The sequence below is a fragment of the Roseateles sp. P1_C1_2 genome, from assembly GCF_056406535.1.
Map to the genome: position 1 here is coordinate 1 of NZ_JBFUAB010000010.1, position 55,640 is coordinate 55,640.

Consider the following 55,640-nt stretch of genomic DNA (forward strand, 5'->3'; position numbering starts at 1 on the left):
GGGAGTGACCGATGAATTCAAGGGCGGCATCAGCTCGCCGGCTAACGAATGGGTCCCCTGCGTGCGTCCTTCATCAGGGTCCGCGGCTACCAAGCGCCGCAGCAATGACCGTTTGTAGTTTGGCCAGTCCGCACCTTGTTGTCTCGCCAGCGCCCGCCGACGCCACGGCTGCAGGTCTTGAAGGGAATACAGATGAAGAAATGGCCCGCAGTGCGGGCCATCTAGGCTTGGTTCGGCTTGACTACTGGGGAAGCCCTTGTAGTTAAAGCTCAGCGGACGGCGAGGCCGTCCGCTGCAGCGAGAGGTTAGAGGTCGTGCTCCTCACGCATCCATTCACGAAGCCGGTCGAAGCGCCTGTAAGAGAGCGTCAGCAGTTTCGTTGAACGCCACAACTTTTCGCTCTTCCGCAGGAGACGCTAGAAGCATTGCCCGCATTCGCTCAAGCTCTTGTTCAAGTGCCGTAGCTGCCGCGGGATTTCCACGGTGTGATGACAGAAGCAGTTTTAGCGCAACGATCATTGCAAGTTGAGCGCCAGCTGAATCTTCCGGATCGTGATGTGCCACGGCAAGCGACCTTTAACGTGTTGTAGTGCGACAAGCCGTGCGGCATAACACCGCGACCCGTGCCGTAACAGGGCGCCTGGATCCTTGCACAACTCGTTGTCGCGTCATCGTTTTCATGGGTTTTGCCGTACGTCCCTACCGTACTAAATTTACCGTCAAAAACCGCACCAGTTACATGTGCCGCAGGCGGACGGAGCGGCATCCACCCAGACGCTCCAAAGCGGCCGCTGAGGAGGTTCCGCTGCTGGCCGATCCGCGAAATTGGCAGTGAGCCCCGCCTAACCCAGGTGCATCTGACCGGCGCCCACCAAGCCGATCAGCCCGATCACGATCAGGTAGATTGCGACGATGTAGTTGAGCAACCTGGGAACCACGAGGATCAGGATGCCGGCGAGCAGGGAGATGATCGGGGCAAGGCCGAGATGGAGATTCATGGAAATTTCCTTGGTTATCGCACGGCCTCGACGACAAGAGCATCGCCAAGCATGCACGTCAGCCTACCCGAAAGCTGCCGATCGTCGGCGACGTCTCCTGGCCGCTTGGGGCGGCTTCAAGGACCTGCGTGGACACGACGCAAGCGCCACAGCGCCACGCCGAAGACGAGCAGGCCCATCGCCAGGGCTGGCACCAAGGTCACGACGAGGTTGCCATCCGGCGTGGCCCATGACACCGCGCCCGCGGTGACGATGGCAGCGACAGCCCCGAGCACGATGGCCGGCGATCTGGCTTTCCGACGCTCGCCCTGATTTGCGCTGTTCATGGATGGATCCTCTGACATGTTGTGCGGGGCTCCGGATTTGCTCAAGCAAGCGCCTTGGCCAGGATCGGCAGGCTGATGTCCATCCGATAGTCCACCGCCGTATGGTCGTCGCCGAATTCCTCGTAGACATGGGCGATGTCCATGGCGACCAGCCGCTGGTGCATGCGCCTGGCGCCATAGACCAGGTTGTATTGATCGACGTCGCCACAATCGATGTACAGGGCCTTGAGTGTCGCCAGCCCGTGGCCATGCTGTTCAACCAGGGTCAGCGGGTCCCAGGCCATCCAGTTCGCCCAGCGCTCGGGGATCAGTTCGCAGGTGTCCAGCGTCACCGGCAGGCGAACGCCATAGGGCATCGAAGGATCCGGGTCGAAGCTCGCCGCCTGGGCCAGCATCATGAGGATGTGCACATCGCTGTCCTTGGCCTTCCTGGCTTTCCAGAAGGCGTCGATCCACGCGCCGATCTCGGGCTTCTTGGCGAGCGCGCGCAGCACCGGCACGAATTCATGCCGGTAGAGAAGCTCGAACCCCATGTCGCCGGAATGCACGGCGGCCGCGCTCCAGAAGTCGGGGTGCAGCAGCGCATGGACCATGGCACCGTAGCCGCCGCTGGACTTGCCGAAGATGCCGCGCCGGCCCGGGCCGCCGCAGCCAAAGCGGGCTTCGACGAAAGGCACCGCCTCTGCCCGCAGGAAATCGTCCCAGCGTCCTACCGCGGTCGAGTTCACATATTGATTACCGCCGAGGCGGGTGAAGCAGTCCGGGAAGGCCACGACGACGGGCGGCATCGCGCCGGTCGCAATCAAGCGGTCGAGCCGCTCGGGCACGTTCTCGCCAAAGTTCTTCCAGTTGGTGTGGGCCGGCCCGCCTGCGGTGAACCCCACGACATCGACCAGCAGCGGCAGGCCGCGCCCATCATGCCCGGCCGGCACGTAGACGTCGATCGCGCGCAGGGTGGGGTCCCCGAGCAGATTGCCGGCGAGCACCTGGCTGTCAACTGCCAGGCGATGGACCGCACCAACGGCCATGTTCGAGCTTGTGCGCATCTCGGTTTTCTCTGCCTATCGACCCATGGATTGCCGCTGCCAGTGTGCAGCCGCTCGCCGACTGAGGATAGTCGCGAGCGGTTCTCGGTTCCAGCTCAACCCCGTGTCTCTGCCGAGGGCCGCACTACCGATGCTCGTCGCAAGGGCCAGCGATTCCGCTTGCCTTCACACGAAACGGCGGATCGCCGGCGCCATCACGGACGTGCGGCGCGAACACCCCAACCACCCGCAGGCCTGAACAGCGCACGGCCCAGGTGGCGGGCGACTTCGCCCATCGCCAGTTGGCCCTTGCTGGAGGCCACGCCCTCGCCGTAGACGATGACCGTCGCGTCATGAAAGCCGCGTTGCGCCCACGCCAGCGCGGCGGCGAAGACCTCGTCGGCGATGCCGTTGCGCCTTTCGCTGAGCGAGCCCATGCCGTCCAGGTTCAGCAGCACAAAACCCTGGCTGACGCCGCAGCGCAGCCACAGGCTTTCGACCTCGCGCAGGCGGCTGCTGATCGTGTCGACGGACAGGCTGCGCGTGTCGCAGGCCAGCGGCAGCTGCCAGAGATCCTGGCCACTGATCACATGCGCCGGCGCTCCGAACCAGGCTGTGGCCGACATCTCGATGTTGTCGGGCGCGTCGACGGGCCACTGGACGCGCGCGTCCGAAGCGCAGGCCGGCGTCCCGATGACCAGCAGCCCCGCGCGCAGCTCGCAGGCCAGGGCTTGGCGCACGGACTGACTATCCCGGCACAGCACGACGGGCAGATAGCTGTAGAGCCCGTCCAGCGCCTCCGGCCCCTGGCGGGCGAAGGCGTCGGAACGCGACTTCATGCCGGCCCACTCGACGAAGCCGGCGCGCAGCAGTTCCAGCGGCAGGGAGCCGCGGCTCACCCTGAGGTCCTCGCCGGTGGCATCGATCAGATAGGGCAGGCGATGCCTGAGGAGGTCCTGGGTGGCGTGGCGAGCGCTGGAGGCCAGGAACAGGTCGGGTGCATTCATGGCTTCATGATGGGCATGGCAGCCGGGCCCTTGAAGAGCCACCGGCCCTTGCGTCACAAGGAGCCGCTTCAGCAGCGCGGCTTCCAGCGCAGGGCCTGGACCGGCCTGCCGCTCGATGGATCGGTCAGCACCAGCGCGACCTCGCGCGTCCCGTCCAGCTCGCCTTCGTAGGCCAGATGAACGGGCATGCCCGGTGCCAGCTTGAAGGGGCGCAGCTTGCGGTAGTCGCGCACGACGAAGTCATGCTTCAGCGTGAGGCCGGCGTTCTCGCCGCCGCCCACATAGCTGCTCAGGCCGTTCTCGCTGGCGGCCCAGTAGCCGACCAGTTCCAGGGGCTTTGACGACTGCGACGAAACGCGTGCAGAGAGCCGGCGTCCTTCCACCTGCATCTCCACCGCCACGCCGGCGTCCGTGGCGACGGGAACGGGCGGCAGCGTGCGGTCGCGCCCGTTCACCAGCACCTGCGGCGTGTAGATGCCCGCGGCCCCGCTGACGGCCAGCACCTCCTTCTGCCGCCGCGTGTAGGCCGCACTGGCATAGCGGTCCTTCCAGTGCTTGTCGTCGAAGTAGTCGACGTGGAAGGCCAGCGGCAGCACGGACTTGTCGCCCGCCAGCGTGGACAGCCAGGCTTCGATGGGCGGGCAGGAGCTGCACTTCTCCGAGGTGTAGGTCTCGACGACGGTGGGCGGCGTGCCGCTGGCCTTCAATGCGCAGCTCTCACCCGGCGCCGCGACGGCGGGCAAGGCCGCCAGGATGGCGGCCAGGGCGACCACCAGCAGGGCCGCCACCCAGGCCTCAGAAGCGGTACGTCGCGTTGACATAGGCGAGCCTGCCGCGCGGGTCGTACAGCGACACGTCATAGCCGTACTGGAACTGGTTGCTGACGAAGATATAGGTCGGCGGGTCCTTGTCGAACAGGTTCTTGACGCCCACGGCCAGCTGCAGGCCGCGCCAGCCCTTCCAGCTGACTTGCGCGTCGTAGAGGGCCTGGCTCGGCACGTGGTGGGCGTTGCCGTTGAGGTCGTCGCCGTCGCGATAGCCCGTGTAGTAGTTCTGCACCAGCGTGGCCGACCACGGTCCCTTCGTCCAGGTCGCGCTCAGCATGTGCTTCCAGCGCAGTACGACGCCGCCGCCGTTGGCGCCCAGCACGGGCGAGCCGTCGCTCTCGACGGTCGTGCCCACCTTGTGCGACAGGAAGCCGCCGGCGCTGGCTTCGTCGAACTTGCTCATATAGGTGCCGACGAGGTTCACGTCCAGCCGCCCGAAGGCATAGGTGTCGCGCCAGACGAGGTCGACGTCGAAACCGGACAGCTTCGCGTCGCCGGCATTGGTCAGGGCGGTGGTGATCTGCTGGATCTCGTTGGCCGGGCTCACCTTGACGAGACCGGCATAGGCCGGGTCGCCGCGCCGGAAGCCCGAGACCACCTCCTGGGCGGAGGGCGCGTTGATGATGTCCTTGAGGCGGATCTTGAAGAAGTCGACGGTGGCGGAGAACTGGCGAATGGGGGACAGCACGAAGCCCACCTGGCTCTGGCGCGAGCGCTCAGGCTTCAGGTTGGGGTTGCCGCCCGACAGGCCGTTCACCTGAAGATCGGTCTGGCCCGTCGCGGGGTCGTCGAACTGCTCCGAGGAGCCCAGGGTTTGCGGCGTCCAGAGGTCGACGAGGGTGGGCGCCCGAAAGCCCGTGCCCGCTGAAGCGCGAAACACCAGGCCGTCGGCCGCGCGCCAGCGCAGGCTGCCCTTGTGGTTGCTGGACGAGCCGACGTCGTTGTAGCGGTCGCTGCGCACCTCGAGCGACGCCTCCAGCGACTTGAACACCGGCACGCTCAACTCCCCGAACAGTGCCTTCACATTGCGCGAGCGGTCGATGGGCGCCACCGAGCCGCCCAGGCCGGCGATGTCGCCGCTGAAGAGGGCCGCGGACGGGTCGGTCTTGTAGGCCTCCTTGCGGTACTGGAAGCCGAGGGCGTATTGCGCGGCGCCGGCGGGCAGGCTGAAGGCCGGGCCGGCCACCTTGCCGTCCACCACGTCCGTCTTGGCCAGGCCGTTCAGGGTCTGGCCGGTGTAGGCCGTGGCCTTGAGCTTGTCGACCAATTGCTGCGATTGCTGGCCGCCCGATGCCCAGGGGTTCCACAGGCTGTTGTTGGCCGGATCGTTGATGACGGCCGCATAGCCGACCTGCGAGAAATAGCCGTTGACGGCCTGACCCTTGAGCTTGCTCTCATTGTGGGACGCGGCCAGCTCGTAGTCGTGCTCGCCGACATGGCCGTTGGCGCCCAGCGTGATGCGGGCCTGCGTGCTGGTGTCGCTGTTGATGCGGCTGCCCAGCGCCGACTCGCGCACCGTGACGGCCAGCGGCTTGCCGATCAGGTCGGTGAAGCCGCGCGACTGCAGATAGGCCGTCGGGTAGTTGGGGTTGCCGGGCAGCAGCAGCAGGGCCGGGTCGACGTGGCGCTGGCCAAACAGGTTGTCGGTCTCCAGGAAGGAGGCGCGGATGGGGCTGGCCTGGAAGCTCTGCGTGATCTTGCTCTGGCCCCACAGCAGGTCGGCGAACACCTCGAGGTTGTCGGTGGCCTTCCAGATCAGGTTGGCGGTGAGGTTCTTCAGTTCCCGGTTGGGAACAAGGCCCACATAGGGCGCGCTGTCGAAGGAGCAGACCGGGGCGCCCTGGAAGCCGCCGCTGGCACGCTTGAACATGCCGATCGTCGTGCAGTCCACCGGGCTGCCGTAGCTGCTGTTGGGAGAGCGGAAGAAGCGATAGCCCGGCGTGGCCTCCACCTCCTGCAGCGTCTTGCCGGGGATCCAGGCCCCTTCGATATTGCCCTGGCCGGTGGCGCCATTCGTGTAGAAGGGCGGCACATTGCCGCTGCGGGCGAAGTCCCGCTCTCGGCCGTACAGCGCGTCTTCCTTCTCGTAGGCGGCGGACGCGACGACGCTGAAGCGGTCGGCATCCAGGTCGCCGAAGCCGGCCACGATGGACGCCTTGTGGTTCTTGCCACCGCCGTCGCGCGTCGGGGCGCCGGCCGACACGCCCACCTGCACGCCGTCGAAGGACTTGGTCAGGATGAAGTTGACGACACCGGCCACCGCGTCGCTGCCATAGACGCCCGAGGCGCCGTCCTTCAGGATCTCCACGCGCTCGATGGCGGCCAGCGGGATGGTGTTGACGTTCACCGAGGCCTGGGCGCCGCCCGGAAACGGCGCGAGGCGGCGGCCGTTGACGAGCACCAGCGTGCGGTCGGCGGTCAGGCCGCGCAGGGAGACGGAGGACAGCCCGCCGGTGGACGAGCCCGCGCCCATCGCGTTGGTCGTGGAGCCCATGCTGGAGGCCGCCGAGATCGATGCCAGCAATTGCTCCGTGCTGGTGGCGCCGGTGCGCGCGATGTCGGCCTTGGTGATGATCTGCACGGGCAGCGCGGTCTCGGAGTCCACGCGCTTGATGGAGGAGCCCGTCACGAGCACCCGCTCAAGCTGCTGCCCCGAGGCGTCCGCAGTCTGTGCCTGGGCGCTGGCGCACAGCGTGATCGTGGTGATGGTGACCAGGCCTCGCACCAGCGAGGCGATCGGTTGGAGTTGGTGTTTCATGGGGTGGCGTCGTCTCGAACGGTTGGGACGAGCCAGTCTGGGACGCCCCCTTGGCAGCGGATAGGGCCACTTTCCAAGCACTCACTTGGAGCCAATTGGCGGCCACAGGGAAAGTCCCCCGTGACCATCGTCATGGGTCGACCGGGACGGAAGCGGGGTCTAGACGAGCGCCCGTGCCTCGCCGCGCATCACGTCGGCCAGGCATTCACCCAGCATCGCGGTGGCCGCGTTGATCTGGGCAACGGACAGCGCGGCAAAGCCCATCAGCAGCCCTGGAAGCCGAGGCTTGCGCGTGTAGTGATGCTCCACCTCATGCAGGCCCAGGCCTCGCGCGGTGGCGAGCGCGATCAGCGCGGCCAGCTGGGCGTAACTGAGCTCGGGAAACCAGCAGATCAGGTGCATGCCTCCGCCGCTGTCATCGATCTGGACGAAGGCCCCGCAATGGGCCTGCAGGCCAGCCAGCAGCGCGCGCCGGCGCTTCTTGAGTTCGAGGGTGGCGCGCTTGAGGTGGCGCACATAGGCGCCGCTCGACATCAACCGTGCCACCGCCGCCTGCTCCACCGCGCTGCAGCGCATGTCCGCCAGCATCTTGGCCCTGATCAGATCGCGGCGTACCGGCTCCGGCGCGATCATGTAGCCCAGCCGTATCGACGGCAGCAGCGTCTTCGTGAACGTGCCGATGTAGAGAACCCGGCCGTGGCTGTCCAGGGAATGCAGCGCGGGCGGCGGCCGGCCGTCGAACTTGAACTCGCCGTCGTAGTCGTCCTCCAGGATCCAGAAGCCCTGCGCGGCGGCGCGCTCCAGCATGGCGGCCCGGCGCTGCAGCGACATCACGCGCCCGGTCGGGAACTGGTGCGAGGGCGTCACATAGGCCAGCTTGATGCCTTCGATGGGCAGGGCGTCGACCTCGATGCCCTCGTCGTCCACCGGCACATGCTGCACCACCGCGCCATGGGCCGTGAAGGCCTGCGTCGCGAGCTGGTAGTGCGGCTCCTCCAGCACCACCTTCTCCCCTTCGTCGACCAGAACGCGCGCGGCCAGCGAGATGGCCTGCTGCGTGCCGTTGACGATCACGACGTCGGCGGCCGTGCAGCGGATGCCGCGGTATTTGCCCAGGTGATCGGCAATCTGGCTGCGCAACTCCAGCAGGCCCTGGGCCGGCGCGCCATGGGCGCCGGTGCGCTGCGCGGCGTGGATCAGCGCCCGCCGCCAGATGGTGAACAGGGCCACGTCCACCATGGGCTCGCCATATTGCAGATTCCAGCGCAGCCCCTCTTCGCGCTTTTCCAGCGTCACCGGCGGCAGCGACCTCACCCGGCCGGCATAGCGGCTCTGCGCCTGCACGGGCAAGGGCGGCTGCGCCGGCTGCGGCCGTGGCGGGCGGGCCGCAACGCGTGTGCCCGAACCCGACTTCGCCACGGCGAACTGTTCGGCGCACAGCGATTCATAGGCGGCGATGACGGTGTTGCGCGAGACGCCGAGCTTGGCCGCCAGCTCGCGGGTCGACGGCAGGCGCGACCCGGCCGCCAGGCGCCCGTCCTGTATGCCCTGCTTCAAGGCCCTCAGCACCTGCGCCTGCAGGTCACCCATTCCGTCCAACGCGAGAAACATCCTTCACTCCGCCTTGCCGACAGTGACGAGCGCCGGGCATCCCGTCGTGATCGAGAAGCTCGGCATTGAACTTCGAATCCGGCTTGGGTAGCAACTCGCGACCCCGGGTCATCGTAGGGGTGCACAGGCGCGGCCTTGCGCGACGGCCCACAACGCCCGTCGCCCGCAGCCTCCTGTGTTCGTCCTACGATGCGCGGCGTCAGCGTGGCGAAACTGGTAGACGCACGGTCGCAACCGTCCCTGCGAGGGGTGCAGGCTTCGACACCTGCCGCTGACACCTTCCCTCCTCTCATTCCATGCCGCTTCTTCTCATCATCGACATGCAGGTCGGCATGACCTGGCCCCAATCCGGCAGCCGCAACAACCTGCAGGCCGAGGCCCACATCGCGCGGCTGCTGGGCGTCTGGCGTGAGGCCGGCGCGCCCGTCGTCCACGTGCGCCACATGTCGCGCACGCCCGGCTCGCCGTTCTGGCCGGGCCAGCCGGGCGCCGAGTTCCAGCCCGCGCTGGCGCCCCGCGACGGCGAGCACATCGTCGAGAAGAACGTGCCCGACGCCTTCACCCACGCCGGCCTGGAACGCTGGCTGCACGCCCGTGGCCACCGCTCGCTGGTCATCGCCGGGGTCAGCACCAACAACTCGGTCGAGGCGACCGCCCGCAGCGCCGGCAACCTGGGTTTTGAGACCCATGTGGTGGCGGACGCCTGTTTCGCCTTCGGCAAGACCGATCTGCGCGGCGTCGATCACCCCGCCGAGGAGGTGCACCAGATGGCCCTGGCCAATCTGCAGGGCGAATACGCCAGCGTCATCGACACCGACGCCGCCACCGCCCTGCTGGCCCGCTGACGCCTTGCAACGCAAGGCTATGGTGTCCGCATCCGCCTGCTGAGCGTCGAGGACAACCTTGACATTTAGCCCTTGCGGCGGCGCGCGAGCGCGGTGAGGCCGATGAGGCCGGCACCGCCCAGCAGGAGCGCGGCCGAGGCCGGCTCCGGCACGGCCTGCACGGCGACCGACAGCTGGTAGGGCGCGGCTGCCGCGTTGGCGCTGAGGCCCAGCGTCGCGCTGTAGTTGGCGCCACCGGCCACGCCGGGACCGCTCAGGTCCTGGGACCAGGACCACTCCACCGCGTTCGCACCGACAGCTTCCAGCTGGACCCAGTAGGTCGTGTTGGCGGCGAGCTGGACACCGGCCGCTGGCTTGAAGGTGTAGGCGGCGAAGTCGGCCGTCGACACCGCGGCGCTGGACAGCGTGCCCAGCGTGGCGATCAGCGCGCCGGGGCCGGTGGCGCTGTCGGCGTGCAGGCTGACGAGCACGTCGCCGACAATCTGAGCGTTGTCGCTCTTCAGCAGCGCCGTGACCTGGGTCAGCACGAGGCCGGCGTTGGCGCCGGTGCTGAAGGAGTCGGCCAGCGGGCCGAAGCTCAGCAGCGGATCGGCGCCGTCACGGGAGCCGGCGAGGTTGTCGAACAGCGTGGCGGCGTGGGCGGAGGGCATCGCCGCCACGATAGCCGCAGTCAGCAGGGTGCGAAGCAGGTGCATGGTGATCCTCAGAGCAAGGGGTCGCTGATGCCGGCGACGCCGGTCTCGACGTGGCCGGCGAAGTGGGCGAGAAAGCGCGCGTCGCCGTCGGCGCTCACCGCCAGGTCGTACCAGCGCGAGCTGGTCTGCAGCGACCAGTCGGAACGGAAGCTGGCCCCGGGCTGCAGGGTCTGGTGCGAGCTGGCGTTGGTGTAGCGGTCCGTCACGGTGACCGTCACGGCCGCTTTGCCGGCGTTGGTCACGGTCAGTGAGAGGCCACCCGTCGCGCGGCTGGTGCTGCCGCGCACGGTCAGCTTCGCGGCACCCGCATCCAGGCTGCCGGCGTAGCGACGGAAGAAGCCGTTGGGGCCGTTCACGCTCACGTCGTAGGCGCCACCGGCCGGCGTCGTCCAGGTGTCGGCCAAGGTCTTGCCGGTCTCCACCGTGTAGCCCCAGGGGCCGGTACCGCCGCCGGCGACGCAGCCATTGGCCGTGCGCACATGCAGCCAGGCGCCGGCGCTGCCCGTGTTGGCGAAGTCGAGGCTGAAGCCGCTGCTGGACAGCGGCGTCCAGTCCGCCTGCAGCTCGTAAGGCAGCGCACGGGCCAGCCGCGTGCCGCTCTCCTGCACCGGCATGGCCTGGTTGGCCGGCACCGGTGGCGTGTAGGTGCTGTACTTCTTGCCGCTGACAACGTCGGCCTGCGGCGGCGCGTACGACGCGGTGCTGGGCAGGCGCGCGGCCGTCGCATTGGGCAGCGTGAAGTCCAGCGTCGAGCTCAGGTCGCCGCAGACGGCGCGGCGCCACGGCGAGATGTTGGGCTCCATGACACCAAAGCGCTTCTCGATGAAACGGATGATGGAGGTGTGGTCGAAGGTCTCGGAGCAGACCCAGCCGCCTTTGCTCCAAGGCGAGATCACGAGCATGGGCACGCGCGCGCCCAGGCCGTAGGGGCCTGCCGCGTAGCTGCCGGCCCCAGGATAGATCTCGTTGACGGTACTGACCGTGGACTTGCCCTGCGCGGCGGTGGCCGGCGGCGTGGGCGCGACGATGTGGTCGAAGAAGCCGTCGTTCTCGTCGAAACAGATGATGAAGACCGTACTGGCCCAGACCGCGGGGTTGGCGGTCAGCGCGTTCAGCACGTTCTGGATGTACCAGGTGCCATAGCTGGTGGGCCAGTTGCTGTGCTCGCTGTAGGCCTCGGGCGCGGCAATCCACGACACCTGCGGCAGCGTGCCGTTCAGCACGTCGGCGCGCAGCTGGTCGAACAGCGTGCCGTTGTTGAAGGCACCGCCATTGAGCAGGTTGGTGCCGGTGCGGCCGCACTCGTAAAGCGGGCTGCCGGGTTGCGCATTGCGGTACTGGTTGAAGTACAGCAGCGCGTTGTCACCGTAGTTGCCGATGTAGGGGTTGGCGCCGTCCCAGCCCCAGGAGCCGGTGGCGTCCAGGCCGTGGCCGACGTCCTGGTAGACCTTCCACGTGACGCCGGCCTGCTGCAGACGCTCGGGGTAGGTCGTCCAGTTGTAGCCCTGCTCGGCGTTGTTGACGACCGGGCCCAGGGGCGGCGTGCCGTTGCCGGCGTTGCTCCCGCTGGCATTGAGGGCCAGGGTGCCCGGCGTGCTGCCGGTGTTGGTCACATTGATGCCACCCGGCAGCGTGCCGTTCTGGCCGCACCAGCCCGACCACAGGTAGTAGCGGTTAGGGTCCGTCGACGCCATGATCGAGCAGTGATAGGCGTCGCAGATCGTGAAGGCGTCGGCCAGCGCGTAGTAGAACGGGATGTCGGCGCGCTGCAGATAGGCCATCGAGACCTTGCCCTTGGCGGGCACCCAGCGGTCGTTGTGGCCGTCGTTCCAGGCCTTGTGCGCATCGGCCCAGGCATGCGGCAGGCCGGTCAGGAACTGCTGGCCCAGGTTGGCCGCCGTGGGGTGGAAGGGCAGGATGGTCGGCGGGTTCTGCGTGGCGCCGGCCGCGTTGAGGTTGGGCTGCTCGAAGATGGGCTTGCCTGAGCCGTACTGCTTCACCGCGCGCGGGTCGCCAAAGCCGCGCACGCCGCGCAGCGTGCCGAAGTAGTGGTCGAAGGAGCGGTTCTCCTGCATCAGCACGACGATGTGCTTGACATCGGCGATGGTCCCGGTCGCACCCTGGGCGGGGACGGCCAGCGCCTGGCGGATGCTGTCGGGCAGCGCGGCCGCGGCGCCCGCCCCTGCCATACCGCGCAGCAGCGCGCGGCGGTCGATCTTCGTCATGTCTTGCATCCTCTCGGCTCGAAGGCGCGATGCGCGCCGTTCGGAAAATTCTGCTCACGGTTTGTGGCAAGCCGGTGGCAGTACCGTGGCTAGGGGGCCTTGCAGTGGATGACGTTAACCTCGCGCCATGCCCGTGCTCCTCATCATCGACATGCAGGTCGGCATGACCTGGCCCCAGTCCGGCGCCCGAAACAACCCGCAGGCCGAAACCCAGATCGTCCGCCTGCGTGACAGTTGGCGCCGCGCCGTCGTCCACGTGCCCCAAATCTCGCGCACGCCCGGCTCGCCGTTCTGGCCGGTTTGGCCCGGCGCCGAGTGCCAGCCCGCGCTGGCCCGCTGAGCCATGCGCCTCCTTCTCGTTGAAGACGACACGATGATCGGCGAGAGCCTGCGCGAGGCGCTGCGCCGCCAGGGCTTTGCGGCCGACTGGGTGCGCGACGGCCAGGCCGCCGATGGCGTGCTGGCCAGCGGCGAGCGCTTCGACGCCGTGCTGCTGGACCTCGGCCTGCCCAAGCGCGGCGGCATCGACGTGCTGAAGAGCCTGCGCGCCCGCGGCGACGCGACACCCGTCATCGTGCTGACCGCGCGCGACGCGCTGAGCGACAAGGTGGCCGGCCTGGACGCCGGCGCCGACGACTACCTCGTCAAGCCCTTCGAGCTGGACGAGCTGCTGGCCCGGCTGCGCGCCCTCGCACGCCGCCACGGCGGCCGCACCGACACGGCCCTGGCCGTGGCCGACCTGCGCCTGGACCCGGCCACGCGCGAGGTCACGCGGGCTGGCAAACCCATCCTGCTGTCGGCGCGCGAGTTCGCCCTGCTGCAGGCACTGCTGGAGCGCCCCGGCGCCATCGTGTCGCGCGCCCAGCTCGAGGACCGCCTCTACGGCTGGGGCGAGGAGCTGGAGAGCAACGCCATCAGCGTCTACATGCACCAACTGCGCAAGAAGCTCGGTGCCGATCTGCTGCATACCGTGCGCGGCCTGGGCTACTACGCCGGCCCTGAAAAAGGCGGCGCGCCATGAAGTGGCTGGGCACCTTGCGCGGCCGCCTCTTCGCGCTGCTCGCCCTCCTCGGCGCCGTGACGGCCCTGGCGGTCGCCGGCGCCACCTATGTCAGCGTGCGTGCCGAAGCCGACGAGCTGTTCGACTACCAGCTGCGCCAGACGGCGCTGTCGCTGCGCGACCAGGGCCGCATCGCCGGCGACGAGGCCGCGGCGCTGGCCGACCCCAGCCTGGACTACCTGGTGCAGATCTGGTCCGTGCAGGGCCTGGAGATCTATTCCAGCCGGCCCCAGGGCATGACCGAGGCACTGCCGGCGCGCGCGGTGCTGGGCTACTCCAACCTGCACCTGGCCGGGCAGGACTGGCGCGTGTTCAGCGCGGCGACGCCGCTGCGCGTCGTCCAGGTGGCCCAGCCGCTGGCCGTGCGTCAGCGCCTGGCCGCGGTGGCCGCGCTGCGCAGCGTCGTGCCCGTCGCCGTGGCCCTGCCGCTGGTCGCGGCGGCCATCTGGTGGCTGCTGGGCGTGTCACTGGCGCCACTGGCCCGCGTGACCCGCGCAGCCCAGGCCGGCGGTGCCAACGCGCTCGACCCCCTGCCCACCGCCGACCTGCCCGGCGAGGTGGCGCCGTTGGTGGAGGCCTTCAACGACCTGCTCGGGCGGCTGTCCTCGGCTTTCGACGCCCAGCGCAGCTTTGTCGCCGACGCGGCCCATGAGCTGCGCTCGCCGCTGACGGCCTTGAAGCTGCAGCTGGGCCTGCTGCGCGACGCGGCGCCCGGAGAAGAGCAGGGCAAATCCATCGCCCGCCTGCGCGGCGGCATCGACCGTGCGGTGCACCTCGTCGAGCAGTTGCTGGCGCTGGCCCGCGCCGAACCGGGCGCGTCGGCGGCGACGCTGCCGCTCGACCTCGTCGACCTGGCGCGCCAGGCCGTGGCGGATGTGCAGGCCCTGGCCGACAAGGCCGGTGTCGCCGTGTCGCTGACGGCGCCCGATCCGCTGCCCCTGACCGGCGATCCCCAGGCCCTGCGCGGCGCGCTGCGCAACCTCATCGACAACGCCGTCAAGTACGGCGCCCGGACGGTGCAGGTGAGCGCCTTGCGCGGCCTTCGCGGCGCGCCGCTGCTGCGCGTGGACGACGACGGCCCGGGCATTCCGCTGCAAGCGCGCGAGCGCGTCTTCGGCCGCTTCCAGCGCGGTGAGGATTCGACGGTCGAAGGCAGCGGCTTGGGCCTGGCCATCGTGCAGGCGGCGGCGCGGCACCAGGGGGCCAGCGTGACGCTGGACACCTCGCCGGCCGGCGGGCTGAGGGTGGAGATGGTCTGGACCCCTGAACGCTAGATCGTCAGCTCGCATCCGTTTTGCAGCGGGAGCGGTCCTCGGCAGTGGCTTCGCCGTCCGGCAGTCCTCAACCCTAAGGATGAACTGCCCGTCATGGTATGGCAACGTGCCGTTAGCACGATGCGAGGGTGTCCGAATTAAATCGATTCGATCTTCAGCATCGTCGGTCCGCGGTGCCTGTCTCACCGCCCAACCCTTTGAAAGAACCGACATGGGCGAAAGAGAAATTGCGGGAGAAAACCTTGCCACGTTGCAAACCTACGCCAAAGATTCCTTCAAGAGTCTCGAAAAGAAGTGCAGGTCGAGTGATGGTCAAGACAAGACCACGCGCAAGAACATGATCCAGTTCATGATCGACAACGGATTCGCGAAAGAGAAGGCTCCGGGTCACAGCTCCGGAAAGCCCGGCGACAAGATGCAGGACGCAACCAAGAAATGGATTCAGAGCGTTCAGAAAAAGATCTGAACCGGATGCCACGGCGACGATTCGCCCTCGGATGCGATCGTCGCCTTCGCAAGTTCTCTCTGCAACGATGGACGACGAGGGCCCGGGCATCCCGCTGGAGGCGCGCGCGAGGGTCTTCGACCGCTTCCAGCGCAGCGCGGGCGAGACGGTGGAGGGCAGCGGTCTGGGCCTGACCATCGTGCAGGCGGCGGCACTGCAGCAGGGGCCAGAGCATCGTCTAAATTGAGGACGGCACGACCGCGCTCTGCTAGATATTCGGTTTGCATGACTGTACAAATACACAGCATCAACTGGAGCAAAAGCCATGACTCCTCACGAAGCTCAACGCGTCATCGATGCCCTTGCCGATGGCGTGGACCCGGACACCGGCGAGCTCTTCCCGGAAGAAAGCATTCTTCTGAAGCCTCCCGTGATCCGAGCTCTCTTCGTGGCATCGCGAGCGTTGGAAGGATCTCGCAGCGCAGCGGCCAAGGCGCAACCCGGCCAGGCTGGCAAGCCCTGGTCGCAGGAAGAGGATCAGCGCCTTCTCGAGGCCTTTGACGAGGGGGCCGATCTGGCTGCGCTGACCGCGTCTCATGATCGTTCCAAAGGCGGCATCGCCTCCCGTTTGATGTTGCTGGGTCGCATCAAGGCGAGGGCCGAGATCAGCGCTCGCCGTCAGGTGGCTGCACCGGCAGCGGCGCCTTGAGGCCCCTTAACTTTCACCTCACCTTCGCCTCATCCAGCGCTCATCTGGCATCCCCAGACTCCCGGCATCGGCTGCACCACCGCAGCCGGCTTGAGGAGCCTTTGATGACCCAGACCGCCAAGACCACCTTGATCGCCACCGCCGCCGCGCTGCTGGCCGCCGGCGTCACCGTCACGACGACCGCCTCGGGCTGGACGGCGCCCGCGTGGCTGCAGGGCAAGGCACCGGTCAGCGCGCCGGTGGCGGGCGAAGCCACGCCCGCAGCCACTGCAACAACCGTCGCCGCCGCCACCACGCTGGCCGCACCGGCCGTGGCCCTGCCGGCCGCCCAGTTGCCCAACTACCGCGCCATCGTGCAGACCCAGGGCCCTGCCGTCGTCGGCATCACGGTGGCCGGCCTGCACAAGGTCGGCAATGACGACGGCGACGAAGGCCCGGTCGCGCGCGGCGACGACGACCCCTTCTTCCGCTTCTTCCGCGGCATTCCCGGGCTGCGCATGCCGCAGCAGGGCCCGCAGCCTTTCCGCGGCCAGGGCTCGGGCTTCATCATCAGCAGCGACGGCCTGGTGCTGACCAATGCCCACGTGGTGCGCGACGCCAAGCAGGTCACCGTCAAGCTCAGCGACCGCCGCGAGTTCTCCGCCAAGGTGCTAGGCAGCGACCCGGCCACCGACATCGCCGTGCTCAAGCTCGACGCCCAGGGCCTGCCCACCGTGCAGCTGGGCGACCCCAAGCAGGTGCAGGTGGGCGACTATGTGCTGGCCATCGGCGCGCCCTATGGCTTCGAGCAGACGGCCACGCAGGGCATCGTCAGCGCCAAGGGCCGCTCGCTGCCGGGCGACAGCGTCGTGCCCTTCATCCAGACCGACGCGGCCGTGAACCCCGGCAACTCGGGCGGCCCGCTGTTCGACGCCGCCGGCCGCGTCGTCGGCGTCAACGCGCAGATCTTTTCGCAGAGCGGTGGCTTCCAGGGCCTGGCCTTCTCGATTCCCGTGGACGTGGCGCTGAAGGTCAAGGACCAGATCGTCGCGCACGGCAAGGTCGAGCATGCCCGGCTGGGTGTCACGCTGCAGGACCTGTCGGCGCCGCTGGCCTCGTCCTTCGGCCTGGGTGCGCCCGACGGCGCCCTGGTGTCCAGCGTCATGCCCGAAAGCGCCGCCGCCAAGGCCGGGCTGAAGGCGGGTGACGTCATCACCGCCATCGACGGCGAGCCGGTGCGCGTGGCGGGCGATGTGTCCAGCCGCGTGGGCCTGGCCCGCCCGGGCGAGAAGCTCAAGCTGGAGCTGTGGCGCGACAAGTCGCGTGTCAGCGAGACCGTCAGCCTGGGCCGTGCCGACAAGGACACGCAGGAAGCCAGCGCTTCGCCCCAGGGCGGTTCGCTGGGCCTGGCGCTGCGCCCGCTGGAGCGCCAGGAGCTGCGCGGCTCGGGCCTGGACCATGGCCTGCTGATCGAGCGCGTGACCGGTCCGGCCCAACTGGCCGGCGTGCAGCCCGGCGACGTGCTGCTGGCCCTGAACGGCAAGCCGGTGCAGAACGTGGAGCAGGTGCGCGACGCACTGAAGGGCAAGCCGGCCTCGGTGGCCTTGCTGGTGGCGCGCGACGGCCAGCAGATCTTTGTGCCGGTGCGACTCGGCTGACCTCTGAAGGCGGGCGGCCGGGGCCGTGCAGGCCGGGCCGGCCCGCCTTTCCCCCAGGGCGTGTTCTGCGGAGAATCGGCGCATCCGTTGCCGAGGAGACCCGGATGACCACCGCTACCCGGACCGCAAGCCCCGACCCCGCAACGCTGAGCATGCTGGCCTTCGGCGTCTACGCCATGCTGACCGGCGTGGGCCTGATCGCCAGCCCCGGCACCGTGCTGAGCCCGCTCGGCATCGCGACACCCTCAGAGATCTGGATCCGCGTCGTCGGCCTGCTGGCTCTCGTTGTCGGCTACTACTACTGGGCCTGCGGCCGCGCCGGTGCCATCGCTTTCTACCGGGCCACGATCGCGGGGCGGCTGGCCTTCTGCACGGGTTGCGTGATGCTGGTGCTGCTGGCCGGTGCTCCGCTGCAGCTATTGCTGTTCGGCTTTGTGGATGTGGCGGGGGCCGCCTGGACGGCATGGGCGTTGCGAGGCGCCACCTCACCAGCCCCAACGTAAAAACTCACGAACGATCAAGCGTTCGCTGAATCGCGCCCCGCGCTGAGCTAGGCTGCGCAGCACGCAGCGTGCGTGGAGGCAACCCTGGAAATCCTGTTTGAACTGCTGCTCGAGCTGATCTTCCAGGTCTTCGGCGAACTGCTCGTAGAGCTCGGCCTGCACGCCGTGGCCGAGCCCTTTCGCAAGCAGCCCAATATCTGGATGGCCGCGCTCGGCTATCTGCTGCTGGGCGGCATCGTCGGCGCGCTGAGCCTGTGGCTGATGCCGCAGCACCTGACGCACGATGGCTGGCCGCGGCTGGTCAATCTCGTCATCACGCCGGTCATCGCCGGCTTCGCGATGACGCTGATGGGCCTGTGGCGCGCTCGCCGCGGCGACCCGGTGCTGCGCATCGACCGCTTCGCCTGCGGCTATCTGTTCGCGCTGACGGTGGCCGTCGTGCGCTACAACTTCGCGAGCTGAGTCGCCATGGACGCCTTCCGCTGGGTATTGATCCTGATCGCCGTCGGCACCGCCGCCGCCGCCGCCCTCTGGTTCGGCCTGAGCGCGCCGGCCAAGGCGCCGGTCCCGGAACCCGAGGCCGCAGCCGTGGCCGCACTACCCCTGGCCTTGCCGCCCTCCGCACCCACAGCCGCCAGCAACGCCGCGGCGCTTGCCAAGCCGGCAATGGCGACTGCAAGGCCCGCGTCCGCCGCCAAGCCGGCCGCAGCGCGCGTCGGCTCCGAGGGCTATGGCCCGCACATCGATCGCGCCATGGCCGGCAGTGATGCGGCCGCAGCCTGGGAGGCCATGAAATGGCTGCAGCTGTGCGCCTCCAATGCCGACCGGCGCAACAGCTTCGAGCACATGCGCAGTGTGGGCGTGTCGCCGGAGATGATGACCCAGCTGATGCAGGAGGCCGATGCCGAGGCGCGGCGCTGCCAGACCATCACGCCCCAGCACCAGGCCATGCTGGGCGAACTGGCCCTGCGCGCCATGCGCGGCGGCATCCGCGAAGCGGCCGCGAAGTACGCCGGCGTGACGCAACCGGACGAGCTGACGGCGGCCATGCGCCAGGAAGTGCTGGACACCCTGCGTCGTGACGCCCGCTCCGGACATGCAGGCAGCCTGTTCGGCGCCATCATTGCGCCGGACGCCTGGGGTCTGGACGACGCTGAGAAGCTGGGCTATCTCTTCGCCTATGGCGAGCTGACAGGCAAGCAGGGCCAGGACCTGGTCAAGCAGCTGATGCAGCAGAAGGTCATCCGCTTCAAGGCCCTCCCCACGCCCGAGCAACTGGCCACGGCCAAGACCACTGGCCAGCAGATCATCGAGACCCTGCGCGCCAAGCCCTAGCGCGCTCAACCGAAGGCCAGCACGATGTCCCAGGACACGGCCAGCGCATCGCTCTCCTGCCGGGCCGTCGGCGTGCCGGGGCGGGCGATCAGCGTCTTGCGGTCCTCGGGCTCCTGCAGCTTGAGCAGCGGGTCGGCCTCGTTGGCGGCCTCGCCCTCGAAATACATCTGCGTGACCAGCCGTGAGGCCTTGCCGCGCACGTCGAAGTGGATGTGCCGGGTGCGCGGACCGTAGAGGCCGGGCTGGATGGTCTTGAGCCGATAGCTGCCGTCCGGGCCGCTGCGGATGCGCGCATAACCCTGGAAGTCGGGGTCCAGCGGCGCGGCGCTGGTGTCACCCGGGTGGGTATAGCGCCCGGCCGCGTTGGCCTGCCAGATCTCCAGCACCGCATTGGCAATGGGCTCGCCACGCGGGTTGACCACGCGGCCACTCACATAGAGCAGCTGGCCGAGGGCGCGGGCCTTGTGGCCGGCGATGCGGCTGAGATCGAAGTCCTGGTCCTTGGGCAGGCTCAGGGGATAGAAAGGCCCGAGCGCGTCTTCGGCCGTCTCGTGGCGCAGCGTGTCTTCGCCAAGGGCTTGCGAAGCGCCTGCCAACCCGGCGGCGCCCAGCAGCAGATGGCGACGGGTCAGCCGCGAAGCCGGCGTTGGATGAGGGTCACCGTCGTGCTGAGTGGCAGTCGGAGTCAGCATGGCAGCCCTCGCTCGCAGTGTGATTTGTCAGCCCATCCTAGGCTTCATGCCAGCGCTGGAGAAGGGCCGCCGGGGGGGCCCCGACCCCCATCTTGAGGAAGGGTTTCAAGGCATGCCGTTGTCGACGAACTCGGCAAACCCGGGCCGCGCGCTCAGGCGCAGCATCCAGGCACCCACCGCAGGCAATGCCGCGCGCTCGATGGGTGCGTTCTTCCAGCGCTGCGTCGACAGGCCGAGCACGACGTCGGCCAGCGTGAAGTCGGCACCAACCACGAAGGCCCCCGTGCTGGCGAGCTGCGCATCGAGCAGGCCCATGTGCCTGTTCCAGTTGGCCACGCCGGCCTGGACGGCCTCGGGCGTGGCCGGCTGACCGCGCACCAGGGCCATGAAGGCGACGCGCCAGCTGTTGTTCAGCTCACCGGCCTGCCAGTCCATCCACTGCTCGACCCGGGCGCGCGCCTGCGGCTCGGCCGGCAGCAGGCTGGTCGCGCCGGCCTTGGTGGCCAGGTAGCGGCAGATGCTGTTGCTCTCCCAGAGCGTGAAATCGCCGTCGATGAGGACGGGAATCAGGCCGTTGGGGTTCATGGCCAGATAGCCCGCCTCCTGCGGCGAGCGAAAGCCCGCGCCCCAGTCTTCGCGCTCCAGCGCGAGGTCGAGTTGCGCGGCGGTCCACATGACCTTGCGGACGTTGATGGAAGTGAGGCGGCCAAGGAGTTTCATACAGCGATCTTCCCTGAATCCAGCCACCGCTGCACTGCGGGCCGAGCGCCGGGCCGCTCCCAAGCCGGCCCGCCTTGGGCGATGTGCTCGCGGCTCGAAGCCGTGGGCATCGCCGTCCCCTCGGGGGACCGACCGGGCTTGCCGGCGTTCAGCCGGCGCGAGACCGGGCGAGGGGCCCTTGTCGCAGCCACCACCCGAAGGCCAGACCCGTGAGGTACATGCTGACCGAGTACAGCGCCGCCGGCAATGCGACCGGGAACTGCTGCAGCACGCCAAGCGCCAGGTAGAGCGCCAGCGTCGAGTTGTGGATGCCCACCTCGAAGCCGATGGCGATGCACAGCGGCCGCGGCAGCCGCACCGCGCGGCCCAGGCCATAGCCGGCGGAGAGGCTCAGCAGATTGAAAGCCAGCACCGCGCCGCCCAGCTCGCCCGCGGCGCCGAGCAGGGCCTCGCGTTCCTTGGCGATGGCCAGCACCGTCAGCACCACCAGCAGCACGGCCGACAGCGCCTTGACGGGCTTGTCCAGCCGCGCCGCGATGTCGGGCCGCATGCGGCGCACCGCCATGCCGGCCAGCACCGGCACGGCGATGACGCCGATGACCTCTGCCAGCTTCTGCCACGGCAGCGGCACGACCTGGCCGCCACCGGCGTAGTGGGCGATGGCCCAGTTGGCGATCAGCGGCAGCGTGACGAGGGACAGCAGGGTGTTCAGCGCCGTCAACGACAGATTCATCGCCACATGGCCGCCGAACAAATGGCTGAACAGATTGGCCGTGATGCCTCCTGGTGACGCGGCCAGCAGCATCAGGCCGACGGCGTAGAGCGGTGGCAGCTGGAAGGCGGCAATGACGCCCACGCAGGCGAGTGGCAACACGAGGAGTTGCAGCGCGAGCGCCAACACCGCGGCGAGCGGATGCTCGCGCAGGCGGCGGAAGTCGCCCACGGTCAGCGACAGGCCCAGCCCGGCCATGACGATGGCCAGCACGCCGAGCAGCGCGTTCGTCAACACCACGGTGGTCATGGCTTCAGTCCTTGTAGTTGCTGCCCAGGCGGTCCAGCTTGCGCAGCAGCGCCGGCCAGACGAAGGCGCCGCCCATGCCGCCGGTCTGCACGCGCATGGCCTCGGCGGTGCCGCGCAGGATAGCCGGGTGCACCTCGGTCAACGGGCCGCCACCGCTCTGCGCGGCGAGCTGGATGCGGCAGGTGGCCTCGAAGGCGTGCATGGCCAGGAAGGCATCGGCGACCGACGCTCCCACGGTCAACAGGCCATGGTTCTTCAGCAGCAGGAAGGTGTTGGCGCCCAGGTCGGCCTGCAGCCGCGGGCCCTCGTCGAGGCGGAAGGCGACGCCCTCGTAGCCATGCGTGCCCAGCGACGCCAGCACGAAGGTGGACTGCTGCGAGATCGGCAGCACGCCACCGGCCTGGGCACTGACAGCCACGCCGGCGGTGGTGTGGGTGTGCAGCACGCATTGAACGTCATGCCGGGCCGCATGCACGGCGCTGTGGATGACAAAGCCGGCCGGGTTGACCGGATAGGGCGACTCGATGACCTTGCGGCATTCGCCGTCCACCTTGACGAGGCTGCTGGCCGTGATCTCGTCGAACATCAGGCCATAGGGATTGATCAGGAAGTGGTGCTCGGGCCCGGGCACGCGGGCGCTGATGTGGGTGAAGACGAGATCGTCCCAGCCCATCCATGCCACGAGGCGGTAGCAGGCGGCGAGGTCTTCGCGCAATGCCCATTCTTCGGCGCTCACCTGGTCGCGCACGGTCGTCGTCATCTCGGTCTCCTGGGTTGTTGTGCCGCGATTGGGGCATGCGAGGGGCTGGCCCCTCTGTCTGAAACCAGACAATTCAGGGCATGCCCGAATCCGACCTGTTGCGCGCCAACCCCTGGTTCGCCACGCTGCCCGCGACACTGGCCGAGGCCGTGCTGGCGGCCGGCCGGGTGCAGAAGCTGGCCGCCGGCGAGGTGCTGTTCCGCCAGGGCGACGCGCCGGGTGACTGGCACGCGGTCTGCCGCGGCGCGATCAAGGCCAGCAGCGTGGCGGCGGACGGCAGCGAGTCCATCCTCGCGGTGCTGGAGCCGGGCAACTGGTTCGGCGAGATCTCGCTGCTGGACGGCGGCCCACGCGTGCACGATGCCACCGCCGTCGGCGCGACGGCCGTGTTCGCAGTGCCGGCCGAGGCCTTTGCGCGCTTCATGCAGGACGCCGTCTTCGCGACGGCGCTGGCCCGGCTGATGGCCGGGCGGCTGCGCACGCTGTTCGGCATCGTCGAGGACGCGACGCTGCGGCCCACGCGCGCCCGCCTGGCCCGTCGGCTGGCGCTGCTGGCGCGCGGCGATGCCACGCAGGCCATCGAGCCGCGCCGGCAGCTGCCGGTGTCGCAGGAGGCGCTGGCCATGATGCTGGGCCTGACGCGCCAGACCCTCAGCAAGGAGCTGGGCGAGTTGGCCAAGGCGGGCGCGTTGAAGCTGGGCTATCGCAGCATCGACATCCTCGACGCCGCGCTGCTGGACCGGCTGGGCGCCTAGGGTTCACTCAGCTTCGGCGGCCCACTGCACGGCGTCGGCCCCGGCCGGGATGCGCATGGGTGTCGACGGATCGGTCGCGGCACGCCAGACGGCCTCGGCCACATCCTTCGCGCGCGTTCCTGCGCCCGTGGACGCCTGCATGCGGGCGATGGCCTGGGTCATGAACTCGCCGTACACCGCGTCGTCCATGCCGCGCAGGTGGGACCGTGCCGTGTCGCGGAAGCTCGTCTCGCCCGAGGAGCCAGGCAGCACGATGCGCACGCGCACGCCGAAGTGGTCGACCTCGCTCGCCAGCGACTCGGTGAAGGCATTCACCGCCGCCTTGGCCGCGCGGTACACGCCCACCAGCGGCAGCGGCTTCAGCGTGGCGCTGGAGGTCACATTGACGATGACGCCGGACTGGCGCTCACGCATCTGCGGCAACACCGCCTGCGTGACGGCCATCGTGCCGAAGGTGTTGGTTTCGAACAGCTCGCGGATGGTCCCGGGGCTCGTCAGCTCGAAGGGCGCGGGCGCGCCGAAGCCGGCGTTGTTGACCAGCACGTCGATGGGCCCGGCGGCCGCCACCGCGCGGCGGATGCTTTCGGCGTCGGTGACATCCAGCGGCAGCAGGCGCAGCCGCTCGGACGGGGGCAGCAAGCCTTCGCGCGGGGTGCGCATGGTGGCGATCACGTGCCAGCCACGTTCGAGGAACAGGCGTGCGGTTTCGAGGCCGAAGCCGGAGGAACAGCCGGTGATCAGGATGGTCTTCATCGAGGTGCTTTCATGAGCGGGGTGGCGATGGCCTCACGATAGGACGGCAAGACCGTACTCGCTACACTCAAAAGTCCATATCTCATTTGCGATAGTCCGGCCGTGGTCGATCCGCTCGCCGAGGTCGTTGCGCTGCTGCAGCCGTCGGCCCGGTTTTTCAAGAACGTCGTTGGATCGGGTTCCTGGCGGGTGAGCCGCTCGGACGCCGGACAGCCGTTCTATTGCGCGGTTCTCGAGGGCGGCTGCCGCATGGCCCTGGACGGGCAGGAACCGCTGGTGCTGCAAGCCGGCGACTTCGTGCTGGTGCCCGCCGCCTTCGGTGTCGCGATGTCCAGCCTCGACGCACCGGCCGGCACGGCCAACAGCATGCCGATCGCGCTGGCACCGGGCCTGTTCAGGATAGGCGCACCAGACGGGCCGGTGGACCTGCGCATCCTGGCCGGCCATTGCAGCTTCGGCTCGCCGGACGCGGCCCTGCTGGTCTCGCTGCTGCCGCAACTCGTGCATGTGCGCAGCGAGCCGCGCCTGGCGACGCTGGTGCAGTGGGTGGGCGAGGAGTCGCGCGAGCAGCGGCCCGCGCGTGAGATGGTGCTGGCGCGGCTGCTGGAGGTGCTGCTGATCGAGGCCTTGCGGTCGACGGGCGGCACCGCCGCGTCGACGGGCCTGGTGCGCGGGCTCGCCGACGTGCGCCTGGCCGCCGCCATCCGCGCGATGCACGAGCAGCCGACGCGGGCATGGACGGTGGTGGAGCTGGCCAGGGAGGCCGCGCTGTCACGCTCAACCTTCTTCGAGCGCTTCAACCGTGCGGTCGGTGTGGCACCGATGGAATACCTGCTGGCATGGCGAATGGCTCTCGCCAAGAACCTGCTTCGCCGCCACGAAGGCAGCATTGCCGACGTCGCCGAACGCGTCGGCTACAGCTCCGCGAGCACGTTCAGCGTGGCCTTCACCCGGCACGTCGGCCGGCCGCCGACGCAGTACGCGCGGGAGCAGGCCGAGGCGGCGTCAGGCACCTAGACCCGCCGCACGGTCCAGCGGCCGGCGTCATCGCAAGCCAGCTTTACCAGGCCCGGCCCCGGCACGCCGCCGATGCTCGCATCGCTGAGCGCCGTCAGCTCGCGCAGCAGCACGCTGACGCGCTTGTCCAGCCTCTTGGCCAGCCTCGTCAGCGCCACCGGCTCGCCGCCGGGTGCGAGTTCATGCAGCGTTTGCAGCAGCTGTTCCCGCATGCGGCGCCAGCACGACCGGAATGGACTTGGACGTCGGCGTGCGCGCGACCAGCGAAAAGCTCTGCAGCGGCACCAGCGGGTTGGTCTCGGGGTAGTAGCTGGCCAGGCAGCCGCGCGGGATGTCGTACTCGACGAGCAGGAAGCGCTCGGCGTGGCGCTGCTGCACGTCGCTGCCCGATTCATCGACGTAGAGGCTGGTGATGTCCACCCAGTCGCCCGCCTTCATGCCGAGGTCCTTCAGGTCCGCGGCGTTGATGAAGATGACCCGGCGATGGCCGTAGACGCCGCGGTAGCGGTCGTCGTGGCCGTAGATGGTGGTGTTGTACTGGTCGTGGGAGCGCAGCGTCGTCAGCGTGAAGACACGCACATCACGCTGGCGCTCGGCGATGCGCTGCGTGGCCAGGTCGGTCGGCATCGCATGTGTGCTGAACTCGGCCTTGCCGCTCGCCGTGGCCCAGACGCGCTCGCTGGCCGTGTTGCGCAGGCGGAAGCCCCCGGGCGCCTTGATCTTCTCGTTGAAGCCGGCGAAGTCGGGCAGCACGGCCTCGATCTTGTCGCGGATGGCGGCGTAGTTGCTGGCCAGGGCCAGCCACGGTGTGCGGCTCCGGGTCAGCGTGGCGGCGGCCATGCGCGCGATCAGCATGGGCTCGGAGATCAGGTGCTCGGAGGCCGGCGCATTCATGCCGGCCGACAGATGCACCATGCTCATGGAGTCTTCCACCGTGATGCCTTGCGGCCCGGTGGCCTGCACGTCGATCTCGGTGCGGCCCAGCACCGGCAGCACCAGGGCCTGGCGGCCGTGCACGACATGGCTGCGGTTGAACTTGGTCGTCACGTGCACGGTCAGCTCGCACTGGCGCAGCGCGCGCCAGGTGGCGGCGGTGTCGGGCGTGGCGGCGGCGAAGTTGCCGCCCATCGCGATGAAGACCTTGCCCTTGCCGTCCAGCATGGCCTGGATGGCGCCCACGGTGTCATAGCCATGCTCGCGCGGCGGCTCGAAGCCGAAGACGGCGCCGAGCTTGTCGAGGAAAGCCGGCGCGGGCTTCTCGTAGATGCCCATGGTGCGGTCGCCCTGCACATTGCTGTGGCCGCGCACCGGGCAGGCGCCCGCGCCCTCGCGGCCCAGGCTGCCGCGCAGCAGCAGCAGGTTGACGATCATCTGGATGGTCTTCACCGAATGCCGGTGCTGGGTGATGCCCATGCCCCAGCAGGCGATGACACGCTCGCTGCCGGCGTAGATGTCGGCGGCCTGCACGATCTGCTCGCGCGTCAGGCCCGAGGCCTGGACGAGCGGTTCCCAGGGCTGCTCGCGCAGCTCGGCGATGAAGGCCTCGAAGCCCTGGGTGTGCTCGGCGATGAAGGCCACGTCGAGCACGCGCGGCTGGCCGGCGGCCTGGGCCGCGTCGTCCAGCTCGACGACCCGCTTGCACATGCCCTTGAGCAGCGCGAAGTCGCCGCCGACCGTCAGCTGGAAGTAGTGGCTGCTGATGGGCGAGTCGCCCAGCGTCGCCATTTCGATGGCGTTCTGCGGATCGGCAAAGCGCTCCAGGCCGCGCTCGCGCAGCGGGTTGAAGCTGACGATGCGCGCACCGCGCTTGCGGGCGGCGCGCAGCTCGCCCAGCATGCGCGGGTGGTTGGTGCCGGGGTTCTGGCCGAACACGAAGATGGCGTCGGCCTGCTCGAAGTCGTGCAGCGTGACCGTGCCCTTGCCGACGCCGATGGTGGGCCGCATGCCCGAGCCGCTGGGCTCGTGGCACATATTGGAGCAGTCGGGGAAGTTGTTGGTGCCGAACTCGCGCACGAACAGCTGGTACAGGAAGGCCGCCTCGTTGCTGGTGCGGCCCGACGTGTAGAAGATGGCTTCGTTGGGGTTGGGCAGGGCCTGCAGCTCCTTGGCGATCAGCGCGAAGGCGGCGTCCCAGCTGGTGCGCTGATAACGGTCGGTCTGGGCGTCATAGAGCATGGGCTCGGTCAGGCGACCGGTGGCTTCCAGGTCGTAATCGGACGCCGCAGCCCATTCAGCCAGCGTCTTCGCGCCGATGACTTCGGGCGTCGCGCGGCGCGCCGTCGCTTCGGCGGCCACGGCCTTGGCGCCGTTCTCGCAGAACTCGAAGGTCGAGCGGTGGTCGCGGTCGGGCCAGGCGCAGCCGGGGCAGTCGAAACCGTCGGTCTGGTTGGCATGCAGCAGCGTCTTGGCACCCTTGACGGCGACGCCCTGCTCGTTGAGATGCTTGGCCACGCTCTTCAATGCGCCCCAGCCACCGGCCGGGCCGTCGTAAAGCTCGATCTTTTGTTCACTCATGTCACACAACCACCAAGAAAAAGGCCCCGCGCCTTGAGCAGGCAGCGGGGCTTGTCAGCCTAGCAGGACTGGATCAGTTGAAGAACTTGCCCACGTTGATCAGGGTCTTGTAGACACCCCAGGCCAGCGGGATGCCGACGGCCGCCCAGGCCAGGACCACGGTGGCGCTGGACGTGGCCGCAGCGGCGCCGCTGCCGGCCCCCACTTCGGATGCCGCAGCGCGCTCGTGCGCCAGACGCTTTTCCTCGGCCAGTTCAGCGTCGGTCATGAAGTATTTGTCGGCCACCGGGCGGATCATCAGGTTGGCGATCAGGCCGACGACCAGCATGCCGACGAGGATGTACATGGTCTGGTTGTAGACCTGCTCGCGCGGCAGGCCCAGTTCCAGCTGGTAGTCGCGCATGTAGTTCACGACGACCGGGCCGAGGATGCCGGCCGTGGCCCAGGCGGTCAGCAGGCGGCCGTGGATGGCGCCCACCATCTGCGTGCCGAACAGGTCGGCCAGGTAGGCCGGCACGGTCGCGAAGCCGCCGCCGTACATGCTCAGGATGACGCAGACCGCGCCGACGAAGGCCAGCTTGGAACCCGCCGCGGCGCTGCTCGGGATGCTGGCGTACATCAGGCCGCCGAGCAGGAAGAAGACCACGTAGGTGACCTTGCGGCCGAGCTTGTCGGACAGGCTGGCCCAGAAGAAGCGACCGCCGATGTTGAACAGGCTCAGCAGGGCCGTGAAGCCGGCGGCCACGGCGGCGATCTTGGCGAGCTGGGCCTTGTCCAGTTCACCGAACTTGGCCGTCAGGCCGATCAGCGAGCCGCCGAAGACTTCCTGCAGCATGGGGCTGGCCATGCCGATGACGCCGATGCCGGCCGACACGTTCATGCACAGCACGATCCAGACCAGCCAGAACTGCGGGATGCCCCAGACCTTCTTCACATGCACATGGCGCTGCGTGATCATGGCGTTGCTGGCCTGCGCAGCGGGGGGCGTCCAGCCGGCCGGCTTCCAGCCCGTGGGCGGCACGCGATAGCCGAAGGCGCCACCGATCATGAAGACGAAGTAGACGAGGGCCATGACGATGAAGGTCTGCGTCACGCCGACGTCCGTCGCGGTGGCGAAGGTCTTCATCAGTTCGGCCGCCAGCGGCGAGCCGATCATGGCGCCGCCGCCAAAGCCCATGATGGCCATGCCGGTGGCCATGCCGCGCTTGTCCGGGAACCACTTGATCAGCGTCGACACCGGGCTGATATAGCCCAGGCCCAGGCCGATGCCGCCGATGACGCCGCTGCCGAGGATCATCAGCCAGAACTGGTGCAGGTGGATGCCCAGGGCCGAGATCAGCATGCCGCCGCACCAGCACACGGCCGACACGACGCCGGCCTTGCGCGGACCGGAGCGTTCCAGCCAGCCGCCCCAGATGGCCGCAGCGCAACCCAGGAAGACGAAGAAGAGGGTGTACATCCAGCCCAGCGTGGAAACCTTCCAGTCGCAGTTGCTGACGAAGAGCTCCTGGAAGAAGCCGACTTCGGGGCCGCACTTGATGGCTTCCTTGATGCCCAGCGCCTTGGACAGCGGCAGCCAGAACACCGAGAAGCCATAGGCCATGCCGATGCACAGATGGATGGCCAGGGCCGCCGGCGGCACCAGCCAGCGGTTGAAGCCCGCGCCAGCAATGGTGCGCTCCTTGTCGAGCAGACCGGCATTCCGGCCCGGACCGGGCACGGCGTCAATTCCCACAGAGGACATGGAGAAATTCCCTTCGACGTTTGTTGGGCCGCGCGCCCCGCGGCGGTAAGAATTACGCGTCTTCGCGCGCAAGGTGCGCAGAATACGGTGGGGCGTGTTGCACTGCCATGTAAAGCCGCCCAGGTAAATACCTAGAGCCGATGGTCAGAGGTAACCGGACGTTAAAGCGGACCGCGCGGCCGCGGCCAAAACCGCCCTATCCTCCCGCGCCATGCGACGCGCACTGATCATTGACGACCACCCTGGCGTGGGCCAGGCGCTGGAACTGCTGCTGTCCCTGCACGACATCGAAGCCAGCGTCGCCACCAGCCCCGAGGAAGGCCTGGCGCTGCTGGACAAGCGCGCCTTCGGCCTCGTCATCCAGGACATGAACTTCACGGCCGACACGACCTCGGGCGAAGAGGGCGAGCAGCTCTTTCGCGCCATCCGTGCGCGCCGCCCCGACCTGCCCGTCATCCTGCTGACGGCCTGGACGCGGCTGGATGCCGCCGTGGCCCTCGTCAAGGCCGGCGCGGCCGACTACCTGGCCAAGCCCTGGGACGACGCCAAGCTGATCGCCACCGTCGAGAACCTGCTCGAATTAGACGAAGCCAATCGCGAGATCGCGCAATTGCGTGAGGCGCGCCGCGAGCGGCGTGCCGCACTGGCCCGGCGCCATGACCTGGCCGGCCTGGTGTTCGGCTCGGACGGCATGCTGAACCTGCTGGAGCTGGCCGGGCAGATCGCCGCGGCACCGGTACCCGTGCTGATCACCGGCCCCAACGGCGCCGGCAAGGAGCGCATCGCGGCCTTCGTGCATGCCAATTCGAGCGCGCGCGACGCTCCCTTCATCGCGCTGAACTGCGGCGCCCTGCCCGCCGACCTCATCGAGGCCGAGCTCTTCGGCAGCGACAGCGGCGCCTACACCGGCGCGGCCAAGGCCCGCGTCGGCCGCTTCGAGGCGGCCGACGGCGGCACCCTCTTCCTCGACGAGATCGGCAATCTGCCGCTGGCCGGCCAGGTGAAGCTGCTGCGCGTGCTGGAGACGGGCCAGTTCGAGCGCCTGGGCTCGAGCAAGACGCGCCAGGTGAAGGTGCGCGTGCTGAGCGCGACGAATGCCGACCTGCGCTCGATGGTGAAGTCAGGTCAGTTTCGCGAAGATCTGTTTTATCGCCTCAACCTCATCGAGCTGAAGCTGCCGGCCCTGGCCGAGCGCCGCGACGACGTGCTGCCGCTGGCCGAGCATTTCCTGGCCGGGCGCGCGCGCCTGAGCGAGGCCGCGCGCGAGGCCCTGCTGGCGCACCGCTGGCCGGGCAATGTGCGCGAGCTGAAGAACGCGGTCGAACGCGCGGCCCTGCTCTGCCAGGGCGGCGAGATCACGCCGGCCCTGCTCGGCCTGGAAGAGGCCAACGGTGGCGCGGGCGCCTACCGCAACCTGGATGAACCCAGCCGCGAGGCCGTCGTCGCGGCACTGAATGCGGCCGGCGGCATCGTCAGCCGCGCGGCCAGCCAGCTCGGCCTGTCGCGCCAGGCGCTGTACCGGCGACTGGAGCGTTACGGGATCGCGCCTTGATACCCCATCTCTCGCTGCGCGCCCGCGCGCTGCTGGCCCTGGGCGCCGCGGCGGTCGTGCCGCCGCTGGTCATCCTCGGCGTGCGGCGTGCGGGGCTGGACGCCGGCATTGCGCTGGCCGTCGCGGTGCTGGTGATGCTGCCACTGGTCGCCTGGCTGGCGGCCTTCTGGCTGGCGCCGCTGCTGCGGCTGATGCGTGCCCTCGAAGGCGCGGTGCTGAGCTACCGCGACGGCGACTTCAGCCTCAACCTGGCGCCCGACGGCCCGCCCGAGCTGGCCATGCTGACGCGCCTGCATGCCGAACTGGGCCTGGCCCTGCGCGAGCAGCGCCAGCACCTGGCGCAGCGCGAGCTGCTGCTGGACACCGTCGTGCAGAACACGCCCGTTGCGCTGGTGCTGACCGCCCCGAGCGAGCGCATCGCCATCGCCAACCTGGCCGCCCGCCAGCTGCTGGGGGACGGGCGCAGCCTGACCGGCCTGGACTTCCCCACCGTCATCGCCGCGCTGCCGGAAACGCTGCGCGAGGCCCTCTCCGGCGATGGCGACCGGCTGTTCGCGGTGACGCTGCCCGACGGCTCGGAGGAGACCTTCCACCACAGCACCCGCGCGTTCAGGCTGCAGGGCCAGCCGCACCGGCTGCGGCTGCTCAGGCGCATGACGCGGGAGCTGTCGCGCGCCGAGGTGGCGACGTGGAAGCGCGTCATCCGCGTGCTGAGCCACGAGCTGAACAACTCGCTGGCGCCGATCTCGTCGCTGGCGCACAGCGGCGCCGAGCTGGCGCGGCGCGGCGACACCGAGCGCCTGCCGCAGGTGCTGGCCAGCATCGGCGAGCGCGCGACCCATCTGCACCGCTTCCTGTCGGGCTATGCCAGTTTCGCCAAGCTGCCCGCACCGCGCCGCGAGGAGGTCGATTGGGCCGCCTTCCTGAACCGGCTGGCGACGCTGGGCGAATTCAATCTCGATGGCGAGGTGCCGGCCCAGCCCGGCTGGTTCGACGCGGCGCAGATCGAGCAGGCCCTGCTGAACCTGATCAAGAACGCGCACGAGTCGGGCAGTGATCCGGACGAAATCTCGCTGCGCCTGGGCCTGGTCGGCAGCGAGTTGCGCATCGAGGTGCTGGACCGCGGCCCCGGCATGAGCGAGGCGGTGCTGGCCCAGGCCCTGCTGCCCTTCTATTCCACCAAGCGCTCGGAGCCGGGCTCCCAGGGCGGCACCGGCCTGGGCCTGGCGCTGGTGCGCGAGATCGCCGAGGCGCATGACGGCCGCATTGCGCTGAACAACCGCGACGGCGGCGGCCTGCGCGTGGCCATCAGCCTGCCGCAGGTGAGGGCCTGTTAGCGCCCTACATGAGGACGGCGGCCAGCACGCTGAAGGTGACGAAGGCCAGCGCCGTCGACGCCAGGATGATGCGTGCGACGCGGCCGTTGTCGGCGCCATAACGCTCGGCCAGCAGTGACACATTGCTGGCGCTGGGCAGGGCCGCCGCCAGCGTCAGCGCGACGAGCTGGGGCCAGGCCAGCGGCGCGCCCAGCCAGCGCGCCGCGGCACCCAGCGCGAACACCAGGGCTGGGTGCAGCAGCAGCTTGATGGCCGCCACCGGCAGATACAGCGCCGGCGGCGTCACCCGGCCCGCCTTGCGGTTGACCCGGCCCGAGCGGCTCAGCACGGCGCCGATCGTGAACAGGGCCACCGGCGAGGCCGCATCGCCCAGCATCGAGATCACCTTGGCCAGCGGCCCCGGCAGCACCAAGCCACTGGCGCCCAGCGCCGCGCCCAGGGCGATGGACCAGGGCAAGGGATTGGACGCCGCCGCCTTCAGCGCCTGCACGAAAGCCGCCCGGCCGGCATGGCCGCTGGCGCCCGCCTGGGCCAGCGCGATGCACAGCGAGCTCGTCACGAAGAGGTCGGCCAGGATGGTGCTGACGACAGCCCCGCCGGCGGTACTGCCCAGCAGCGCGACGATGAGGGGCACGCCCATGAAGCCGGTGTTGGGGAAGGCAGCCACGAGGGCACCGAAGGCCGCGTCCTTCATGCCGACGCGCTCGGACAGCGTCGTCGCCACCGTGAAGAAGACGATCAGCAGGGCCGAGCTCAGATAGACGCCAAGCAGGGCGGGGTTCAGCAACTCCAGCAGCGGCGTGTCGCGCCCGAAGCGGAACAGCAGGCAGGGCAGCGCGAAGAACAGCACGAAGCCGTTGAGGCCGGGAATCGCGCTGTCCGGCAGCAGGCCGCGCTCGGCGGCCAGCCAGCCGCACAGCACGAGAGCGAAGAATGGGAAGGTCGTGGCGAGGACGGCGAGCATCTTGGCGCGCGAGTATCAAGCCCGTGAGCGAATGCTCGGACGGTCGCCGTTTGTAACAACGGGGGATGGCGAGCCCCCTGGGGTCACCCCTAATATGCCGCGCCATGCGCATGCCCAATCTCTCCCTGCCACCGCCAGCCGCCGCCGCGCCCCTGGATGAAGGGCAGGCCCTGGGCGTGTGGCGGCTGGAAAAGCCGCTGCCCGACGGCGAGCAGGCCCATGCCGGCCAGTGGTACAGCGCCCATCACGCGATGGCCAAGGAGCAGAAGTCCGCCGTCCTCGTGCTGGATCGCAGCGACCAGGGCGCCGGCGTCATGCTGCGTTATGCCGACCAGGCCGGCGACCTCGCCAAGCTGCAGCACACCCATATCGCCGTGCCCAGCGACAGCGGCGTGACGCCCGATGCCCATCCCTATCTGATCGTCGAGGGCGAGCATGGCGAGCCGGTGCTGCCACGCCTGCACGAACTCGGCCTGCGTGCGCGCGTCGAGCTGCTGGTGCAGCTCTGCGAGGCGCTGCGCTCCGCCCACCAGCAAGGCTGGCTGCTGGCCGAGATCGACCCCGCCATGATCTGGCTCGGCCCCGAGGGTGGTGTGCGCCTGATGGGCCTGGGCCTGGCCAAGATTCCCGACCCGACCGATCCCTTCGACCGCGGCCTGAGCCTGGGTGCCTCGCCCGCCTTCGTCGCCCCCGAGCGCCGCAACGGCGAACCGCCCAGCCTGGCCAGTGAGGTGTTCGGCCTGGGCGCGTTGGCCCGCGTCTTCATCTGCGGCTGGGAAGACACCCCCAAGGGCCTGGCGCCGCTGCGCGGCAGCGCGGCCGACCAATGGCCCACGATGAAAGAAGCCCAGCAGCTCAAGCTGGATGCGGTGCTGCGCTCGGCCATGGCCGACTCGCCCGAACTGCGCATGCGCGGCGCCGAGAGCATGGCCGATGAACTGCGTGAATGGCTGGGCCTGAGCCCTTCACGCAATGCCGGCAGCGCCACCGAGCCGATGGCGACCGCCACCGCCAAGCCCGTGGCCTGGTGGAAGCGCTGGCTGTGGCTGGGCGCCGCGGCCGGCGTGGGCCTGCTGGCCATGGCGGCCCATGTCTCGGAACGCCCGGCTGCCTCGGCAAGCACCCACAGTCAGCCGCCCGGCTGAGGGAAGACTGTCTAGGGATGTCGCCCAGGCCGTCCCTCGGCCAACAATGCGCGCCCCACCCGATCCTGGAGCGCCTGCCATGGCCCGTCGTCTCTTTGCGCCCTTCGTCGCCGCCACGCTGACCCTGGCCACCTCGGCCGTGCTGGCGGCCGGCTTCAACACCGATGCCGAAGGCTGGACCACCAGCAACGGCGGCGACCAGGTCTGGATGCCCACTGGCGGCAATGGCGGCGGCTGGCTGCAGGTCACCGACGTCAGCAACGACGACTTCCTGCTGAACGCACCCGCCGCCTGGCTGGGCAACTGGTCGGCCTATGCCGGCGGCACGCTGTCCTTCGATGCCAGGAATGTCAACGGCGACGCGCCGGACTGGAGCCCCTTCGGCGAAGTCACCATCACCGGCACGGGCGGCAGCCTGGTGTTCGACATGGCGGCAGCCGGCACCCCGCCGGCCGACGGCCAATGGCATCACTACAGCTTCGTGCTGCCGGCGTCGGCCGTGCTGTCCAGCGTGACCAGCCTGACGATCAAGGGCGAGTTCCATGCCGGCGTGACCGAGATCGTCGGCATCGACAACATCCAGGTCACGGCCGTGCCCGAGCCCGGCGAGGCGGCCCTGCTGCTGGGCGGCCTGGGCCTGCTCGCGCTGCTGCGACGCCGGCGCTGAGTCCACGCCGCCAGCGGCCGGGGTTGCCCGGGATGCGGGGCCCACGGTGCTCGGCAACAATGCGCGCTTCCCCGGAGGTTCCATGGCCCGCCCGCTGCTTGCGCCGTTGTACGCGACCCGTCTTGTCACTCTCCCCGCCGGCCTGAGCCGGCAGGTGCGCTGATGGCCGCCGTCGGGGCCGCGCCCGCCAACGTCACATCGGGCCTGATGGGCTTCGGCGAACTGCAGCTCAAGCTGCCCGCCACCAAGGCGCAGTGGCTGGCCCTCGTGGCCGGCGTCGGCATGGGCCTCATCGGCGCCGAACTGGCCTGGCATCACCCGCTGTCGGGGCAGCTCGCGCTGGCGGCCTGGGGTGCCGTCGTGCTGCTGGCGGCGCTGTTCTGGGTCAAGACTCCCGTCCTGCTGCTCGCACCCCTGCCCCTGGTGGGCCTGGCGCCGTGGACCGGCTGGATCAGCTTCGAGGAGATGGACCTCCTCGTCAGCGCCTGCGGCTGCGGCGGCTATCTGGCCTATGCGCTGCAACTGAACGCCCGCGACCGCGCCCCGGCCTGGCGCCACGGCCTGGTCTATTCGCCGGTCGTCGTCGTGCTGCTGATGGCGCTGGCGCTGTCGGCGGCCTGGAGCATCCGGCGCGGTTTCGCCGACGCCGGCGGTTTCACCTTCGGCTGGTTCCATGGCTACCACGAGGCCATGAATTCGGTGCGCAATGCCAAGGCCATCTTCCTGGCCCTGGCCCTGCTGCCGCTGTGGACGGCCGCAGCGACCGCGCGTCCACGGGGCTTCTCCCGCGGCCTGCTGCTCGGCCTGGTGCTGGCCCTGGCCGGCGCCAGCGCGGCGGCGCTGTGGGAACGCCTGGCCTATACCGGCCTGCTGGACTTCTCCACCGACTACCGCACGACCGCACTGTTCTGGGAGATGCATGTCGGCGGCGCGGCCCTGGACGGCTTCCTGGTGCTGACCCTGCCCTTCGCGCTGCTGGCCCTGCTGCGCACGCGCTCGCCCTGGCGCTTCGCCATCGGCCTGGTCGTCGCGCTGCTGGCCGCCTATGCCTGCCTGACGACCTTCTCGCGCGGCGTCTATCTCGCGCTGCCGCTGGCCCTCATCCCCATGGTCATGCTGGCCGACGGCCAGCGCCGCCGTGCCGTGGCCTCCGGGCCCGAGAGCAGCAGCATCGACAGCACCCTCGGCGCCGTGGATGCGCCGCTGCCACGCCTGGCCAAGGTGGGCGCACTGGCCATGGCCGGCGCCTTCGCGCTGGCGGCCGCCCTGGTCTTCGGCGGCGGCGGCTACCGCGGCCTGCTGGCCCTGTTCTTCGTCATGATCATCCTGCTGACCATGCCGGCCAGCCTGTGGCTGCCGGCCTTCGGCCAGCGGCTGACGGCGGTGGTCATGGGCGGGCTGCTGGCCCTGCTGCTGGGCGGGGCGAGCTGGGCGCTGTCGCTGGCGATCCCGAAGGCGGCCTATCTGCTCAACGTCGTCGCGCTGCTGTGCTGCGCCGCGCTGCGCTGGCGCGACGCGCCAGGCCAGGCGCGCCCCATCTATGTTCTGCTGGTGTCGACCTGCTGGTTCTGGCTGCTGGCCACCATGGTCATCGTGGCCGACTACTGGGGCGGCACCTCGGGCCGCTGGACGGCCTCGGCCGCCGGCCTGGCCCTGGCCGGCCTGTGGGCCGCCATGCTGCTGGAGCCGCGGCTGTGGCCCTTGCAGGGTGCCGGCAGCACGGGCAAGGCCGGCTGGCGCAAGCGCGCCCTGCTGGTGGCCGGACTGCTGCTGGTCATGGCCATCGTCGCAGCCCTGGGTGGCGGCGCCTATCTGCGCGACCGCGTGGCCACCTGGAAGGAAGACGGCAGCACCCGCCTGACGCATTGGCGCGAGGGCCTGCACCTGCTGCACGGTGGCCGCCAGTGGCTGCTGGGCAAGGGCGCCGGGCGCTTCGTGCCGAGCAATTTCTACGACGGCCCGATCAGCAGCCAGATCGGCGACTACCGGCTGCGCCACGACCCGACCGAGTCCTATCTCGCGCTGGCGGCCGGCAAGCATGTGCTGGGTCGCGGCGAGCAGTTCCGCGTCAGCCAGCGGATCAGCACCCCCGCACCTGGGCCCGTCGCCATCACCCTGGTGCACCGCACGGCGGCCGACGCCCATCTGTTGCTGCAGATCTGCGAGAAGAACCTGATCTACCCGGACAACTGCTACGGCATCGAGCCGACGTTGAAGCCTTTGCGCACCGAGGCGCCGGTCGAGGGCGCCACCGAGGCCGCCGCGCCGCCGGCCGATGCCGCGGGCATGGGCGCCTGGCAGACCAGCCAGTTCAAGCTCGGCCCGGTGCCGGCCATGGGCGGCGACTGGTGGGCGCCACGCTTCGTGACCTTCTCCATGTCGCTGGACACCCGGGCGGCGCGCGTCGACATCGCCCGAATCGCGATGCAGGACGCCCAGGGCCGCCAGCTGCTGGTCAACGGCGACTTCAACCGCGAGATGGCGCGCTGGTTCTTCTCCAGCGACCGCAACCACCTGCCCTGGCACATCAAGAACGCCGCCCTGCATGCGCTGTTCGAGCAGGGCCTGGTGGGCCTGGCGCTGCTGGGCGGCGCCTACCTGCTGGCGCTGACGCGGCTGTCCTTCGGCCGTGGCCGTGACCACCCGCTGGCGCCGGCCATCGTCGCCGCGCTGATCGGCTTCGGCACCGTCGGTGCCTTCGACAGCCTGCTGGACGTGCCGCGCGTCGGCTTCGTCTTCTTCATGCTGCTGTTGCTCGGCCTGGGCCTGCGGGCCCTGCCAGGGGAAGGCGTTGCGCGAGTGGCATGATGCGCGCCCCATGTCCAGCGCCCCTCCGTCCGCCGGACTCAACCCGGCCCAGCTCGAAGCCGTCTACCACCTGAGCGGCCCCTGCCTCGTCATCGCCGGCGCGGGCTCGGGCAAGACGCGGGTCATCACGACCAAGATCGCCCAGCTGCTGGTGTCCGGCTACCGGCCCAGCCAGATCGCGGCCATCACCTTCACGAACAAGGCCGCGCAGGAAATGCGCGAGCGCGCCAAGGCCCTCGTCGGCAACAAGGCCGCCAAGGACCTGGCCATCTCGACCTTCCACAGCCTGGGCGTGCGCCTGCTGCGCGAGGAAGGCTCGCGGGTCGGGCTGAAGGAGCAGTTCTCCATCCTCGACAGCGACGATGTGCTGAACGTGCTGAAGGATGCCGGCAGCACGACCGACATCAACCAGGCGCGGCGCTGGCAGTGGACCATCTCGCTGTGGAAGAACCAGGGCCTGGGCCCCGCCGAGGCCGCCCAGGTCGCCAAGGACGAGGACGAGCGCTCGGCCGCTGCCGTCATGGTGCGCTACCAGGAGCGCCTGGCGGCCTACCAGGCGGTGGACTTCGACGACCTCATCACGCTGCCGCTGAAGCTGCTGACGCGCGACGCTGAGGCGCGCGAGAAGTGGCAGAACAAGCTGCGCTATGTGCTGGTGGACGAATACCAGGACACCAATGCCGTGCAGTACGAGTTGCTGAAAGCACTGGTGGGCGAGCGCGGCATGTTCACGGCCGTGGGCGACGACGACCAGTCCATCTACGGCTGGCGCGGCGCCACCATCGAGAACCTGAAGCGCCTGCCGACCGACTACCCGACGCTCAAGGTCATTCCGCTGGAGCAGAACTACCGGTCGACGGGTTCCATCCTGCGCGCCGCCAACAACGTCATCGCCGGCAACCCCAAGATCTTCGAGAAAAAGCTGTGGAGCGAGTTCGGCGACGGCGAACCGGTTGTGCTGCTGGAGGCCGACGGCGAGGAGCACGAGGCCGAACGCGCGGTCGCACGCATCCAGGCCCTGCGCAGCGAGGGCAAGGCGCCGCAGTACAACGATGTGGCCATCCTCTACCGCGCCAACCACCAGGCCCGCGTCTTCGAGCAGGCGCTGCGCCGCGCACAGATCCCGTACCGCGTCTCCGGCGGCCAGAGCTTCTTCGACAAGGCCGAGATCAAGGACCTGTGCGCCTGGCTGCGCCTGCTGGTGAACCAGGACGACGACCCGGCCTTCCTGCGCGCCGTGACGACGCCCAAGCGTGGCATCGGCCACACCACGCTGGGCGCGCTCGGCACGTTCTCGGCGCAGTGGAAGTGCAGCATGTTCGAGGCCCTGTTCTCCGAGAGCCTGGCCACGGCCGTCACGGCCCGCGCGCTCGCGCAACTGCACGAGTTCGGCCGCAGCGTGAACGAGCTGCAATACAAGGCCAGGCACACCGAAGGCCACACCGCCGCCCACGCAATGTTGACGGAATGGCTGAAGGACATCGCCTACGAAGCCCATCTGCTCGACAACGAGGAGAACGAGAAGGTCGCCCAGGCGCGCTGGGGCAATGTGCTGGACTTCGTCGACTGGGTCGCCAAGCGCTGCGGCGGCCAGCAGAGCGAGGAAGGCGGCGTCAGCTTCACCGAGCCCAAGCAGAGCGTGCTGGACGTGGCGCAGACCATCAGCGTCATCCTGTCGCTGGCCGAGCGCGGCGACGAGCAGGACCAGGTCACGCTGACGACGCTGCACGCCTCCAAGGGCCTGGAATGGCCCCATGTCGTGCTGGCCGGCGTCAACGAGGGCCTGCTGCCCTTCAAGCGCGAGGAGGCCGAGCTGACGGCCGAGGCCCTGCAGGAGGAAAGGCGGCTGATGTACGTCGGCATCACCCGCGCACGCACGACGCTGGCGGTGTCGACGTTGCGCCGGCGCAAAAAAGGCCGCGACACCGTTGTGGGCATTCCCAGCCGCTTCCTGGCCGAAATGAAGCTGCACGAGGGCAGCACCCGCGAAGATCCCCGGGAAAAGCTCAAGCGCATGCGCGAGGAACTGGCCGCCAAGGCGGCCGCCCGGGCGTCATCCCAGTAAATCGTGGCCGTAGTGCCGGAATGCGGGCCGAGCGCTGGGCCGTTCCCGAGCCGGCCCGCGCTGGCGATGTGCTTGTGGCTCGATGCCGCAAGCGTCGCCGTCCCCTCGGGGGACCGGCCAAGCACGGCTTGGACGAGGGGCTTCATGAATTTCAAGGATGGAGCGCTCATTCGCGGGGGTACCCCTCAAGCGCGTGAAGTCTTCACAACTTCGCCACGCTAGGCTGCGAACAATGCGATCCAGTCCTTCTTTCCGGTGAGCCTGCACATGAAAGCCCTGGTCCTTGCTGCCGCCCTCGCTGCCCTGACCGCCTCGGTTCCGGCCGGAGCCGCGCGTGAAGCCCGCCAGCCCATCGTCGACACGACGACGGCCACCATGATTGCCGATGCCGGTCGCCTGGGCTCGGCCAGCCTGACGTCACTGAATGGCAACAGCCACTGGACGCCAGCGACCCGCCGGGTCGAAGCCGAATTTGAAATCCTGCCCGCCCAGATCGATACCGGCTCCCTGCTGATCGCCCTCGGCGCCCTGGCACTGGCCCTCGCCCGCCCCGTCACCCGCGCCCTGCGCCGCCAGGAACAGCAGCGCCGCGCCGCCGCGCTGGCCAGCACCCTCGCCCACTCGCCACGAGCCTGAGCGGCGCCTCCCCTCCGTGTTGCGGGCCGAGCGCCGGGCCGCCCCTAGCCGGCCCGCCTTGGGCGATGTGCTTGCGGCTTGATGCCGCAAGCATCGCCGTCCCCTCGGGGGACCGACCAGGCGCGCCTGCGTTCAGCACGGCGCGACTGGGCGAGGGGCTACCGTTTTCAGTGATTTGCTTCACGGACCGCACACCGGTCTGAGGGGGGTGTTGGCGCGGGTGTGAACTCTGCACCGGGCGCCGGGCAGGGCAGGCCAAAGAATCGCGGCCAGTCATCACACCGCCCTGCCCCACCCATGAAACGCGTCGCCTCCCTGCTTGCCCTGATCGCCCTCAGCGCTTCTGCCCTGGCCGCTCCTGTGCCGGCCGGCAACCTGATCGTCAACGGCAGCTTCGAGAGCACCGCCGTGGCCAACGGCAGCTGGGTCAATGTCGCGTCCATGACGGGCTGGACCTGGCTGGCCGGCCCCGGCACCGGCTTCGAGGTCCGCAACAACGTCGCCGGCACCGCCAAGGACGGCAGCAACTACGTCGAGCTCGACACCAACGGCAACACGCTGATGGGTCAATACCTGGACAACCTGTCGGCCGGCGCCAGGTACGAGTTGAGCTTCTGGTACGCACCGCGTGAGTTCCAGGCGGCCTCGACCAACGGCATGCAGGCGTTCTGGAATGGCGTGCAGCTGGGCGCCACGCTGAGCGGCCTCGGCAGCAGCGGCAATGCCTGGACCGAGGTCAAGTTCAGCCTGACGGCCCAGGCCGGCCGCAACCTGCTGAGCTTCGCGTCGGTCGGCAGCAGCGACGGCCTGGGTGGCAACCTTGACAACGTCAGCCTGAACCGCGTCCCCGAGCCCGGCAGCCTGGCACTGACCTTCGCCGCGCTGGCGGGCTGCCTGCTGCTGCCGCGCACGCTGCGCCGCAAGGCCGAAGCGCGCCGCGCCCAGGCGCTGGCGGCGGCGCTGGCCGCACCCGTGCCGGCGCGCTGATCGGCTAGGCTTTCAAGACACCGGCACGACCCGGCGCCACGACAAAGCGCGCAGCGGTGCTGATGCCGCTGTCGGGTTTGAGCGCGTCGTCCAGTGCCCGCACCGAGGCCCGCAGGCCGTCGCGCGCGTCCAGCGTGAAGGCCATATAGCCGCGCTGGTCATTGCGGCCGTAGTGCAGATGCGGGTTCAGCTTCAGCACATCGTCCAGTGGCTGCTTGCCGCCCCAGCTGGTGATGGAACTGCCACAGAACTCGCTGGCGACGGTGGGTGAGGCCGGGTCGTCGAAGTCGGCCTTCAGATCGGCCACGACGTGGCTGTGCACATCGCCGCCCAGCACGACGACATTGGGCACCTTGCGCTCGCGCACGACGCCCAGCAGGCGGCCGCGCGCGGGCGCGTAGCCGTCCCAGCCGTCGGTCCAATAGATGGGGGCTGTGGGCTCGGCTGCATTCCAGTTCATCCGCGCCATCAAGGTCTGCTGTGCCACCAGGTTCCAGCGGCCGGCTGTCGTGTCCCAACCCTCGGCCAACCAGCGCTCCTGGGCCGCGCCGAGCAGCGTGCGCTTGGGGTCCAGCAGCCCGGGGCATTCGGACAGCGGCAGCGTGTTGCTGCCGTAGCGGCCCGCGCGGGTGCACAGCTGCGGGTCGCGGTACTGGCGATCGTCCAGCGCGTGGATGACGGCCAGCCGCCCCCAGGCGTGGCGGCCATGCATGCGCATGTCCACGCCCCGCGGGCGCCAGGCCTTGGGCAGGGGCTGGTGCTCCCAGTAGGCCTGGTAGGCGGCGCTGCGGCGGGCGGGGAAGTCCTGCGCGATCTTCTCGCCGCGCAGCCCGGCGTAGTCGTTCTCGACCTCGTGGTCGTCCCAGACGAACAGCCAGGGCACGGCGGCATGCATGGCCTGCAGCGCGGGGTCGGACTTGTACTGTGCGTAGCGGCCGCGGTACTGGTCCAGCGTCACCGCCGCGCCGCCCTCGACGTCGCGCACACGGCCCGGTGCGGCGCCGTACTCGTAGATGTAGTCGCCCAGGAACATGACCAGGTCCAGCTCCTCGGCCAGCATGTGGCGCCAGGCGGCGAAGAAGCCATGGTCCCAGCGCTGGCAGCTCGCGATCGCGAAGCGCAGCGGCTCCAGCGCGTCCGCCGCCGGCGCGGTGCGCGTGCGGCCCGCCGGGCTGCGCTGGCCCAGGGCCTCGAAGCGGTACCAGTACCAGCGGCCGGGTTTCAGCCCTGCCGGTTCGGCATGCACGCTGTGCGCCCAACCCGCTTCGGCCGTCTCGGTGCCCGTGGCGACGCGGCGCTGGAAGGCCTCGTCCTCCGCCACCTCCCAGCGCACCTCGACACGCTCCGGCAGGTCGGCACCGGTCAGCCGCGTCCACAGCACCATGCCGTCAGCGGTCGGGTGACCCGAGGCGATGCCGAGAGCGAAACGCGGTGCCACGTCCGCGCGCGCATGGCGCAGAAGACCGGGCGCGAGGCCGGCGGCCAGAGACAGTTGCAGCAGGTGGCGGCGATGGATGTCCATCGCGCCATTGTGGAGGCGTCAGATCGCTAGGGGATCCACGTCGACCGCCCAACGCAGCACGGCCTTGTGCTCGCGCTTCAGCGCGATCAGCTCGGGCACCCAGCCGCGCAGAAAGGCCTGCAGCCGCGCCCGCTGCGTCGCCTCCACCAGCATCTGCATGCGCTCCACATCGGCCACGCGCGCCACCGCGTGCGGCACCGGCGGGTAGACCAGCACGCCGTCGTCATGCGCCAGCTCAGCCGCCGCGGTCAGGAAAGCCTTGGCGGCCTCCGCCGTGCGCGCCTCGGCACGCAGCAGGGCCAGGTGGGCGAAAGGCGGCAAGCTGGCCGAGCGGCGCTCGGCGAGCTGGTCGGCCGCGAAGCGCACATAGTCGTGGCGCGCCAGCGCCTGGTAGAGGGCGTGCTCGCGATGCCAGGTCTGCACCCACATCTCGGCCGGCGTCTCACCCGAGGCATCGCGGCCCGCGCGGCCGCCGGCCTGCATCAACAGCGCGAACAGGCGCTCCGGTGCGCGGAAGTCGCTGCTGAACAGGGCGCCATCCGGGTTCACCGCGGCCACGAAGCGGATGCGCCGGAAGTCGTGGCCCTTGGTGATCATCTGCGTGCCGACGAGGATGTCGACGTCGCCGTCGTGCACGGCCTGCAGCTGGGCCTCCAGCTCGCCCTTGCGACGCGTCGAGTCGGCGTCGATGCGCAGCACGCGCGCGCCGGGCAGCGCCTCGCCGAGCTGCTCCTCCAGCTTCTCGGTGCCGCGGCCGATGGGCGCGATATCGTGGTTGCCACAGTTGGGGCAGGCGCTCGGCACGCGCTCGGTGAAGCCGCAGTGATGGCAGCGCAGCGTGCGGTCGCGCTTGTGGAAGACGCGCCAGGCGCTGCAATGCGGGCAGTCGCTCTTCCACTGGCATTCGCCGCAATGCAGCACCGGCGCATAGCCGCGGCGGTTCAGGAACACGAGGCTCTGCTCGCCGCGCTCCAGGCGCGCCTTCAGCTCCGCCAGCAGCGGCGCCGTCAGCGCGGTTGTCACACCCGCGGTGGGCGGCAAGGCCTTCATGTCGAACAGGCGCACCCGGGGCAGCGCCCCGCCGCCGATGCGTGCGGCCAGCGTCAGGCGCTCATAGCGGCCGCTTTCGGCGTGCTGCCAACTCTCCAGCGACGGCGTGGCCGAACCCAGCACGACGGGCACCTTGAGGTCATGCGCGCGCCAGATGGCCAGGTCGCGTGCCGAGTAGCGTGCACCGTCCTGCTGCTTGTAGGAAGGGTCGTGTTCCTCGTCGACGACGATCAGCCCCAGTTCGGGCATTGACGCGAACACGGCCAGCCGCGTGCCCAGCACCAGGCGGGCCCGGCCGAGGTGGGCGGCCAGCCAGTTCTGCAGGCGCTGGGCCGGTGTCAGCGCGCTGTGCAGCGACACGATGGCCAGCGGTTGCGGCAGCAGCGCCGCGAAGCGCTCGGTGAAGCGGGCCTCCAGTTGCGGCGTCAGGTTGATCTCGGGCACCAGCACCAGCACCTGACGGCCTGCCGCCAGCGCGGCCTCGGCGGCGCGCAGATAGACCTCGGTCTTGCCGCTGCCGGTGACGCCAAAGAGCAGCAGCGGTTTGCGCTCACCGCCATCGATCTGGGCCGCAATACGCGCCACCGCCGTCGCCTGCTCCGGCGCCAGCTCGGGCCTGACCGGCTCTGGCACGGCGACCGGCTTGGCTGCCTTGCGGTCCAGCTTGCGCAGCCGCGCGGCGAGTTGCTCGGGCGACAGCTCGCGCAACTGCGGCGGCAGCACGGCGCTGGCCAGTTCGCCGACGCTGCGCTGGTAGTAACCGGCGGCGAAATCCAGCAGCCGGCACCAGTCGGCGCCCAGCGGCGTCAGCGCGTCAAAAACGGCGGCCACCGGTCGCAGGGCGACCTCGGTCACCGGGGCTTCGTCGCCCGGCCAGACGATGCCCAGCAACTCGCGCTTGCCCAGCGGCACCCGCACCAGGGACCCCGATGCGAGCGCCTGCTCACTGGCGTAATCAAGCGGGCCGTTCAAGCCGCTGTGCTGCGGCGCGTCAACCGCCACGCGCACCGTTGTGGCCCCCCCGGTTTCAGCCATGCGCAGCTCCGTGCTTCTTGTGAAGCAGTGGCTCAGCAAGTGGCTGCAAGTGCATGATTCGTAAAGGCTCTTGGGTTGCCCACAATTTCTGTGGATAAGTTTGTGAGCAAATCAGCCGCCGAGGACCGATAGAAGGCCAATGAGCATTGCAATGCCCCAAATTAGCCCGCCGATGCTTTTTGGGCACTACCTTGAAAATCAAGCACTTAGCACGAATTCGGGAAAACTCTTAGGTGCGCCGCACCAACCGCGTTCCGGCGCCCTCGCCCCCCAAATTTTGGGGATAAGTCACCGCGCAAGTGCAGATTTGACGGCCCTGTCAGACGGTCGTGCGCAGGCGGCGCGAATGCTGGTGAACCTCGTCCACCAAGGCCTCCACACTCTCGGGCGGCGTGAACTGGCTGATGCCGTGGCCGAGGTTGAACACATGGCCATGGCCGGCGGCGGGCTTGCCGAAACTGTCCAGCACGGCACGCGCCTGGGCGCGCACGGCTTCGGGCGGCGCGAACAGCACATTGGGGTCGAGATTGCCCTGCAGCGCGACGCGGTCGCCCACGCGGGCGCGGGCGGTGGCGAGGTTCATCGTCCAGTCCAGGCCGACGACATCGGCGCCGGCATCGGCGATCTCGTCCAGCCACAGGCCGCCGCCCTTGGTGAACAGCAGGCGCGGGATGCGCACGCCCTCGTGCTCGGTCTTCACGGCGCTGAGCACCTGGCGCGAGTAGGCCAGGCTGAACTGCTGGAAGGCCCCGTCGGCCAGCACGCCGCCCCAGGAGTCGAACAGCATGACGGCCTGGGCGCCGGCCTCGATCTGGGCGTTCAGATAGGCCGCCACGGACTGCGCGTTCACTTCGAGGATGCGGTGCATCAGGTCGGGGCGCGAATACATCAGGCTCTTGACCTGGCGGTAGTCGTCCGAGCCGCCGCCTTCGACCATATAGCAGGCCAGCGTCCAGGGGCTGCCGGAGAAGCCGATCAGCGGCACGCGGCCGTTCAGCGCATGACGGATGGACGTGACCGCGTCGAAGACATAGCGCAGCTTGTCCATGTCGGGCACTTCGAGCGCCGCCACGGCGGCCTCATCGCGCACGACCTTCGCGAACTTGGGGCCCTCGCCCTGCTGGAAGGACAGGCCCAGGCCCATCGCGTCGGGCACGGTCAGGATGTCGCTGAACAGGATGGCCGCGTCCAGCGGGAAGCGCTCCAGCGGCTGCAGCGTCACCTCGGTGGCGTAGTCGCGGTTGGTGGCCAGGCCCATGAAGCTGCCGGCCTTCTCGCGCGTGGCGCGGTACTCGGGCAGGTAGCGGCCCGCCTGGCGCATCAGCCAGATGGGGGTGTGCTCGGTGGGCTGGCGCAGGCAGGCGCGCAGGAAGGTGTCGTTTTGCAGGGGGGCGAACATATGCCCCGGATTATCCCGTCACGGTAGAGACAAGCTCTGCCGCCCGACCCAGCTCTCACCCGCTGGCAGCTCGACGGGGCGGCCGATGCAGGCCGCTTCCACGCACAGCATCTCCGACCAGCCCTCGGGCGGCATGTCGGCCAGCTTGGCGCAGCGCTCCGGGCCGGGGTTCCAGACCACCGCATCCTCGAAGCCCTGCTGGCGGATGACGACCTGGCGACGGTCCTCGGCCACCAGCAGCGGCCGCTCCTTGACGCCGAAGTAGATGCGGTCCAGGTCGAGCACGCCCTTTTCGCCGGTCAGCAGCAGGTCCATGCGCTGCAGCGCCTCGGCCTGCTTGATGCTGTCGAAATAGCGCAGGCCGGCCAGGCCCTCGACGCTGACGGCATCCAGGTCGCCCACGCGCAGATAGGTGTGCAGGGCGGCCGTGAACTGCAGGGGCGCGTCGCCCAGGTTCTCGCAGGCCAGTTCCACGTCCAGCGTGCGACCGCCCACACGCACGCTCAGCTCCAGTTCGAAGGCATGCGGCCACAAGGCGCGCGTCGCGTCGTTGTCGCGCAGCCGCAGGACGGCCAGCGCGTCGTCCTTGCCCTGCTGCTGCAGGACCAGCTCCCATGGCAAGGTGCGCGCAAAGCCATGCTTGGGCAGGGGGCCGCGCTCGGAGAACTGCGGGAAGCACACCGGCACGCCGCCGCGGATGGCCTTGCCCGGCGCGAATTCGCTGCGCGGCGACAGATAGAGCTGCTCGGCGGCGCCGGCAGGCTTCCAGGACAGCAGATGGCCGCCGTGCAGGCTGAGTTCGGCGCTGGCGCCATCGGGGCTTTGCAGCGTGATGCGGGAGGGTTCGGTGCTCATGGGGCGGACAGGTGCGCAGCGGTCAACGCTCTATCATCGCCGACTTGTTTTTCGGGGCGCCAACGGGCGTCCGCCCCCAGCCGCGATGACCACTGCCAGCGCCCCCAACTCCCAGAAACTGGCCTTTGTGCCGGAAACCCGCTTCGGCCTGTGGTTCCTGTCCACGGCCACCTGGCGCGTGCATGTGCTGGGCCGTGCGCTGAGCGACCTGCAACGCATGGCGCCCGACGCACCGCGCGGCGGCGTCATGCTGGACATCGGCACCGGCCAGGGCCATTCCCTGCCCGAGATGGCGGCACGCTTTGCGCCGGCCCAGATCCATGCGCTGGACCCCGAACCCGACTTCGAGGCCCGCGCCGCCGCGATGGTCAAGGCCTGCCCTGTGCCCGTCACGCTGCACGCCGCGCACGCCGAGCGCATTCCGCTGCCGGACGCGTCCGTGGACATCGTGTTGTGCCACCAGACCCTGCACCACATCGTCGACCAGAAAGCGGCCCTGGCCGAGGTCTTCCGCGTGCTCAAGCCGGGCGGCCTGCTGCTGCTGGCCGAGAGCACGCGCGCCTACATCCACAGCTGGGTCATCCGGTTGCTGTTCCGCCACCCCATGCATGTGCAGCGCACGGCCGAGGAGTTCGTGGCGCTGGTGCGCGAGGCCGGCTTCCAGGTCGACGCGGACCGCATCAGCACGCCCTATCTGTGGTGGAGCCGCAGCGATCTGGGTGCGCGCGAATGGCTTGGACTCGGCCTGCCGAAAAATCGCGAAGAGACCTTGCTCAACGCCGTCGCGCGCAAGCCAAGCTAAGGAAGCGCGGGCTCCGGCAGTAGCCAGGCCAGCAACGAAGTCCAGAAGCCCGGAATGCGGACCTGCACGCTCGGGTCCGTCAGCGCCCGCGCGCGGGCCGCGGTCTCCAGCGATTCGGCCGAGTCGTAGAACGGCGGATCGGCCAGCACCAATCCGGCCTTGTTGGCGCCGTCGACGAGGATCTGCAGGTACTCGTCGATGTGGCTGCCGGTGAAAGGGTTGGCATCATGGAAGGTGATGACCACGGGCCGCACGCCATCCACCGGCGGGATGTCGTTCACATGGCGGCGCAGCTCGCGCATCTGGTGCTCGAAGTGGGAGCGCCGGCGCAGGCTGGCGTTGGGCCAGGGAATCTTGCCGTCGTTGGCCGACAGGTCGGTCATCACCAGGCTCAAGCCGTGGCGTTGGTAGGCGGCGAAGGTGCGCGCGTCATAGGCCCAGTGCGGCGGGCGCACCAGCACCGGTTGGCGGCCTGCCAGCGCCATGTGCACGGCCAGGCCCTCGCTGAGGCTGCCTTCCAGCCCATCTTCACCCAGCCGGGTGTGGCTGGTGTGGCCGGGCGTGGCGGTGTGAAAGCCCAGCACATGGCCTTCCGCCAGCGTGCGGCGCATCAGCGCCTGGCCGCGCGGCGTGGCACCGCCGTTCACGGCGCCCGTCTGCACGAAGAACAGGGCCTTGATGCCCGGCTGGAGCGCGTTGCGAGCGAGGCCGTCGAGGATCTGGACGGTCGGGTTGTCGGTCTCGCGTGCGCTGGGACCGTCATCGAAGGTCAACAGCAGGCGGATGGGTACCGGCCCGGTCACCGACACATGTTCGGCCAGCGGCGATGGGTCGGCCGCGGCATGGGTCGCGGCGACCAGCGCCAGACCCGCGAGCGCCATCCTGGCTATGTACTGCTTTTTCATCGGGCCGGCAGTTTATTCGCCGAGCGTCAGTGCCTGGTAACGCCGCCACACTGCATTCATGGGGCCCTCGATGCGCAAAGGCAAGGTGGGGTGGCCGGCCACCGCCAGCACCAGGCCCTCCAGCGTCGCGGCGGCCACATCGCCGGACGGGTCGTCGCTGAAGTCCAGTGACCGCATCAGCGCGAAATCCAGGCCCTGACCGCGCGCCTTGAGCCAGGCTTCCTTGAGCGTCCAGGCCCGCAGGAAAACCTGCGCACGCGCCTCGGGCGCCAAGGCGGCGAGCTCGGCTCGCTGGGCGGGGCTGTGCACGGTTTCGGCCAGGGCGAGATGGTCGCGCGGCCGCGCCAGGCTTTCGACGTCGATGCCGACCGGCATGCCGGCGGCGGCACAGGCGACGCTGCCGGCGCTGTGGCTGATCGACACGAACACATCGTCGCGACCCGCCACGCGACAGGCGCCGCTGTCCGCCACGTCCAGCGCAGGAGGCCGCTCAGCGGCCAGCCAGCGCTGCACGGCGAGTCGTGCCAGCCAGCGGCCGGCCAGGAAGCTGCCGCGCCGCGCCTCGGTGCCCAACGACTGCAGGCGGGCCTGCTCGGAAGGCGTCATCCAGGCGCCAGGCGACGGCATGCCGGCCCGCACCTCGGGCTCGGCCACCAGCAGGCAGAGCAGCGTCACCGCGCCCTCAAGCCTGCTCGCCAGGCTCAGTCGATCTTGGCGTAGGTGCCCTTCAGCGCCACGCCGATGACGAAGGCGCCTGCATGGCACTCGAAGTCGGTCGCGCTCTTGTACTCGACCTTCTTGTAATAGCTGACGATGTCGACGACGGCGTTGCCGCCATTGCGCTTGGCGCCGGCCTGCAGGTTGATCAGGGCGCTCAGCGCCGCCCATTTGCAACCGTAGTCGTCGGCCTTGCCGAAGCCGTTGGTCTTGGGGTTGCTGACGTCGGTACCGAGGCGCTTGGTGTTCTTGGGCGTGGGCTGGCCGTCGAGAAGGAACTTGAACGACGGGTCCAGCTTTTCCTTGGCTTCGGGCAGTTCCAGCACGTCGGCCAGCGGGATGTGCAGCACGGTGTCGCGCGCGAACGCGGGCACGCTGGACAGCATCGAGACCAGGGCCAGGGCGATGAGGCGAGTCTTCATGGACGGTTTCCTTGAGTGAGCGGTAAGGCCATTACTGCGGCGCGGAGGCCGGTTGATCGGCCGCGGCGCGGGCTGCTGCCTGCGGCCGGGCATTCTGCGCCATGGCCTCGGGGCTGCGGTTGGTGAGCAGGATGGTCTCGATGCGCACGCCGCCCATGGCCTCGCAGGACTTGCGCGGCGGCTCGTTCCAGCGGATGGCCTTGCCGGAGACGACGGGGCGCACCATGCGCCAGGGCCAGAAGCCGAAACGCTGCGCGCTGTTGTAGTCGACGATGGCATCGGCCCTTTGCGCCAGGGCCTCCTCCACCAACTTCGGCAGCAACTCCTTGACGCCGCCATAGGTCTGCTTGGCCACCTTCAGGTCACCAAGCTTCTCGTGCGGCATGTCGGACGGTGCGCCGTTGTCGAAGACGCAGAGGTCGCGGCCCTCCTGCGACAGGCTGGCGGCGATCTTGCGCCCGGCGGCGAGTTCCTGCTCTGGGGTGGTGGTGGCCTGCGCGGCCGCGGCCACCAGGATCAACGCGACAGTCAGAACGCTCTGCTTCATCAGGCCCTCCCAGGCTTGTTGTTGTCGACTTCAAAGACGGCGCAGGATCAACGAGGTGTTGATGCCGCCGAAGGCGAAATTGTTGGTCATCGCGTACTCGGTCTGCAGCTTGCGGCCGCCGCTGAGCACATAGTCCAGATCGCCGCAGCGCGGGTCCACGCGCTTGAGGTTGATGGTGGGCGCGAACCAGTCGGCCTTCATCATCTCGAGCGTCATCCAGGCTTCCAGCGCACCGCAGGCGCCCAGGGTGTGGCCCATATAGCTCTTCAGCGACGAGATCGCGATGCCCGGGCCGAAGACGCTGTGCGTGCCCTGGCTCTCGGCCACGTCGCCCTGATCGGTGCTGGTGCCGTGGGCGTTGACGTAGGGGATGGCGCCGGCGGGCAGGCCGGCGTCCTCCAGCGCCAGGCGCATGGCCTGGGCCATGGTGGCGGACTGCGGCTGCGTGACGTGGGTGCCGTCGCAGTTGGTACCGTAGCCGACGATCTCGCCAAGCATGTGCGCGCCGCGCGCCTTGGCATGCTCGTAGTCTTCCAGCAGGAAGGTGCAGGCGCCCTCGCCCAGCACCAGGCCGTCGCGGTCGGCGTCGAAGGGGCGCGGCGTCAGGCGCGGCTGGTCGTTGTACTTGGTGCTGGTGGCGAACAGCGTGTCGAACACGGCCGCCTGCGTCGGGTCCAGCTCCTCGGCGCCGCCGGCCAGCATGGCGACCTGGCGGCCGCTCTGGATGGCCTCGTAGGCATAGCCCAGGCCCTGGCTGCCGGACGTGCAGGCGCTGCTCGTCGTGATGATGCGGCCGGTGATGCCGAAGAACACCGCGATGTTGACGGTCGCCGTGTGCGACATCATTTTCACGTAGGTGTTGGCGTTGATGCCCTCGATGCTCTTGACCGTCATCATGCGGCCGAAGTCGCCGATGGCGCTGGGCGTGCCGCTGGAGCTGCCGAAGCTCACGCCCATGCGGCCGCTGGTCAGCAGCGGGTCGCCGATGAGGCCGGCCTGCTCCAGTGCCAGTTCGGCCGAGCGCGTGGCCATCTGCGCCACGCGGCCCATGCTGCGCATGGTCTTGCGGTTGTAGCGGTCGGCCGGCAGCTCGAAGTGCGCGCAAGGCACGCCCACTTGCGTGTTCAAGCCTTCGTAGTCGGCCCAATCGGACATGCGCTGGACCTTGTTGGTCTCGGCGTGCAGGCTGTCCATGACGGTCTCGACGTCATGACCCAGCGGTGACAGCGCGCCGATGCCGGTGATGACGACTCTTCTATTGCTCACCCGACCATCCCCCCATTCACAGAAATCACCTGCAGCATGTCTGCCCCTCGTCCGCCGAGTACGCCGGCCGATCCCCCGAGGGGATGCGGGCCGGCTAGGGAGCGGCCCGTCGCTCGGCCCGCCCTCATCCGACCATCCCTCCGTTGACCGAAATCACCTGCCGCGTGATGTACGCGGCGTCCTCGCTCATCAAGAAGGCGACCAGGGCCGCCACTTCCTCGGGCTGGCCGACGCGCTGCGCCGGGATCATCTGCATCGCGTGCTCCAGCACATGCGGCTCGATCATGTCCGTCTCGATCAGGCCCGGCGCCACGCAGTTGACCGTGATCTTGCGGCTGGCCAGCTCGACGGCCAGCGCCTTGGTGGCGCCGATGATGCCGGCCTTGGCGGCACTGTAGTTGACCTGCCCGCGGTTGCCCACCAGGCCCGAGACCGAGGCCAGCGTGACGATGCGGCCCGGCTTGCGGCGGCGCACCAGCGGCATGGTCAGCGGCTGCAGCACGTTGTAGAAGGCATCCAGATTGGTGTGGATGACGGCGTCCCAGTCCTCGCCGGTCAGGGCCGGGAAGGCACCGTCGCGGGCGATGCCGGCGTTGCAGACGACACCGTAATAGCAGCCATGGGCCTCGACGTCGGCCTCGAGTGCGGCGGCGGTGGCAGCGCGGTCGGCGACGTCGAAGGCCAGCACGCGGGCATTGCGGCCGAGTTCGCGCACGGCCTGGGCGACGGCCTCGGCCTCGTCACGGCGGCTGCGGCAATGGATGACGACGTCGTAGCCGTCGCGCGCCAGCCGCAGCGCGATGGCGCGGCCAATGCCGCGGCTGGAACCCGTCACGAGGACGGTGTGGGGTGTACTGCTCATGGGGTCTGTCCGTTCAGGAAAGCCTCCGGGTCGTCAGGCCCGAAGACATTGAGGCTGGCGCGTGCCACCTCGGCGCCATCGATGGCGATGACGCATTCGAATTGTCCGAGGCCGTTGTCGGCCTGGAAGAGACGCTGCACCTTGACGCGCAGCACATCGCCGACGCGGAAGGCCGGGACGCTGCATTGGTAGCGGCGCGTGCCGAGCAGGAAGCCGATGCGCGAGGCGCCGCCTTCGCTGGCGCGGCGCTGCCAGCCGGCCCAGGCGGCGGCGGCCTGCGCCATGTACTCCACGCCGGCCGAGGCGCTGAGCTGGCCATCGCGCACCAGCAGGTGGTCGGCGCGCACGCAGGCCTCGGCCAGCAGCGATTCAGCATCGGCCTCGATGACGTGGTCGAGCCAGCACATGGCGCCGCGGTGCGGCACCAGTTCGGCGATGGTGGGATCAGTCTTCACGTGTGAGTACCAGGGCGGCGTTGCTGCCGCCGAACGCAAAGGAATTGGACAACACGGCGCGCGGCGCAGCGGCCAGGCGCTCGCCCGGCTGCACGAGACGGATGGCAGGCAGGGCCGGGTCGCGCTCGCCGTCGAAATGGTGGGCCGGCAGGCCCCCGTCGCCGAGCAGCGTCAGCCAGGCGATGCCGGCCTCCAACGCGCCGGCGGCGCCCAGCGTATGGCCGGTCAGCGGCTTGGTGGAGCTGCAAGGTGTGTCGAGGCCAAAGACGCGGGCCACGGCTTCGCTCTCCATCGCATCGTTGTGCTGCGTGGCCGTGCCGTGCAGGTTGAGGTAGCCGATGTCGGCCGGCGTGAGGCCCGCCATGCCCAGCGCAGCGCGCATCGCGGCCTCGGCGCCGCGGCCGCTGGGCTCTGGGGCGGAGATGTGGTGGGCGTCGCTGGTCTCGCCCCAGCCGGCCAGGCGCACGGCCGGGCCTTCGCCCCCATCGACATGTTTGTCGCGGGTCATCAGGAAGAGCGCGCCCGCCTCGCCGATGTTGATGCCGCAGCGCCGCGCACTCATGGGGTTGCAGCGCGCGTCGCTGACGGCCTCCAGCGCGGCGAAGCCGGCGACGGTGAAGTCGCACAGGCTGTCGGCGCCACCGCAGACGACGGCGTCGGCCATGCCCGCTTGCAGCAGCCGCGCGGCGCTGGCCAAGGCCTTGCTGCTGGACGAGCAGGCCGTGGAGATGACATAGGCTGGGCCCAGCGTGCCGAGCTCAGCAGCCAGCAATGTGGCGCCGGAGCCGATCTCCTGCTGGCGCACGTCATGCCAGGCGGGCAGGCCGCCCTCGGCCTGGTATTGATGCCAGGCGGCTTCGCTCTCGCCGACGCCCGAGGTGCTGGTGCCCAGCACGACGGCCACGCGCTGCGGGCCGAAGCGGTCACGCGCAGCGTCCACGGCGGCGCGGATGGGTTGCAGTGCGGTCAGCAGCAGCGCGTTGTTGCGGCTGCGCTGTGCCGTGGCCTCGGGCAAGGGCAGGGTCTGGCGCACGCGACCCAGGTGCAGCGTGCGGCCGCGCCAGGCCTCGGCTTCCACGCCACCGGGGGCGCTCGCCCACAGCGCCTGCGCCAGCGTGTCGGCGTTGTCGCCCGCCGCACAAACGACGCCCAGGGCATTCAGGTAGAAATTCATCAGCCGCCCTCCAGTGGGCGCGATTCGATGCGCAGTTGGTAGTGCTCGGCGCGATTGTCGATCTCGACGCGCGCGCGGCCGTCCAGGTAGCGCACGGTCAGGCGCACCTCGCCGGCCTGGCGCAGCGTGCGCTCGTTGCCGGCTTCATCCAGCGTCCAGCCCGCGGGCAGCGCGGCCTGCAGCGCGGGCAGGGGCGCAAACACCAGCGCCACGTCGCGCAGCACGCGCGCCGGGTCGACCGCGGCGGGCAGCATGGGGTGGCGCTTGACCTGCAGCTCACGGCCGTTCCATTGCATCGTCAGCACGCGCTGGCCAAAAGCGAGGCCGGCGAGTTGCAGCTGCTGCGCGTCGACCTGCAGCAACGTATCGAGCTGGCGCTCGGTGACGGCGCCGTTGGGGTCGTCGGGCGCGTCTGTCACCGTCAGCCGCTGGGCCAGCGACAGTTCGGCACCGAAAGCGGCCGGCGCCAGTTGCAGCGGCGGCAGCCCGGCCGGTGGCGGCAGCGTCTGACAGGCTGACAGCAACAGCGCAGCGAACAGGATCAGGGGGCGCACAACTGCTCCAGCGTGCGCATGCGCTCGGGATGCGCGACGTAGGGGTTGGTCAGGTCCCAGGCATAGCCGGCCAGGATGGACGAGATCATGCGGCGGATGTCGGGGTTCTGGTCCTGGTGGAAGATGACGTCCTGGAAGCCGCCGCGGTACCAACTCTCCACAAAGGCACGGAAGGCATCCACGCCGGCGCGCAGCGGCTTGGCGTAGTCCTTCTCCCAGTCCACCGCTTCGCCGGCGCGTTCACGCAGCAGCGCCGTCACGGCCAGGTCGGCGGACTTCACGGCGATGGTCACGCCGCTGGAGAACACCGGGTCCAGGAACTCGCCCGCATTGCCCAGCAGCGCGAAGCCCGGGCCCCACAGCGACTTCACATTGGCCGCATAGCCCTGCAGCTTGTTGGCCGGGGTGTCCCAGACGGCGTCCTTCAGCAGCGCGGCCAGCGAGGGCGTCTCGGCGACGACGGCCTTCAGGCGCTCCGTCGCGTCTTCGGGGAAGCGCTCGAAGTATTCGGCCCGCGCGACCACGCCCAGTGAGCAGCGGCCGTTGCTGAAGGGAATGGTCCAGAACCAAACGTCCACATCTTCCGGGTGCACGGTGACGAGGATCTTGGTGCGGTCAAACGTCGGGTCGCTGATGCGGTCCTGCACATGCGTGAAGG

General features: G+C 69.4%; 54 protein-coding genes (1 of these 54 running past the window's edge). 22 read left to right on the top strand and 32 right to left on the bottom strand.

Annotation, left to right across the window (positions count from 1 at the left end; translation table 11 throughout):
- Positions 1-842: 842 nt before the first annotated feature.
- The 7 genes from AC1D2H_RS11070 to pdxR all read right to left on the bottom strand — a co-directional run bounded on the left by AC1D2H_RS11070 (position 843) and on the right by pdxR (position 8,552).
- Entirely contained in the window at positions 843-998 is a 156-nt protein-coding gene (locus AC1D2H_RS11070; protein ID WP_082532451.1) for a DUF3096 domain-containing protein, read from the bottom strand.
- 116 nt (positions 999-1,114) lie between these two features.
- Entirely contained in the window at positions 1,115-1,324 is a 210-nt protein-coding gene (locus AC1D2H_RS11075; RefSeq protein WP_478010962.1) for a hypothetical protein, read from the bottom strand.
- Between the two features lie 41 nt (positions 1,325-1,365).
- Complete coding sequence (locus AC1D2H_RS11080; protein WP_478010963.1) at positions 1,366-2,370, bottom strand: alpha/beta hydrolase; 1,005 nt, start codon at positions 2,368-2,370, stop codon at positions 1,366-1,368.
- 194 nt (positions 2,371-2,564) lie between these two features.
- Positions 2,565-3,356: a hypothetical protein gene (locus tag AC1D2H_RS11085; RefSeq protein WP_478010964.1), complete on the bottom strand. Its 792-nt coding sequence runs from the start codon at positions 3,354-3,356 to the stop codon at positions 2,565-2,567.
- Positions 3,357-3,424: 68 nt separating this feature from the next.
- Positions 3,425-4,177, bottom strand: coding sequence for a DUF1223 domain-containing protein (locus AC1D2H_RS11090; protein ID WP_478010965.1), 753 nt, complete (start codon positions 4,175-4,177; stop codon positions 3,425-3,427).
- On the bottom strand, positions 4,152-6,941 hold the full coding sequence (locus tag AC1D2H_RS11095; protein WP_478010966.1) for a TonB-dependent receptor: 2,790 nt from the start codon (positions 6,939-6,941) through the stop codon (positions 4,152-4,154). The genes AC1D2H_RS11090 and AC1D2H_RS11095 overlap by 26 nt, the downstream gene beginning before the upstream one ends.
- Before the next feature lie 159 nt (positions 6,942-7,100).
- Positions 7,101-8,552 carry a MocR-like pyridoxine biosynthesis transcription factor PdxR gene (gene pdxR, locus AC1D2H_RS11100; protein ID WP_478010967.1) on the bottom strand — a complete coding sequence of 484 codons (1,452 nt, stop codon included), beginning with the start codon at positions 8,550-8,552 and terminating at the stop codon, positions 7,101-7,103.
- A 296-nt stretch (positions 8,553-8,848) separates the two neighbouring features.
- On the opposite strand from pdxR, the gene AC1D2H_RS11105 reads away from it, so the two are divergent.
- Complete coding sequence (locus tag AC1D2H_RS11105; protein ID WP_478010968.1) at positions 8,849-9,397, top strand: cysteine hydrolase family protein; 549 nt, start codon at positions 8,849-8,851, stop codon at positions 9,395-9,397.
- A gap of 65 nt (positions 9,398-9,462) precedes the next feature.
- On the opposite strand, the gene AC1D2H_RS11110 is transcribed toward AC1D2H_RS11105, so the two are convergent.
- Together AC1D2H_RS11110 and AC1D2H_RS11115 are read right to left on the bottom strand one after the other, a co-directional pair.
- On the bottom strand, positions 9,463-10,092 hold the full coding sequence (locus AC1D2H_RS11110; RefSeq protein WP_478010969.1) for a choice-of-anchor R domain-containing protein: 630 nt from the start codon (positions 10,090-10,092) through the stop codon (positions 9,463-9,465).
- A gap of 8 nt (positions 10,093-10,100) precedes the next feature.
- Positions 10,101-12,317: a phosphocholine-specific phospholipase C gene (locus AC1D2H_RS11115; protein ID WP_478010970.1), complete on the bottom strand. Its 2,217-nt coding sequence runs from the start codon at positions 12,315-12,317 to the stop codon at positions 10,101-10,103.
- A gap of 127 nt (positions 12,318-12,444) precedes the next feature.
- Here AC1D2H_RS11115 and AC1D2H_RS11120 point away from each other — a divergent pair, with 127 nt between their 5' ends.
- The 10 genes from AC1D2H_RS11120 to AC1D2H_RS11165 all read left to right on the top strand — a co-directional run bounded on the left by AC1D2H_RS11120 (position 12,445) and on the right by AC1D2H_RS11165 (position 19,280).
- Positions 12,445-12,657, top strand: a complete 213-nt coding sequence (locus tag AC1D2H_RS11120; protein ID WP_478010971.1) for a cysteine hydrolase family protein — start codon at positions 12,445-12,447, stop codon at positions 12,655-12,657.
- 3 nt (positions 12,658-12,660) lie between these two features.
- Positions 12,661-13,338: a response regulator gene (locus AC1D2H_RS11125; protein WP_477931971.1), complete on the top strand. Its 678-nt coding sequence runs from the start codon at positions 12,661-12,663 to the stop codon at positions 13,336-13,338.
- Positions 13,335-14,651, top strand: coding sequence for an ATP-binding protein (locus AC1D2H_RS11130; protein WP_478010972.1), 1,317 nt, complete (start codon positions 13,335-13,337; stop codon positions 14,649-14,651). Before AC1D2H_RS11125 ends, AC1D2H_RS11130 begins: the two co-directional genes overlap by 4 nt.
- Before the next feature lie 211 nt (positions 14,652-14,862).
- Positions 14,863-15,117, top strand: coding sequence for a hypothetical protein (locus AC1D2H_RS11135; protein WP_478010973.1), 255 nt, complete (start codon positions 14,863-14,865; stop codon positions 15,115-15,117).
- Between the two features lie 19 nt (positions 15,118-15,136).
- Positions 15,137-15,343: an ATP-binding protein gene (locus AC1D2H_RS11140; RefSeq protein ID WP_478011110.1), complete on the top strand. Its 207-nt coding sequence runs from the start codon at positions 15,137-15,139 to the stop codon at positions 15,341-15,343.
- Positions 15,344-15,421: 78 nt separating this feature from the next.
- On the top strand, positions 15,422-15,805 hold the full coding sequence (locus tag AC1D2H_RS11145; protein ID WP_478010974.1) for a hypothetical protein: 384 nt from the start codon (positions 15,422-15,424) through the stop codon (positions 15,803-15,805).
- Positions 15,806-15,909: 104 nt separating this feature from the next.
- On the top strand, positions 15,910-17,442 hold the full coding sequence (locus AC1D2H_RS11150) for a Do family serine endopeptidase (protein WP_478010975.1): 1,533 nt from the start codon (positions 15,910-15,912) through the stop codon (positions 17,440-17,442).
- Positions 17,443-17,546: 104 nt separating this feature from the next.
- Positions 17,547-17,945, top strand: a complete 399-nt coding sequence (locus AC1D2H_RS11155) for a hypothetical protein (protein WP_477931979.1) — start codon at positions 17,547-17,549, stop codon at positions 17,943-17,945.
- A gap of 72 nt (positions 17,946-18,017) precedes the next feature.
- Positions 18,018-18,407: a hypothetical protein gene (locus AC1D2H_RS11160; protein ID WP_477931980.1), complete on the top strand. Its 390-nt coding sequence runs from the start codon at positions 18,018-18,020 to the stop codon at positions 18,405-18,407.
- Positions 18,408-18,413: 6 nt separating this feature from the next.
- Positions 18,414-19,280: a hypothetical protein gene (locus AC1D2H_RS11165; protein ID WP_478010976.1), complete on the top strand. Its 867-nt coding sequence runs from the start codon at positions 18,414-18,416 to the stop codon at positions 19,278-19,280.
- Between the two features lie 5 nt (positions 19,281-19,285).
- Here the strand turns inward: AC1D2H_RS11165 and AC1D2H_RS11170 are convergent, their stop codons facing one another.
- The 4 genes from AC1D2H_RS11170 to AC1D2H_RS11185 form a co-directional block, all read right to left on the bottom strand.
- The gene (locus AC1D2H_RS11170) at positions 19,286-19,972 is read right to left on the bottom strand and encodes a dioxygenase family protein (protein WP_478010977.1); all 687 of its coding nucleotides are present in this window, start codon (positions 19,970-19,972) and stop codon (positions 19,286-19,288) included.
- Between the two features lie 105 nt (positions 19,973-20,077).
- Positions 20,078-20,692 (bottom strand): glutathione S-transferase family protein, encoded by a 615-nt coding sequence (locus AC1D2H_RS11175; protein ID WP_478010978.1) that lies wholly within the window; start codon positions 20,690-20,692, stop codon positions 20,078-20,080.
- A 148-nt stretch (positions 20,693-20,840) separates the two neighbouring features.
- Positions 20,841-21,713 (bottom strand): bile acid:sodium symporter family protein, encoded by an 873-nt coding sequence (locus AC1D2H_RS11180; RefSeq protein WP_478010979.1) that lies wholly within the window; start codon positions 21,711-21,713, stop codon positions 20,841-20,843.
- 4 nt (positions 21,714-21,717) lie between these two features.
- Entirely contained in the window at positions 21,718-22,473 is a 756-nt protein-coding gene (locus AC1D2H_RS11185; RefSeq protein ID WP_478010980.1) for a class II aldolase/adducin family protein, read from the bottom strand.
- Between the two features lie 80 nt (positions 22,474-22,553).
- On the opposite strand from AC1D2H_RS11185, the gene AC1D2H_RS11190 reads away from it, so the two are divergent.
- On the top strand, positions 22,554-23,228 hold the full coding sequence (locus AC1D2H_RS11190) for a Crp/Fnr family transcriptional regulator (RefSeq protein ID WP_478010981.1): 675 nt from the start codon (positions 22,554-22,556) through the stop codon (positions 23,226-23,228).
- Between the two features lie 3 nt (positions 23,229-23,231).
- Here the strand turns inward: AC1D2H_RS11190 and AC1D2H_RS11195 are convergent, their stop codons facing one another.
- Positions 23,232-23,981, bottom strand: coding sequence for an SDR family oxidoreductase (locus AC1D2H_RS11195; RefSeq protein WP_478010982.1), 750 nt, complete (start codon positions 23,979-23,981; stop codon positions 23,232-23,234).
- Between the two features lie 102 nt (positions 23,982-24,083).
- Between AC1D2H_RS11195 and AC1D2H_RS11200 the strand changes: the two genes are divergently transcribed.
- The gene (locus AC1D2H_RS11200; protein WP_478010983.1) at positions 24,084-24,998 is read left to right on the top strand and encodes an AraC family transcriptional regulator; all 915 of its coding nucleotides are present in this window, start codon (positions 24,084-24,086) and stop codon (positions 24,996-24,998) included.
- Here the strand turns inward: AC1D2H_RS11200 and AC1D2H_RS11205 are convergent.
- The 3 genes from AC1D2H_RS11205 to AC1D2H_RS11215 all read right to left on the bottom strand — a co-directional run bounded on the left by AC1D2H_RS11205 (position 24,995) and on the right by AC1D2H_RS11215 (position 29,256).
- Positions 24,995-25,210 carry a hypothetical protein gene (locus AC1D2H_RS11205; protein WP_478010984.1) on the bottom strand — a complete coding sequence of 72 codons (216 nt, stop codon included), beginning with the start codon at positions 25,208-25,210 and terminating at the stop codon, positions 24,995-24,997. The genes AC1D2H_RS11200 and AC1D2H_RS11205 overlap by 4 nt on opposite strands.
- Positions 25,179-27,512: an FdhF/YdeP family oxidoreductase gene (locus AC1D2H_RS11210; protein ID WP_478010985.1), complete on the bottom strand. Its 2,334-nt coding sequence runs from the start codon at positions 27,510-27,512 to the stop codon at positions 25,179-25,181. Before AC1D2H_RS11210 ends, AC1D2H_RS11205 begins: the two co-directional genes overlap by 32 nt.
- A gap of 73 nt (positions 27,513-27,585) precedes the next feature.
- Positions 27,586-29,256 (bottom strand): OFA family MFS transporter, encoded by a 1,671-nt coding sequence (locus AC1D2H_RS11215; RefSeq protein WP_478010986.1) that lies wholly within the window; start codon positions 29,254-29,256, stop codon positions 27,586-27,588.
- A 211-nt stretch (positions 29,257-29,467) separates the two neighbouring features.
- Between AC1D2H_RS11215 and AC1D2H_RS11220 the strand changes: the two genes are divergently transcribed.
- Positions 29,468-30,808 (top strand): sigma-54-dependent transcriptional regulator, encoded by a 1,341-nt coding sequence (locus AC1D2H_RS11220; RefSeq protein ID WP_477931991.1) that lies wholly within the window; start codon positions 29,468-29,470, stop codon positions 30,806-30,808.
- The gene (locus AC1D2H_RS11225) at positions 30,805-32,145 is read left to right on the top strand and encodes a sensor histidine kinase (RefSeq protein ID WP_478010987.1); all 1,341 of its coding nucleotides are present in this window, start codon (positions 30,805-30,807) and stop codon (positions 32,143-32,145) included. Before AC1D2H_RS11220 ends, AC1D2H_RS11225 begins: the two co-directional genes overlap by 4 nt.
- A 4-nt stretch (positions 32,146-32,149) precedes the next feature.
- Here AC1D2H_RS11225 and AC1D2H_RS11230 read toward each other — a convergent pair whose 3' ends face one another.
- Positions 32,150-33,109: an AEC family transporter gene (locus AC1D2H_RS11230; protein ID WP_478010988.1), complete on the bottom strand. Its 960-nt coding sequence runs from the start codon at positions 33,107-33,109 to the stop codon at positions 32,150-32,152.
- A 104-nt stretch (positions 33,110-33,213) separates the two neighbouring features.
- Between AC1D2H_RS11230 and AC1D2H_RS11235 the strand changes: the two genes are divergently transcribed.
- From AC1D2H_RS11235 to AC1D2H_RS11260, 6 genes are all read left to right on the top strand, one after another.
- Positions 33,214-34,254: a serine/threonine-protein kinase gene (locus AC1D2H_RS11235; protein ID WP_478010989.1), complete on the top strand. Its 1,041-nt coding sequence runs from the start codon at positions 33,214-33,216 to the stop codon at positions 34,252-34,254.
- 79 nt (positions 34,255-34,333) lie between these two features.
- Positions 34,334-34,921, top strand: a complete 588-nt coding sequence (locus AC1D2H_RS11240) for a PEP-CTERM sorting domain-containing protein (protein ID WP_478010990.1) — start codon at positions 34,334-34,336, stop codon at positions 34,919-34,921.
- 162 nt (positions 34,922-35,083) lie between these two features.
- A complete protein-coding gene (locus AC1D2H_RS11245; RefSeq protein ID WP_478010991.1) occupies positions 35,084-37,729 on the top strand; it encodes a hypothetical protein in 2,646 nt (881 codons plus the stop codon).
- Positions 37,730-37,739: 10 nt separating this feature from the next.
- Positions 37,740-39,794 carry an ATP-dependent helicase gene (locus AC1D2H_RS11250; RefSeq protein ID WP_477931997.1) on the top strand — a complete coding sequence of 685 codons (2,055 nt, stop codon included), beginning with the start codon at positions 37,740-37,742 and terminating at the stop codon, positions 39,792-39,794.
- Between the two features lie 267 nt (positions 39,795-40,061).
- Positions 40,062-40,430: a hypothetical protein gene (locus tag AC1D2H_RS11255; RefSeq protein WP_478010992.1), complete on the top strand. Its 369-nt coding sequence runs from the start codon at positions 40,062-40,064 to the stop codon at positions 40,428-40,430.
- Positions 40,431-40,727: 297 nt separating this feature from the next.
- Entirely contained in the window at positions 40,728-41,417 is a 690-nt protein-coding gene (locus AC1D2H_RS11260) for a hypothetical protein (RefSeq protein ID WP_478010993.1), read from the top strand.
- Positions 41,418-41,421: 4 nt separating this feature from the next.
- Here the strand turns inward: AC1D2H_RS11260 and AC1D2H_RS11265 are convergent, their stop codons facing one another.
- The 4 genes from AC1D2H_RS11265 to AC1D2H_RS11280 form a co-directional block, all read right to left on the bottom strand.
- Positions 41,422-42,939: an alkaline phosphatase D family protein gene (locus AC1D2H_RS11265; protein WP_478010994.1), complete on the bottom strand. Its 1,518-nt coding sequence runs from the start codon at positions 42,937-42,939 to the stop codon at positions 41,422-41,424.
- 18 nt (positions 42,940-42,957) lie between these two features.
- A complete protein-coding gene (locus AC1D2H_RS11270; protein ID WP_478010995.1) occupies positions 42,958-45,024 on the bottom strand; it encodes a primosomal protein N' in 2,067 nt (688 codons plus the stop codon).
- Positions 45,025-45,343: 319 nt separating this feature from the next.
- On the bottom strand, positions 45,344-46,423 hold the full coding sequence (gene hemE, locus AC1D2H_RS11275) for a uroporphyrinogen decarboxylase (protein ID WP_478010996.1): 1,080 nt from the start codon (positions 46,421-46,423) through the stop codon (positions 45,344-45,346).
- Positions 46,424-46,441: 18 nt separating this feature from the next.
- Complete coding sequence (locus tag AC1D2H_RS11280) at positions 46,442-47,278, bottom strand: D-hexose-6-phosphate mutarotase (RefSeq protein ID WP_478010997.1); 837 nt, start codon at positions 47,276-47,278, stop codon at positions 46,442-46,444.
- A gap of 85 nt (positions 47,279-47,363) precedes the next feature.
- Here AC1D2H_RS11280 and AC1D2H_RS11285 point away from each other — a divergent pair, with 85 nt between their 5' ends.
- Positions 47,364-48,080, top strand: coding sequence for a class I SAM-dependent methyltransferase (locus AC1D2H_RS11285; protein WP_478010998.1), 717 nt, complete (start codon positions 47,364-47,366; stop codon positions 48,078-48,080).
- On the opposite strand, the gene AC1D2H_RS11290 is transcribed toward AC1D2H_RS11285, so the two are convergent.
- The 10 genes from AC1D2H_RS11290 to AC1D2H_RS11335 form a co-directional block, all read right to left on the bottom strand.
- Entirely contained in the window at positions 48,077-48,985 is a 909-nt protein-coding gene (locus tag AC1D2H_RS11290; protein ID WP_478010999.1) for a polysaccharide deacetylase family protein, read from the bottom strand. The genes AC1D2H_RS11285 and AC1D2H_RS11290 overlap by 4 nt on opposite strands.
- A gap of 12 nt (positions 48,986-48,997) precedes the next feature.
- Complete coding sequence (locus tag AC1D2H_RS11295; protein ID WP_478011000.1) at positions 48,998-49,660, bottom strand: 4'-phosphopantetheinyl transferase family protein; 663 nt, start codon at positions 49,658-49,660, stop codon at positions 48,998-49,000.
- 26 nt (positions 49,661-49,686) lie between these two features.
- Entirely contained in the window at positions 49,687-50,124 is a 438-nt protein-coding gene (locus tag AC1D2H_RS11300) for an excinuclease ATPase subunit (protein WP_477932007.1), read from the bottom strand.
- 31 nt (positions 50,125-50,155) lie between these two features.
- Positions 50,156-50,671, bottom strand: a complete 516-nt coding sequence (locus tag AC1D2H_RS11305) for a hypothetical protein (RefSeq protein ID WP_478011001.1) — start codon at positions 50,669-50,671, stop codon at positions 50,156-50,158.
- Between the two features lie 30 nt (positions 50,672-50,701).
- Positions 50,702-51,937, bottom strand: a complete 1,236-nt coding sequence (locus AC1D2H_RS11310) for a beta-ketoacyl-ACP synthase (RefSeq protein WP_477932009.1) — start codon at positions 51,935-51,937, stop codon at positions 50,702-50,704.
- Positions 51,938-52,061: 124 nt separating this feature from the next.
- Positions 52,062-52,799, bottom strand: coding sequence for a 3-oxoacyl-ACP reductase FabG (fabG, locus tag AC1D2H_RS11315; RefSeq protein ID WP_477932010.1), 738 nt, complete (start codon positions 52,797-52,799; stop codon positions 52,062-52,064).
- Positions 52,796-53,254: a hotdog family protein gene (locus AC1D2H_RS11320; protein WP_477932012.1), complete on the bottom strand. Its 459-nt coding sequence runs from the start codon at positions 53,252-53,254 to the stop codon at positions 52,796-52,798. Before AC1D2H_RS11320 ends, fabG begins: the two co-directional genes overlap by 4 nt.
- Positions 53,244-54,428 carry a beta-ketoacyl-ACP synthase gene (locus tag AC1D2H_RS11325; RefSeq protein ID WP_478011002.1) on the bottom strand — a complete coding sequence of 395 codons (1,185 nt, stop codon included), beginning with the start codon at positions 54,426-54,428 and terminating at the stop codon, positions 53,244-53,246. The genes AC1D2H_RS11320 and AC1D2H_RS11325 overlap by 11 nt, the downstream gene beginning before the upstream one ends.
- On the bottom strand, positions 54,428-54,982 hold the full coding sequence (locus AC1D2H_RS11330; protein WP_478011003.1) for a DUF3261 domain-containing protein: 555 nt from the start codon (positions 54,980-54,982) through the stop codon (positions 54,428-54,430). The genes AC1D2H_RS11325 and AC1D2H_RS11330 overlap by 1 nt, the downstream gene beginning before the upstream one ends.
- Positions 54,970-55,640, bottom strand: partial view of an NAD(P)/FAD-dependent oxidoreductase gene (locus AC1D2H_RS11335; RefSeq protein ID WP_477932018.1) — the 3' portion only. It continues 562 nt past the right edge of the window; the window shows 671 of its 1,233 coding nt (coding positions 563-1,233); its start codon lies off the right edge, out of view; it ends in the stop codon at positions 54,970-54,972. The genes AC1D2H_RS11330 and AC1D2H_RS11335 overlap by 13 nt, the downstream gene beginning before the upstream one ends.

Coding starts and splice junctions, on each gene's coding strand:
- AC1D2H_RS11070 (WP_082532451.1), bottom strand. CDS start 998: ATGAATCTCCATCTCGGCCTTGCCCCGATCATCTCCCTGCTCGCCGGC.
- AC1D2H_RS11075 (WP_478010962.1), bottom strand. CDS start 1,324: ATGAACAGCGCAAATCAGGGCGAGCGTCGGAAAGCCAGATCGCCGGCC.
- AC1D2H_RS11080 (WP_478010963.1), bottom strand. CDS start 2,370: ATGCGCACAAGCTCGAACATGGCCGTTGGTGCGGTCCATCGCCTGGCA.
- AC1D2H_RS11085 (WP_478010964.1), bottom strand. CDS start 3,356: ATGAATGCACCCGACCTGTTCCTGGCCTCCAGCGCTCGCCACGCCACC.
- AC1D2H_RS11090 (WP_478010965.1), bottom strand. CDS start 4,177: ATGTCAACGCGACGTACCGCTTCTGAGGCCTGGGTGGCGGCCCTGCTG.
- AC1D2H_RS11095 (WP_478010966.1), bottom strand. CDS start 6,941: ATGAAACACCAACTCCAACCGATCGCCTCGCTGGTGCGAGGCCTGGTC.
- pdxR (WP_478010967.1), bottom strand. CDS start 8,552: ATGTTTCTCGCGTTGGACGGAATGGGTGACCTGCAGGCGCAGGTGCTG.
- AC1D2H_RS11105 (WP_478010968.1), top strand. CDS start 8,849: ATGCCGCTTCTTCTCATCATCGACATGCAGGTCGGCATGACCTGGCCC.
- AC1D2H_RS11110 (WP_478010969.1), bottom strand. CDS start 10,092: ATGCACCTGCTTCGCACCCTGCTGACTGCGGCTATCGTGGCGGCGATG.
- AC1D2H_RS11115 (WP_478010970.1), bottom strand. CDS start 12,317: ATGACGAAGATCGACCGCCGCGCGCTGCTGCGCGGTATGGCAGGGGCG.
- AC1D2H_RS11120 (WP_478010971.1), top strand. CDS start 12,445: ATGCCCGTGCTCCTCATCATCGACATGCAGGTCGGCATGACCTGGCCC.
- AC1D2H_RS11125 (WP_477931971.1), top strand. CDS start 12,661: ATGCGCCTCCTTCTCGTTGAAGACGACACGATGATCGGCGAGAGCCTG.
- AC1D2H_RS11130 (WP_478010972.1), top strand. CDS start 13,335: ATGAAGTGGCTGGGCACCTTGCGCGGCCGCCTCTTCGCGCTGCTCGCC.
- AC1D2H_RS11135 (WP_478010973.1), top strand. CDS start 14,863: ATGGGCGAAAGAGAAATTGCGGGAGAAAACCTTGCCACGTTGCAAACC.
- AC1D2H_RS11145 (WP_478010974.1), top strand. CDS start 15,422: ATGACTCCTCACGAAGCTCAACGCGTCATCGATGCCCTTGCCGATGGC.
- AC1D2H_RS11150 (WP_478010975.1), top strand. CDS start 15,910: ATGACCCAGACCGCCAAGACCACCTTGATCGCCACCGCCGCCGCGCTG.
- AC1D2H_RS11155 (WP_477931979.1), top strand. CDS start 17,547: ATGACCACCGCTACCCGGACCGCAAGCCCCGACCCCGCAACGCTGAGC.
- AC1D2H_RS11165 (WP_478010976.1), top strand. CDS start 18,414: ATGGACGCCTTCCGCTGGGTATTGATCCTGATCGCCGTCGGCACCGCC.
- AC1D2H_RS11170 (WP_478010977.1), bottom strand. CDS start 19,972: ATGCTGACTCCGACTGCCACTCAGCACGACGGTGACCCTCATCCAACG.
- AC1D2H_RS11175 (WP_478010978.1), bottom strand. CDS start 20,692: ATGAAACTCCTTGGCCGCCTCACTTCCATCAACGTCCGCAAGGTCATG.
- AC1D2H_RS11180 (WP_478010979.1), bottom strand. CDS start 21,713: ATGACCACCGTGGTGTTGACGAACGCGCTGCTCGGCGTGCTGGCCATC.
- AC1D2H_RS11185 (WP_478010980.1), bottom strand. CDS start 22,473: ATGACGACGACCGTGCGCGACCAGGTGAGCGCCGAAGAATGGGCATTG.
- AC1D2H_RS11190 (WP_478010981.1), top strand. CDS start 22,554: ATGCCCGAATCCGACCTGTTGCGCGCCAACCCCTGGTTCGCCACGCTG.
- AC1D2H_RS11195 (WP_478010982.1), bottom strand. CDS start 23,981: ATGAAGACCATCCTGATCACCGGCTGTTCCTCCGGCTTCGGCCTCGAA.
- AC1D2H_RS11205 (WP_478010984.1), bottom strand. CDS start 25,210: ATGCGGGAACAGCTGCTGCAAACGCTGCATGAACTCGCACCCGGCGGC.
- AC1D2H_RS11210 (WP_478010985.1), bottom strand. CDS start 27,512: ATGAGTGAACAAAAGATCGAGCTTTACGACGGCCCGGCCGGTGGCTGG.
- AC1D2H_RS11215 (WP_478010986.1), bottom strand. CDS start 29,256: ATGTCCTCTGTGGGAATTGACGCCGTGCCCGGTCCGGGCCGGAATGCC.
- AC1D2H_RS11220 (WP_477931991.1), top strand. CDS start 29,468: ATGCGACGCGCACTGATCATTGACGACCACCCTGGCGTGGGCCAGGCG.
- AC1D2H_RS11230 (WP_478010988.1), bottom strand. CDS start 33,109: ATGCTCGCCGTCCTCGCCACGACCTTCCCATTCTTCGCTCTCGTGCTG.
- AC1D2H_RS11235 (WP_478010989.1), top strand. CDS start 33,214: ATGCGCATGCCCAATCTCTCCCTGCCACCGCCAGCCGCCGCCGCGCCC.
- AC1D2H_RS11240 (WP_478010990.1), top strand. CDS start 34,334: ATGGCCCGTCGTCTCTTTGCGCCCTTCGTCGCCGCCACGCTGACCCTG.
- AC1D2H_RS11245 (WP_478010991.1), top strand. CDS start 35,084: ATGGCCGCCGTCGGGGCCGCGCCCGCCAACGTCACATCGGGCCTGATG.
- AC1D2H_RS11250 (WP_477931997.1), top strand. CDS start 37,740: ATGTCCAGCGCCCCTCCGTCCGCCGGACTCAACCCGGCCCAGCTCGAA.
- AC1D2H_RS11255 (WP_478010992.1), top strand. CDS start 40,062: ATGAAAGCCCTGGTCCTTGCTGCCGCCCTCGCTGCCCTGACCGCCTCG.
- AC1D2H_RS11260 (WP_478010993.1), top strand. CDS start 40,728: ATGAAACGCGTCGCCTCCCTGCTTGCCCTGATCGCCCTCAGCGCTTCT.
- AC1D2H_RS11265 (WP_478010994.1), bottom strand. CDS start 42,939: ATGGACATCCATCGCCGCCACCTGCTGCAACTGTCTCTGGCCGCCGGC.
- AC1D2H_RS11270 (WP_478010995.1), bottom strand. CDS start 45,024: ATGGCTGAAACCGGGGGGGCCACAACGGTGCGCGTGGCGGTTGACGCG.
- hemE (WP_478010996.1), bottom strand. CDS start 46,423: ATGTTCGCCCCCCTGCAAAACGACACCTTCCTGCGCGCCTGCCTGCGC.
- AC1D2H_RS11280 (WP_478010997.1), bottom strand. CDS start 47,278: ATGAGCACCGAACCCTCCCGCATCACGCTGCAAAGCCCCGATGGCGCC.
- AC1D2H_RS11285 (WP_478010998.1), top strand. CDS start 47,364: ATGACCACTGCCAGCGCCCCCAACTCCCAGAAACTGGCCTTTGTGCCG.
- AC1D2H_RS11290 (WP_478010999.1), bottom strand. CDS start 48,985: ATGAAAAAGCAGTACATAGCCAGGATGGCGCTCGCGGGTCTGGCGCTG.
- AC1D2H_RS11300 (WP_477932007.1), bottom strand. CDS start 50,124: ATGAAGACTCGCCTCATCGCCCTGGCCCTGGTCTCGATGCTGTCCAGC.
- AC1D2H_RS11305 (WP_478011001.1), bottom strand. CDS start 50,671: ATGAAGCAGAGCGTTCTGACTGTCGCGTTGATCCTGGTGGCCGCGGCC.
- fabG (WP_477932010.1), bottom strand. CDS start 52,799: ATGAGCAGTACACCCCACACCGTCCTCGTGACGGGTTCCAGCCGCGGC.
- AC1D2H_RS11325 (WP_478011002.1), bottom strand. CDS start 54,428: ATGAATTTCTACCTGAATGCCCTGGGCGTCGTTTGTGCGGCGGGCGAC.